Genomic DNA, 56,356 nt, shown 5'->3' with positions numbered 1-56,356 from the left:
ACGCCGAGGTCACAGTTACCGGTGAAGCAGCCTCCGACACCCTTGAGCCAGTCCCAGTAGCGCTCGTACCAGGGATCGTCGAGCCGCATCAGCGCGATTCGCTGGTCGATGAGCTGCTGCTTGTTCTGGGCGTTGGACTCGCGCAGGTCCTTGAGCGGATCGCCGGAGTTGATGGTCAGGACATACACGAGCAGTGAGGCGCCGAGCAGGACGAGCGCCGAGGCGCCGATGCGCCGGAGGATGAACTTGAGCACAGGTTGGCCCTTCGAGGCGGACGCAGCACGGCGTCTGCTGGGGAATGCGATCAGCGTGTCACTATAGGACACCGGATGAAAGTTGCTGCCATCCGCCCTGGTCAGAACGGGAAATAATCCTGACCTGAAGCGAACAGCCCTGCGGGGAAGGGAGCAGAGGCGCCCTTCCCCGCAGGTCTTGCGTCAGGCTCGCGTCAGGAGGCGCGGGCCCACTGCTCGGAGTTCCACACGACGCCGCTCTGGGCGGCGGTGTTGCGGACGTTCTCCAGGCTGGAGCTGCTGGCGATGACGCCCGGGTGGGCGAACAGCGGGATACCGAAGAGCGTGTCCCACAGCTGCTTCTCGATGATCACGGTCTGCTCGGCGTGCACCGTCTCGTCCGTGGTCGAGGCCAGCGTGTCCCACGCCTTGTCGACGGTCTCGTCCGAGTACCCGCCGTAGTTCTGCGGGAAGTCCGTCGCGTAGATGTTCTGGCCCGAGGCGATCTGGCCCGAGCCGGCCCAGGCGAACAGCGCCACCTCGTAGTCACCGTTCGGCAGGTCCTTGTCGAAGAAGTCCGGCGCGGCGGAGTCGACGATGTCGAAGCCGACCTGGTCGCACGAGGACTTGATGGCCTCGACCTCGGCGGCACGACGCGGGTTCGGCGCGGCGTAGCCGATGCGAACCTTCTCGCCCTCCTTGAGGCCCGCGGCAGCGAACTTCTCCTTGGCGGCGTCGAGGTCGACCTCGTCGTACCGGCCGTCGTAGGACTGCGAGACGACGTCCTCGTAGTTGTCCTGGAACGGGAAGACCTCGCGGGCGTTCATGACGACCGCCTCGGGGGCGATCGGCTTGATCAGGTCGTCCACGATCTTCTGGCGCGGCACGCAGAGCGCGAACGCCTCACGGGCCTCCAGCGAGTCGGAGAAGATGCCCGAGTTGAAGTTGAAGTCGAGGTGCTCCCAGGTCAGGTTCTGGTTGGTGTCCACCGTGACGGCGTCACCGAGCTGCTCGAGCTGCGTCACCGTGTCGACCGTGGGGCCGTTCGGCTGGATGACGTCGAGGTCACCGTTGGCGAGCGCCTGGATCTGCGCGTCGGCGGCGACGAAGCGGACCGTCAGCTCCTTGGTGGCAGCGGGCGTGCCCCAGTACTTGTCGTTCGCCTCAAGGGTGATGTACTGACCGGCCTCCCAGCCGTCCGCCTTGAAGTTGTACGGGCCGCTGACCGGGGCGATCGCCGGGTCCGGGACGTCGCCCGGCTGCGACAGCCAGCCCTCGTTCCAGAACTTGGCGGCCTTCTTCAGGACGTCGAGGTCGAGGTCCTGGATGGCGGTGACGAGCTCCTCGGTGGAGACGCCGGCCTGCTCGGCTACCACGTGCGCCGGGAACGGCGAGCCGATCTGGATCTTCCAGTCGGCGTACACGCGCTCGTAGTCGTAGGTGAACGACTTGGCGTCCGGGGAGTCCGCCTTCGGGCCCTCGGGGACGTAGTCACCCAGGCTCAGGCCGGAGACGTGGTTGAACAGCGGGACCTCGGAGGCGTCCTTGGTGACCTTGCCGTCCTCGGTGATCGCCTGAGTGGCCCAGTCGAGCAGGTAGTCGGCGTAGGTGATCGGGGTGCCGTCGGACCAGGCAGCCTCGTCGTTGAGGGTGTACTCGACCTGCAGCGGGTCCTCGGAGAGCGCCTCGTAGGTGCCGTACTCCTCGTCGGTGCAGATGGAGCCGTCGTTGCCGAAGTACCAGAAGCCGCCGAAGAGGCGCTCCGTCACGGCGCTGTTGTACGTGGAGTAGGTCTCCGGGGTGTTCGAGTTGTAGCCGAGGAACTCGTCCTCGACGGACACCTTGATCTCACCGTCAGCGGTGGTGACGTCCCCGAGGTCCGCCTTGCACGGGCCGTCGGCCGAGGCCGAGGTCGCAGTGGCTTCACCTTCGGCCGGGTTGTCGTTCCCCGCCGGGCTGGTGCACGCCGAGAACAGCAGCGCGCCACTGGCGGCCACTGCGACGGCGGCGCTCAGTCGCCTGATCTTCAATGTTCCTCCTCATGGGGATGACGGTCACGAACCACCGCCGTCCGCCTCAGCGCAGGGGGTGAGATGTCCGTCACCGTCAAGGTTTCCGCTCACGCTACTCACGCGATGGGAGGGTTTGCCCTACTTCGCCGTTTGCCGGAACTGATCGTTACCGACCTGATATCGCTCCGTAGCGGCATCGTCGCCGTACATCAAGAACGGAAACAGGGCGGTAACACCTCGGGTGAAATTTCACACCCATCCGTGCGATCGCGCCACCGCGACGAATGCACCCCGGGTCGCGAGCACCTGTTCGGCGGTCAGCGTGGGCACCGCGGCGAGCAGCACCTCGGTCACCTCGACCGCGAGCTCACGCTCGGACGGGCCCTCGCCGTCGGGCCGCGACCCGGCGTCGGGCAGGGGCGGGAGGAAGGTCGGGACTGGCGTGGTGGTCGCGCCCGCGCCGACGGCGGCCGACGCCATCGCCGGGGCCAGGGCGGGCGCCGGCGTCACCAGCGTGACCGTCGAGGCCTTCAGGCCCCGGTCGCCGTCCTCCACCGCGAAGTCCACGACCGCGCCCACCGCGAGGTGGCGCTTGTCGAACTCGAGGTCGTTGACGTGGATGAACACGTCGTCCCCACCGGTGTCCGGGGCAACGAAACCATAGCCGCGAACCTCGTCGAACCTGATGACCTTGCCTTGAACCACGGCACACACTCCACCTCGTGAGAAACCCTGCGTCTTCGAGTCTAGGACGCTTGTCCAACTCCGCCTGGGCAACGTACACGGAGGTTCTCGCTTTCCGTCCAAGGACTCTCCGTCGCGGGTCTGAAGCAGCCACCGTGGTTCCGTGGCGGTGGAATGTTGCGTAGCGTGGCCGGGACCCCCGCACCCGAGGAGAGTCCGCTGAGCACCGAGGTCTGGTACGTGAGCTATGGGTCCAACATGGCCCGGGCCCGGCTCGCCTGCTACCTCGAGGGCGGGTGCCCGCCCGGTGCGCGACGCCGCTACCCCGGGGCGCGCGACCGCACCCTGCCGCGCGAGGACCGGGCGGTCGAGCTGCCCGGACGCGTCTGGTTCGCGGGCGACTCCGCCGTCTGGGGCGGCGGCACGGCGTTCTACGACCACGACGCCGCGGGCCCGACGCCCGCCCGCGCCTACCGGATCACCGCCGCCCAGCTCGCCGACGTCGCGGCCCAGGAGATGCACCGCGTCCCCGTCCTCGACGACCCGCTGGAGGCCACGCTCCGCTCGGGGATCGCGCGGCGCCACACCGCGGGGCCGGGGCGGTACGAGACGCTGATCGCCGTCGGGCGGCTGGACGGCCTGCCGATGCTCACCTTCACCGCGCCGCACGGGCACGCGGGCCGTCTGCACTCGGCGCCGTCCTCCGCGTACCTCGCGACGATCGCCGCGGGCCTGCGCGAGGCGCACGGCTGGTCCGACGCCGAGGTGCGCACCTACCTGGCGTCCGTCGTCCCTCGCGACGGCGCGGGCCGACGGCGTTAGCGTGCGCACATGACGATCCGCGCGCTGGACACCTCCGAGGTGCTCCGGCGCGCGGACGAGATCGCCGGGGTGTTCCAGCGGGCGTTCGGCTACTCCGACGAGCGGCGCGACCACTTCCGGGACACCCGGCTCGCCTACCTGCCGCTGTACGACGGCGCACTGACGCTTGGCGCCTTCGAGGACGAGGCGCTCGTGGGGTTCGTGTACGGGTTCGACTACCAGCCCGGCCACTGGTGGCCGCAGCAGGTGGGGCCGGCGCTGGAACGTGCCGGTCACGGCGAGTGGGCCGAGGACGCGTTCGAGCTGAACGAGCTGGAGATCCTGCCGGAGCACCAGCGGCGGGGCCTGGGGACCGCATTGATGCGGGAGCTGCTCGGCCGGACACCGCACCGCCACACCCTGCTGTCCACCACCGCCGACCCCGCCGACCGGGCCAAGGTGCTCTACCGCCGCCTCGGGTTCGTGGACCTCGTCCCCGGTTTCCGGTACGCCGGCGTCACCGAGCCGGCGAACATCATGGGCCGACGGCGCGCGGGCTGACGCTCAGCGCTGCCACTCGTAGGGCGTCGTGGTGGACACCTTGTGGAAGCCGTAGCGCTCCAGGATCGGACGGGAGTACTCGGTCGAGTCGCTGTGGATCAGGGTCTTGCCCCGCGCGAGGGCCGAGCGCGCGCGGGCCGCAGTCAGCGCCCGGTAGATGCCCTTGCCCCGCCACTCCGGGCGGGTGCTGCCGCCCCAGATCCCGGCGAAGTCGGTACCCGGCACGGGCTCCAGCCGGCCCGCGGTCACGATCTGGCCGTCGGCCTCCGCGACCCACAGCTCCATCTCGGGGTCGATCGCCTGCCGGCGCAGGATCGCGTTCGCCGTCCGGTCCGAGACCGGGCTGCCGAACACCTCGTCCTGCATGGCGCACATGGCGCGCACGTCCGGCTCCTCGCTGACGCGGCGCAGCGTGACGCCGTCGGGCAGCGGGACGTCGACCGCGAGGGCCGCCGCGTCGCCGATCATGATCGACTCGGCCTCCTCGGCGACGAACCCGTGCTTCAGCAGGGCCTCGTGCAGCCCCGGCGCGTGGTCGTGGCCGCGCGTCTTCCACTCGACCTTCGTGATGCCGCCGTCGGCCCGGAAGTGGGCGACAGCCCCCTCGACGAGCTCCTGCACGCGCGCCTCGTCGGCCCCGCCCAGGTCGCGGTAGGTGACGAAGCCGCGCCCGCCCAGGAAGGTCACCAGCCGCAGGGGCCCGAGGACGGTCACGGAGATCGCGCTCGGGGTCTCGGCGTCGGTGCGGAGCTGCTCGTCGTACGCCTGGAGCAGGCGCGAGGTATCGGTCATGGGGTGATGCTCCGTTGCCGGGCCGGAGCCCGGCAACGGAAATATCAGTCCTTGACGACCGCGGCGCCGTCGGCGACGAGCGGCACCCCGTTCTCCGGGGTCGCCGGGGTGTCGTCCGCGTCCGCCTCCGGGGCCGACGCCGAGGTGGAGAGCTCGAACGGTTCTCCGTCGTGCTTCTCGACGCCGGTGTCGACCGTCTCGGCCAGCACCTGGACCGCCAGCTCCCGTTTCAGGACGAGCGGGTCGCTGGAGAGGTCCTTCCAGAGCGCGACGCACAGCACCAGCATCACCACGACGAACGGCAGCGCCGAGACGATGGTGATGTTCTTCAGGCCGTTCAGCGCCGCTGCCGGGTCGTCACCGCCGGCCAGCAGCATCGCGGCGGCCACGGCACCCGTGCTCACGCCCCAGAAGATCACCGACTTCTTGGTGGGGTTCTCGGCGCCGTTCTCCGACAGCCCGCCCATGATGATCGAGGCCGAGTCGGCGCCGGTGACGAAGAAGATCGCCACGAGCACGACGGCGAGGATCATCAGCGCGAGCCCGACCCACTCCGGCACCGGCAGGGCGCCGAGCATCTGGAAGAAGATGAGGTCGAAGTTGATGTCGGCCCCGCCCTGGCCGATCGCGGCGAGCGCCGCGCCGGTGTCCTGCGCCTGCTCGGCACGCTCCTGCAGGCCGATGGCCCCGCCGCCGAAGATCGCGAACCAGACCGTGGACACGATGGACGGCACCAGCAGCACGCCGGTGACGAACTGGCGCACCGTGCGGCCGCGCGAGATGCGGGCGATGAACGGGCCGACGAACGGCGTCCAGGACACCCACCAGGCCCAGTAGAAGATGGTCCAGGAGCCCATCCAGTCCGCGAGCGCCTGGTCGCCGGACGCCGCGGTCCGCGAGGCCATCTCCGGCAGGTCGCCGACGAAGGCGCCGAGGGAGGCGGGCAGCACGTTGAGGATGAACAGCGTGGGTCCGCCGATGAAGACGATGATCGCGAGCAGGAGCGCGAGCCACATGTTGGCATTCGACAGCCACTGGATGCCGCGCTCGATGCCGGAGACGGCCGAGAGGACGAACAGGCAGGTCAGGACGGCGATGATGACCACGAGGGTGGCCGTGCCGACGGACTCCATGACGCCCGAGTGCTGGATGCCGCCGCCGATCTGCAGGGCGCCGAGGCCCAGGGAGCAGGCGGAGCCGAAGAGGGTCGCGAGGATCGCGAGGATGTTGATGACCCGGCCGCCCGCGCCGTTGACGGCCTTGCGGCCGAACAGCGAGGTGAACATCGAGCTGAACAGCTGCGCGCGGCCCAGGCGGTAGGTGCCGTAGGCCATGCCGAGGCCCACGATGGCGTACATCGCCCAGGGGTAGAGGGTCCAGTGGAACAGGGTCTGCCCCATCGCGGTGGACGCGGCGGCGGGGGTGGACCCGTCGACGGTGCCGGGCGGGGGCGCCATGTAGAAGTACAGGGGCTCGCCCACGCCGTAGAACATGAGGCCGATGCCCATGCCGGTCGCGAACATCATCGCGATCCAGGACGGGGTGGAGAACTGGGGCTTCTCGCCGTCCTGCCCCAGGGGGATCTTGCCGAACTTGCCCATCGCCACGACGATCACGAAGACGGTGAAGATGGTGGCCGCGGTGACGAACAGCCAGCCGAAGTTCTTCAGGACTGCGCTCAGCGCGCTGTCGGCCACGGAGCCGAGGCTGTCGGGGCTGGCGAAGCCCCACACGATGAACGCGAGAGCGATCAGGCCGGCGACGCCGAAGACGATCCGGTCGGTCCCGACGCGGTGGTCCTGCGGGCCGCGTGCGGCCCGTTCGACCCGGCGTGCGGCGTGCTGGACACGCCCCAGCAGGGTCTTGGTGGTTTCTGAAGTACTCATCACAACGGCCCTCCTTTCCGCCCGGGTCTGCCGGTGGTCACACGGGAGGGCCAGGACTCCTTTACACATGAAGCGGCATTTACAGAGCGCTTCACGTTAGCATCACACCTGCTTTTCACCCCGGCGAGGGGAGGCGGCGGACGGCGGCACGCCCGGGAGCGCGCCGCCGTCGGTCAGCCCTTGAGGCCGCTGTGCGCGAGCCCCTGGACGAACTGCTTCTGCGCCACGAGGAAGACGGCCAGGACGGGCAGGACGGTGAGCGTCGTCGCTGCTAGCTGGACGTTCCACATGGGCCCGCCGTACGCGTCGACGTACTGCGTCAGCGCCTGCGGGAGCGTGAAGTTCTCCTTGCTGGACAGGTACACGACGGGTTCGAGGTACAGGTTCCAGGACTTGAGGAACGTGAAGATCGCCACGGCGCCGAGGGCTGACCGCGACAGCGGGACCGCGATGCGCCAGAAGACGCCCCAGCGACCGAGGCCGTCGATCCGGCCCGCCTCCTCCAGCTCGGTGGGCAGCCCCAGGAAGAACTGGCGCATGATGAACACGGCCAGGACGGCGGGCGCCCCGAGCACCGGGATCACGACGAGCGGCCAGTGCGTGTTGATGAGCCCGAGGCTGTTGACGATCCGGAACAGCGGGACGATCGTCACCTCCGAGGGCACGAGCAGCCCCACGAGCACCAGGACGAACAGCGCGTTGGCCCCGGGGAAGCGGATCCGCGCGAACGCGTAGCCCGCCATCGCCGCCACGAGCATGGTGCCGACCGTGACCAGCACCGCGATGTAGAGCGAGTTCCAGTACTGCTGCGCGAACGGCTGCAGCGTGAACACCCGCCCGTAGGCTTCCAGCGACGGGTCCTGGGGCCAGATGGTCGGCACCCGGCGCAGGATCTCGCTCATCGGCTTGAGGCTGGAGGTCGCCATCCACCAGGTGGGGAAGACGAACGGCACGCTCAGGACGGCCAGGACCAGCAAGAGCAGCCAGCGGGTCAGGCGCCCGCGGGCCCGGGCGCCCAGACCCCGGCGGCGCGGGGCCGGAGCCTCGGGCCCGGGCGGCCAGGCCCCGGGCGGCAGGTCGGACGTCGTGCCCGGCTTCGTGTCCGACCTCGGGTCGGACCGCACGTCAGACTTCATGGAAGACCCACCTCTTGCGCGACTGCCACTGCAGCAGCGTCAGTACGAGGACGATGAGGAACAGGAGCACCGCCAGGGCGCTGGCGTAGCCGAACTCGTTGAACCGGAACGCCTGCTGGTACAGGTAGTAGACGAGGACCGTCGTCGAGTTCCCGGGGCCGCCGCCGGTCAGCACGTCGATCTGGGCGAACACCTCGAGCGAGCCGACGATCGTGATGATCGAGACCAGCAGGATCGTCGGGCTGATCAGCGGCAGGGTGATCGAGCGGAACCGCCGCCACGCGCCGGCCCCGTCCAGCCGGGCCGCCTCCTGCAGCTCCTCGGGCACGCCCTGCAGCGCGGCGAGGAACAGGATCATGTTCAGCCCGACGTTCTTGAACACCTGGACGATGATCACGGCGACCATGGCCGTGGTGGGATGCCGCAGCCAGTTCGGCCCCTGGACGCCGACCTGCTCCAGGAACCCGTTGATGCCGCCGTCGGCCTGGAGCAGGAAGCTCCAGACGATGGTCCAGGCGACCAGCGAGACGACGACCGGCGAGAAGAAGAAGGTCCGGAACGTGGTGGTCCCGGGCAGCTTCTGGTTGAGCAGGACGGCGAGCAACAGCGCCAGCGCGATGTTCACCACGACGAGCCCGATCGAGAACCACAGGGTCGCGAGCAGCGCGTCCGCCAGCCCGGGGTCGGCCGCCATGCGCTGGTAGTTCTCCGCCCCGACGAACGTGAACGTGTTCGCCAGGACGTTCCACTCGTGCAGGGAGTACCAGACCACCATGCCGAGCGGCAGGACGACGAAGGCGAGGGACCCCAGGACCACCGGGGCGACCATGGTGTACCCGACGAGCCAGTCGCGGCGCACCGCCGCTGACGCCGTTGCCACGATCAGTCCTCCAGCAGCGGCGTGATCGCCGAGCAGGTGTCGGCCAGGACGGCCTCGACGTCGGCGTCCTCGACCCAGAGCGCGTCGAGCTCGGCGCGCACCGTCTCCGACAGCTTGGCGAAGTTCTTGTGCGCCGGCTTGGTCACCGCGTCCTCGACGCCGTCGACGACCACGGCATCGAGCTGGTCGGCGGTGAGCTTCGGGTTGGCGGCGGCCAGGCTGTCCCCGTTGAGCAGGGACTGGCGGGGCGGCGGGAAGTAGGCCGCGAGCTGCTCCGCGTTCTCGGGGTTGGTGAAGTACGCGAGGAAGTCGGCCGCGACGTCCGGGTGCTCGCTCGCGGCGAAGACCCCGACCCCGGCCTGGCCCACGACGTTCTGCTTGCCGGCCGGACCCTCGGGCATGGGCACGATGTCCCAGTGGAACGAGTCGTCGAGCGACGACGCCCGGCTGATCTGGGTGATCGTCATCGCGGCGTCACCGGCGAAGAAGTCGGCGGTGGTGCCCGGCGTCGGCAGGGCGCCGTCGGTGAACACGGCGTCGTGGAACCAGGTCATGGCGTCGACCATCGCCGGCTCCGTGAACGTGCACTGGGTCCCGTCCGCGCTCCACGGGGCCGCCTTCCACCCGGCCCAGACCGTGGCCAGGTTCTCCCACGCCTGGTAGTCGAAGTCCCGCACCACCAGGCCCTGCTTGCCGGAGTCCGCGGCCGTCGCCGCGGCGATGTCCCGGGCGGCGTCGAAGGTCCACCTGCCGTCCGCGACCAGGTCGACCGGGCTGGGCTGGCCCGCCGCCTCGATCTGGTCGGTGTTGACGAACATCGCGAACGGGCTGTTGGAGAACGGGTAGGCGTACAGCCCCTCGCCGTCCTGCCACAGCGACAGGGCGCTGGGCACCAGGTCGTCGTACGCGTAGCCCTCGGTGCCCTCGAGCACCTGGGCCAGGTCAACGAGCGCGCCGCTGGCCACGAACTCCGGGGCGTTGCTCTCGAAGATCCACGCCAGGTCCGGGGCGTTGCCGCCCGCGAGCTGCGTGGTCAGCGCCGTCGTGTAGTCCTCGAACGGGATGGTCTCGAACTTCACGCTCGCGACCAGCTCCGGGTTGTCGGCCACGTAGGCGTCCGCGATGGACTGGAAGAGGTCGAGCTGGGTCTCGTCCGCCGTCCAGACGGTCATCCGCAGGTCGACCGGCTCGGACGGGGTCTCGGGCTCGCCGACGGGCGCGTCGGTCCCGCCCGCGCAGGCGGACAGGGCCAGGGCCGTCCCGAGGACGGCGGCGGTTCCCGCCGTCCTGCGGGTCCGGGGGTGCAGTGCAGACATCAGTTCTCCTTTGAACAGGGGGTGCGGCAGTGGGGATGAACGCCGTCGGCGTCGGTACGGGTGGACGCCGACGGCGTCAGTACGGGTGGGCCTCGGCCGGCCAGCGGAGCTCGACGCCGGAGGCGACGAGCTCGGCCTGGTAGTCGGCGAGCAGGTCCGGCTCGGACTGGACGGAGTGCGGGGTGCGGCCGGTGGCGAGGCAGTGCGCGGCGAGGTGCCCCGCCGCCTCGCCGACGTTCCACTCGACCGGGTGCAGCCGGTAGCACCCGTTCGTGATGTGGGTGGTGCCGATGTTCTTGTTGCCGGCGAGCAGGTTGGTCGTGCGCCGCGGCAGCAGGGCCCCGAGCGGGATCTCGAACGGGGTGGACGGCACGTCGATGTACGTGTCGCCGCCCGTGGAGGGGTGCAGGTCGATCCGGTACATGCCCACACCCACCGAGTCCGCGTACCGGGTGGCGCCCCGGTCGCCGCGCACGGCGTAGGAGACGTCGTTCTCGGTGACCGTCGTGACCGCCTTGATGCGGCGGGACTCGCGGTGGTAGGCCGCCTGGGCCAGGCCGTCCGCGTTGCCCATGACGTCGGGGCGCAGTCGCAGGCCCGGGAACCCCGTGCCGCCGTCGGCCCGCGGCGCCTCGGTCTGCATCCAGTACAGCATCGAGAGGCTGAGCTGCCGGGCGTCGGCGATCCGCGCCTCCTCCTCCGCGCGAGAGACGTCGAGAACGTGGCCCAGGAAGTAGTCGATGCTCGGCCAGTTCACCAGGCACAGGTCGCTCTCGTAGAAACCGGGCTCGTGCAGGTCGCGGGCGGCGATACGGCGGAACAGCCAGAGGTTGCCGTCGCCGGCGTTCTTCGACTGGTCGGCGTCCACGGCGAGCGGGTCGTCGCCGGGGTTGGGGGTGAACGACCGCTTCTCCAGCGCGAGCGTGCGCGGGTTGGGCGCCGTCCATGACAGGAGCTGCTCGCCGCCCCAGGCGGCGGGCGCGTAGGTGCGCCAGAAGTCGTAGCGCTCCGGCTTGTCGATCGTGTGGTCGCCGTCCGTGTGCTCGACGACGAAGCACACGCTCAGGGCCTGGACGTTGTCCGGCTGGGCCTCATCCGGGGCGCTGGGCTCCCCCGTCTCGTGCCGCGACTCGAACCCGGTGACGTACTCCGTGCCCGTGAGCGGCAACAGCTCGCCGGTCTCGGTCGCGTCGATCGTGTACGCCGCGGCGACCGTCACGTCCGCGCCGTCCACGACGGAGCGGAGCGTCACCGAGGTGACCCGGTCGCCGTCGGTGGTGGCCGACGTCGCGCGGACGCGCTCAAGCAGCCGGATGCGACCCGCCGAACGGTAGGGGGCGAGCATCTCCTCCAGCACGCCCACGGCGACCCGCGGCTCGTGGCACAGCTTGGACACCCACCCGGCGCCCGGGTTGAGCTCCGCCCAGTCCTTCGCGCCGTCGGTGAGCGGGTAGCGCCGCCGGTAGACGTCGCGGATGCCGTCGCGCAGCGCGCGGTAGCGGGCCGTCACGCCGAACCGCTCCACCCAGGGGTGCTCGTCCGGCGGCACGCCCTGCGACGTGAGCTGCCCCCCGATCCACGGGTGCTCCTCGGTGAGGACGACGCTCGCGCCCCGGTCGGCGGCGGCCAGCGCGGCGGCGATGCCGCCGAGCCCCGCGCCCACCACGAGCACGTCGGTCTGCAGGTCTTGATGGGTCACGCGTGGTCCGTCCTGTCGTCAGTCTCTGTTCGGGGGCTGGTGCGCGTGCCCGGGGGCGGCGGCGCGACGGTGGCGCCCTCCACGTCCGGGCACACGAGGACCTGGTGCAGCTCGGCGTCCGTCACGGCGGCGGGCCGCCGGCTGTCGCGCTCCCGCCGCGGCTCGTCGTCGGACACGAGGCGCGAGAGGAGGTAGAGCGCGCGGGCGCCCATCTCCTCGCGGGGCACGGAGAAGCCGGACCACTGCCGGCCGCCGCGCCGCGGGTGGTGCGGCTGCCCGAGCAGCAGCACCGAGACGTCGTCGGGCACACGCCGGCCGCGCCGTTCGAGCTCGTCGGCGAGCTCCTCGGGGTGGTTCTCCGGGGCCACGACCACGGCGGTGAAGCGCTGGTCGACGATCTCGGCCGCGGTGGCGGCGACGTCCTCCAGCTCGACGAACCGCGTGGTGAGCCCGTGGGCCTTCATCGCGGTGCGGTAGCCCTCGACGCGGTCGAGCGTGGGCTGGTCGGTGCCGCGCATCCCCACGTAGCCGATGCGCTGGTGGCCGTGGGCGACCAGGCGGTCGATCTGCCGCACGGTCCCGCCCACGTAGTCGGCGCCCACGTACGGCAGCCGGCCGCCGTCGCTGCCGCGCTTGCCGATGAAGACGAAGGGGTAGTTGGTGTCGAGCAGGTGCTGCAGCTCGCCGCGGTGCTCGTGCTGGCCGAGCAGCAGGCAGCCGTCGGCGACGCCGAGCCGCTGCCAGCCGTCCCGGGTGAGCCGGCGGCGGCCGTCCGCCACCGGGGCGCTGGTGAACAGCAGGATGTCGACGCCGAGCCGCTCGGCGGCGTGCTCGATGCCGGTCAGGAAGGGCCCGTAGAAGTCGCGGCTGGCGCGCGGGAACGTGGCCTCGTACGTGAAGACGCCGAGGATCTGGGCGAGCCCGCCCGCGAGGCGCTGCGCGGCCGGGTTGGCCGTGTAGCCCGTGATGCGGATGGCGTCCAGCACGCGCTGGCGCGTCTCCTCGCTGATCCGTACGCCCGCCGGCGTGCTGCCGTTGAGCACGAACGAGACGGTGGCCTGGCTGACGCCCGCCATGGCGGCGACGTCCGTCTGGGTGATGCGACGACGTGGCACGGCTCCTCCTCGAAACGCCCGGTCGGGTCATCGTTGACCCCGGGAGTCTCACGGGCGGCCGAGCGTGCGGTCAATCTGATGATGCGCATTATTAGCAACCGCCCCCGGGGGGCCCGCGCGGCCCGGAAACGCCGCCCGGGCCGCCGTCGCCGCCGGATGTGGCGCATTATCAGCGGCCGTGTCGATGGACTTGATTACCTCCCTTGACCGGCCGTCCGGTGCGCCCGAAGGCTGGCGCGGTCGTGACACACGACGTCATGCCACTGCGACGAAGGAGTACGCATCATGGCTGTTCCCACCGCGCGCCGGGCCCTCGCCGGCGCCACCCTCGCCCTCGTGGTCGCGCTGATACCGGGCATGACCCAGGCGGCGACCGCCGCGCCGCCGGGTCATGGCGCACCCGGGGCGCCCGGGGCCGCGCTGCCGGTCTTCACGTCGACCGGACCGATCGTCGACCCGCTCGACGACACGCTCCCCCACAACCCCAACCAGGAGTTCATCTTCCCGTCGGTGTTCCACGCCGGGGCGCACCTGAGGGACCCGCTGGGCGAGTGGTACGTCTACTACGCGCCGCACGACGACCCGGGCGGCATCAACCTGATGTACGCAGACTCCCTCGACGGGCCGTGGACCCAGTACGAGGGCAGCCCGGTGGTCTCGAACCGGTGGGAGGGCATCTACGACGTGCCGCACGTCTCCTCCCCCGATGCCGTGTGGAACGCCGCCGAGCGCAAGATGTACCTGTACTTCCACGGCGACAACACGGTGACCCGCTACGCGACCTCGACCGACGGCGTCACCTTCGACTACGGCGACGAGGCGGTCACCACCGAGATGGTCGACGCCGCCCAGCCCGGCCGGCACGCCACCGAGACGTCGTACGCGCGGGTCTTCCCCAACCCCGACCGGTCCTCCAGCGACCGCTGGGCGATGCTGTTCATGACCAACTACGACACGAACGTGCGGCACATCAACCTGGCGTACTCGCGGGACGGCAAGGACTGGCGGGTCGAGCCCGAGCCGATCGTGACGCCGGGACCGGCGGAGGGCACGAACGTGTCGGCCGCCGACCTGTGGCGCTGGCAGGGCAAGGACTACATCGTCTACGGCTCCACCGTCGGCACGATCTTCGCGCGCCAGGTGGACCGGACCCTCACCGAGGTGGGCGAGCCCGAGCCGCTGTTCATCCCCCGGCCGGCGCCGCCCGAGGCCGGGCGGGCGTCGTCCCCGCAGATCGTCACCGACCGCGGCACGACGCACCTGATCTACGAGTACGGCGAGCGGTCGCACACGACCATCGGGCACGCGGTGCTCGACCCCGACGGCGTCCGGGACCCGCTCAACACCCGCCCCGAGGACCCGATGTACGCGCAGTGCACCGGCGCGGGCTCCGACGAGCTCGACGGCTCGTCGGTGGACCGCTCGCTCTGGTCGACGGCGGTCCGCGGCGGCCTGGACCGCTCGGTCGTCGCCGACGGCGCGTGGCGCATCCCGACGTACTCCGGCAACTCGACGTCGGCCCCGCTGGTGCTGCAGCCGGTGCCGGGGACGCCCTGGGAGGTGACGACGCAGGTCACGCTCGACCCGCAGGTCAACTTCCAGCAGGCGGGCCTGATCGTGCGGCGCGACGACGCCAACTCGGTGCGGATCGACATCTCGCACGTCGACGCCGGCAAGCGGTTCGACTTCGTCTGGCGCAACAACGGGGTGGACCGGAACAACTCGTGGACGGCGGAGGACTCCGCGCTGGCCCCGCCGGAGACGGGTGACACCGTGTGGCTGCGGATCACGAACCACGGCGAGTGGCTGACCGCGTCGTACAGCGTGGACGGCGCGACGTTCGTCAACCTCGGGCGCGCCACCCCGGCCGGCCAGCTCGCCGCGACCGACGTCGGGCCGTTCGCCTACCGGGGGCCGGCGGCCACGCCCGAGCTCACGGCGGCCTTCGACTGGATCCGGTTCACCCCGGACGAGGAGGAGCTGGCCGGCTGCGCCTGACCGGACTTGCCGTCCTGCATCGACGACTGTCAACATAGACATCAGTCGATATACCGGAGGACGGCGATGACTGCTCTGACCACGTCAGGCGCGCGCGGGCTGGAGTCGCACGCGATGGGCGTGGACGCCGCGACAGCCGTGGCGTCCACGCTCAAGGCCCTGGCCGAGCCGCTGCGGCTGCGCATGCTGTCGGCCGTCGCGACGAGCTCGGACGGCGAGCTCACCGTGGGCGAGCTCGCCACGCTGACCGACGTGTCGCAGCCCACGGTGTCCCACCACCTCAAGGTGCTGCGCGACGTCGGCCTCCTGACGTCGGACCGGCGGGGCACCTCGGTCTGGTACCGCATCGAGCCGGCCTACCGCGGCGCCGTGAACACGCTGCTGGACCGGTTCGCCCCGGCGGCAGTCGACGTGGCGGGCCGGGCGCACCTGACCGCGCTCGAGAACGTCGAGCCGGCCCTCGACCGGCTGGCGGCGTCGCTGGCCGAGCGGTTCCCGGCGACGCCGCGCGGCGAGTGCGTGCGGGTGGTCCGCGAGTCGTACACGGCACTGGTCCGGCGGGGCGGCGAGGCCACCCACCTGGTCACGCTCACCGAACACTTCGCGCGGCAGCGGATCATCGACGCGGAGCGGGCGCACGCGCGGGAGACCGGCGCGGACGGCGCGCGGCGGCCGCCGCAGGTGCTGTTCGTCTGCGTGGCCAACGCCGGGCGGTCCCAGCTCGCCGCCGCCCTGCTGCGCCACTACGCGGGCGACCGGGTGGTGGTCCGCTCCGCCGGCTCGGCCCCCGCGGCCGACGTGCACGCCGGAGTCCGCGGGCTCCTGGCGGAGCTCGGCGACACCACGGCCGCCGACGAGGTGGACGACGTGACCCGCTTCTACCCCAAGCCCCTGACCGACGACGCGGTCCGCGCGGCCGACGTCGTGGTGACCATGGGCTGCGGCGACGTCTGCCCGGTGCTGCCCGGCACCCGGTACGAGGACTGGATGGTGGGCGACCCCGCCCTCGCCTCCCCCGCCGGCGTCGCCGCGATCCGCGACGAGCTCGACGAGCGCGTGCGCGCCCTGCTCGCCGACCTGGCCACCCAGGCCGCCTGACCCACCGCACGAGCCGGAGAGACTCATGAGCAGCACCGAGACCAGCAAGCCGTCCGCCCTGTTCGTCTGCGTGCACAACGCGGGCCGCTCCCAGATGGCCGCGGGGTTCCTGCGCGAGCTGTCGGGGGACGCCGTCGAGGTGCGCTCGGCCGGGTCGATGCCCGCGCAGCTGATCAACCCGACCGCCGTCGAGGCCATGCTGGAGCGGGGCATCGACATCCGCGCCGAGCAGCCCAAGGTGCTGACGGACGAGGCCGTGCGGGCCTCCGACGTCGTCATCACCATGGGCTGCGGGGACGCCTGCCCCTGGTACCCCGGCAAGGACTACCAGGACTGGGAGCTCGACGACCCGGCCGGCCAGGGCATCGAGGCGGTGCGGCCGATCCGCGACGAGATCGAGCGCCGTGTGCGGGGGCTGCTAGGGCAGCTCGGCGTCGATCCCGTCGCGTGACGGCGTAGGTCAGGCCTGGGCGGGCTCGGCCGGGACAGGCTCGGGCCGGGCATGCTCGGCGGGCGCGCCCAGGCCGAGCGTCACCGCCTGCGGGCCCGACGGCGCCGCGCAGCACCCGCCGCCCGAGCCGCCGACCAGCGCGAGAGCCTCCGGGGAGACCACGCCGTCCGCGTCCGCGGCGAACGCCAGGTCCGAGGAGCAGACGCCGGTCTGCGGCAGGTTCAGCTCGACGGCGTCGGCCGCGGCGCGGTCCCCCGCCAGGGCCGCGACCACGGACCGCACCTGCTCGTACCCGGTGGCCAGCAGGAACGTCGGCGCCCGGCCGTAGGACTTCATGCCGACCAGGTAGAACCCGTCGTCGGGGTGGGCCAGCTCCGTCTCGCCGTGCGCGGGCACCGTGCCGCAGGAGTGGAGGTTCGGGTCGATCAGCGGCGCGATCCGCCGCGGCGCCTCGACGACGGGGTCCAGGTCGAGGCGCACCTCGCGCAGCATGCCCAGGTCGGGCCGGAACCCGGTCGCGTTCACGATCGTGTCCACCCGCAGGTCCAGGGCTCCCTCGACGCCGTCCGCGCGCGCCGTCCCGAGCACCCGGACACCCGACGCCGCCGGCTCCAGCCGCTCGATCGCCACCCGGGTGAGGAGCTCGAGGTGGCCGGCCTCGACCGCGTCGCGCAGCCGGGTGCCGAGCAGGCCGCGGGCGGGCAGCTCGTCGTCCGACCCGCCGCCGTACAGGCGGCGTGCCGACCCACCGCGGATGGCCCACACGATGCGGGTGGCAGGCTCGTCCTTCGCCAGCTCGACCAGGCCGAGCAGCGTGTTCGCGGCCGAGTGCCCCATGCCCACGACCAGCGCGGTGCGCCCGGCGAACCGGTCCCGGTCGGCGCCCAGCACGTCGGGCAGGGCTCCGGTCAGGTGGCCGTCCGCCGACTCCTCGCCGATCGCCGGGAGACCCGACAGGCCCAGCGGGTTGGGCGTGCCGTACGTGCCCGAGGCGTCGATCACCGCTCGCGCCCGGACCTCCCGTACCTCCTCGCCCACGGTGTAGCGCACCAGGTACGGCCGGCGCTCGCGACCGAGCGACCGGGACCGGTCGGCCCCGTCCCGGGCCACGTCGGAGACGCGGACGCCGTAGCGGACGCGGTCGCCGAGGGCGCCGGCCAGCGGCGTCAGGTATTTCTCCACCAGGTCACGGCCGGTGGGCAGGGCGTCCGGGTCGGGCTCCGACCAGCCCGCCCCCGTCAGCAGACGGCGGGCGGCGGCGTCGACGTCGTACCGCCACGGGGAGAAGAGGCGCACGTGGCCCCACGAGGCGACGGCGGCGCCGGGGCCGCTGCCGGCCTCCAGCACGAGCGGCTCCAGGCCGCGTTCCAGCAGGTGTGCCGCGGCGGCGAGGCCGACCGGCCCGGCGCCGACAACCACGACGGGCAGGTTCTCGCGGGACGTCTCGGACATGACCCACTCCTTCTCAGATCGAAGTTTCTCGATGGGATGACGTGTGCAACATATCCATAATCTTCGATGCGTGGCAAGATGGGCGCATGGCCACCGCACTCACCCTGACGGACATGTCGCGCACCAGCCCGGACCCGGCGTCGGGCGCATGCTGCGCGCCCCTCGTGCGCGAGGCGGCGGACCCGCAGACCGCCGCCGAGCTGGCGCGGGTGTTCAAGGCCCTGGGCGACCCCACCCGGGTGCGCCTGCTGTCGATCGTCGCGTCGCACGCCGGCGGCGAGGCGTGCGTCTGCGACCTCACCGAGCCGGTCGGGCTGTCGCAGCCCACGGTGAGCCACCACCTCAAGCTGATGGTCGACGCCGGCCTGCTCACCCGCGAGCAGCGCGGCAAGTGGGCCTACTACTCCGTGGTGCCGGGCGCGCTGAACCGGCTCGGCGTGCTGCTCACCGAGGCGACCGGCTGAGCCGGGGCGACGGGCTGGGCGGGCCGGGCGGTCAGACCAGCCCGGCGAGCCCGAGCGCCAGGCCGAGCACCGCGCACACGCCGAGGGTGCGCAGCACCGACCAGCGCACGACGAAGAGCAGCACCGCGGCCAGGACGGCGATGCCGAGCGCGACCGGTTCCAGGCTGGTGAGGTCCGGGACGTCGAGGCTCACCGGTCCGGCGGTCCACGTGGTGGAGTCGGCGAACAAGGTGTGCGTGGTGAAGTACAGCGCGAGGTTGGCGATGACGCCGACCACCGCCGCCGTGATCGCGGTGAGCGCGGCGGACAGGGTGCGGTTGCCGCGCAGCCGCTCGACGTAGGGCGCGCCGAGGAAGATGAACAGGAACGACGGCACGAACGTGACCCAGGTGGTCAGCAGCGCGCCGAGCAGGGCGGCGGCCCAGGGGTCGAGGTCGCCGGGGTTGCGGTAGGCGCCGAGGAACGCGACGAACTGCACGACCATGATCAGCGGCCCCGGCGTGGTCTCGGCCAGCGCCAGACCGCGCGTCATCTCCCCCGGCGTCACCCAGGCGTAGGTCTGCACGGCCTGCTGCGCGACATAAGCCAGCACGGCGTACGCGCCGCCGAACGTGACCAGGGCGCTGCCGGAGAAGAACAGTCCCTGCTGGGTGAACACGCTGTCGGCGCCCGTCAGCAGGGCGACCGCGGCGACCGGGAGCGACCACGCGAGCAGGCCGAGCAGCAGCACGCGCAGGGCCCGGCGGCCCGACGGCCGCTCGGCGTGCAGGGTGTCGTCCGGGATGAGGGGCGCTGGGCCGTCGTCCTGGACCCGGGCCGCCGACGTCGCGATCCAGGACGGGGCGTACCGGTGCACCAGCCAGCCGATGATCCCGGCGCCGAGGACGACCAGCGGGAACGGCACCTCGAACAGCGTCAGCGCCACGAACGCGGCCACCGCGAGGACCACGAGGGCGGGGCTGGTCAGGGCCCGGCGTCCGACCCGGAGCACGGCCTGGACCACGATCGCCAGCACGGCCGGTGCCAGCCCGGCGAACAGCCCGGCCACGACGGTCGTGTCGCCGAACGCGACGTACACCGCGGACAGGACCAGCAGGGCCAGCATGCCGGGCAGCACGAACAGGCCCCCGGCGACCAGGCCGCCGCGCCACCCGTTGAGCAGCCAGCCGGTGTAGACGGCGAGCTGCTGCGCCTCGGGTCCCGGCAGGAGCATGCAGTAGTTCAGGGCGTGCAGGAACCGGCCCTGCCCGATCCACCGCTTCTCGTCCACCAGCGTGCGCTGCATGACGGCGATCTGGCCGGCGGGGCCGCCGAACGTCTGCCAGGAGATCGCGAACCAGGCCCGCACGGCGGTGCGGAACGGGATCAGGTCACGCGGGGTGGCGGCGGGCGGGCCGGCGCCGTCGGGCTCGGTGCTCATGGTTCTCCTGGGTCGAGGGCGCCGGTCAGCCGGCGTCCTCGGCCTTTCTGAGCTCGACGAGGTCGTCGAACGTGCGGACCAGCACGGCGCGTCGCGCCTCCTTGAACGCCGCGGAGGGTTCGAGCCCGTCGATCGCGCCGTCCCAGACCTCCAGGAACGTGCTCTTCCACGTCTCCAGGGTCGCGACCTCCGGGAGCAGGACCCCGACGTAGTCCAGGCGGGCGAGCACGGCGAGAAGCTCAAGATTCGCCGGGACGGCCACGCCCCAGTACTCGTCGGGCTCCATCCGCACCCGGTCGCCGGCCATGGCCTCGGCGACCTCGGTGGCGAGCTGGTCGGTGAGGCGCGACAGGTGGTCGGCGGCCGCGTCGTCGTCGAAGTTGCCCGGGCCCCAGGTACCCATGGATCTCTCTCCCGTTCGTCGTCCCGCGCTTGCCGCGGGCCGAGTGACGGTCGGAGCCTACCGATTCGCCGGGGCTCCGGGTCCCGGCCCACGACCTGCGCCCTGGAGCACCCGCGCTAGATCCTGAACACCCGCTCGGCGGTGCCCGCCAGCACGGCGTCCCGCTCCGCGGGGGCGAGGTCCCTGACCGCGTGCCGGAATGCCTCGACCACGTCGGTGTAGCTGGAGTACATCCGCTCGACCGGCCAGTTCGACCCGAGGAAGACCCGGTCGGCGCCGAACGCCTCGATCGGCGCGAGCACCCACGGCCTGCGCGACGCCGGGGTCCACACCGGGTCGACCATGCCGAGCGAGGAGACCTTGCAGAGGGTGTTCGGCTCCGCCGCGAGCGCCCGCAGCATGGCCGTCCACGCCTCGAACGTGTCGACGCCGCGGTCCGGGGGCATGCCCGCCTGGTCGAGCACGAACACAGTCCCCGGACAGGAGCGCACGAGGTCCAGCGCCGCCGCCGTGCCCGTCAGGCCGACGGTGTGGAAGAACAGGCCGCCCACCCGGCCCAGCTCGGCGTACCCGCGCCGGAAGGCGGGGTCCGCGAACCGCGCGACGGGCCCCATCTCGCGAACGCCCCGGAAGACGCGGTGGGCGGCGTGCCGGGCGAGCTGCTCGACGACGTCGGGGGCGGCGAGGTCGCAGGTCACGACGGCGGCGTCGGGCCAGCCCGTCTCGTCGGACAGCCGCTGGAGCCAGGCGGTCTCCGCGACGGGGTCGGCGGCGGTGGACGCGGCGTTCATGTGCACCACCTTGGTGAGGCCCGCCAGGCGCCCCTCCGCCCGCAGCTCGGGTACCGAGAAGCGGGCCGTGCGGACGGCGACGAGGTCCCCGAAGGGGAAGTCGTCGCCGTCCAGCCACCCGTACCCGAGGTCGCGCTCGCGCCGGTCCCAGAGGTGCACGTGGGTGTCGACGAACATCAGGCGTGCGGCTTGATGTTCAGGTTGACGCCGAGCGCGGCCTCGGTGTCCATGACGGTCCAGGAGCCTCCGGGGTAGTAGGCCTCGACGCGCTTGGCGAAGCCCGCCGTCGCGAGACCGGCCACGACCGCGTCGCGGGCGTCGCCGACGGCGAAGCCGAGGTGGTGGACGCCCTCGCCGTGCTCGGTCAGGAACTCCCGGAATGTCGACGGGTTGGCGTCGGGCTCGTTGAGCTCGATGACGACCTGGCTGCCGGGGACCGTGATCACGGCGAGCCGCAGCCGGTAGTCGGCCGGCTGCCCCCGGTAGGTCTCGTCGTTGTTGGGGCGGCCCATCGTGACGACCTCGGGCCGCTCGATGTCGAACAGGGCGCACCACCGGTCGAGGGACGCCTCGATGTCCTCGACGACGAGCGCAACCTGGATCAGCCCGCCCGCGGGCACCGGGGCGCTCATGCCCACGGCTCGCCCTCGACGACGACGTCCTGGCGCGTGCGTGCCGACTCCTCGATCGCGAGACCGAGGGCGTGGTCCTGGCAGGCGGCGGCGAGCGAGTAGGGGCCTTCCGCCTCGCCGCGCGCCCACGCCCCGACGGCGACCAGGTGGTCGGCGACGGCCAGGTCGTCCTCCGAGAGACGGGTGCCGACCCAGGCGTTGCGCCACACCACCGTGCCGTTGAACGAGGCGTGGACCACCTCGTTGCCCTCCAGGTTCATGTCGACGCCGGTCCGGCGGTACTCGATCCGCGACGTGACGGGGTCGTGGCCGTCCCACGAGGTCACGGTGTCGTCGACCAGCTCGCCGAGGGTGCCGCGCACCACGACGCGGCGGGCCAGCAGCGGGTTCCACCACTGCATGTTCATGAAGTCGTACACGCCCACGCGCCCGTCGCCGAAGTCGAGGGTCGCATAGGTGGAGGTCTGCACCTCGGGCTGCGGGTCGGTGTTCCAGCCGTCGAACCCGAGCGGCAGGGCCATCCGGGTCTCGAAGGAGCGCCCGGACACGACCGCCCGGTCCGTCCCCACCGCGAGGAACGCACGGATCAGGGAGGTCGCGTGGTACAGGTGCGTCGAGGCGACCTCGACCGCCTGCGGCGTACCGATGGCGCCGCCGGCGATCACCGCCAGCCGGGCGGCGTGGCCGGGCATCAGCACGTACTGCTCGGCCACCTGGACGAGGGACTCGTCCTTGATCGTCGTCCACAGGTCGCGCAGGCCGGCCAGGTCGGGGGCGGGCGGGGTCTCGGCCAGCACCCGGACGCCGCGGGCGCTCAGCTCCTTGAGGATGCCGGGCATGGCGGGCCACGAGACGTCGGCGACCACGAACTCCGGCTCATGGGCGAGGAGGTCGTCGATCGTGGTGACGCCGGGCACGCCGTGGCGGGCGGCGATCGCGTCGGCCTTCGCCTGGTCGCGCGCCATGACGGCGACCGCCTCGAGCCGGGTGGGGTCGGCGGCGGCCACGCGCAGGTGGAACTGCGCGCGCCACCCGCTGCCGATGACGGCGAAACGTACGGGGTTGCTCATTCGTGGTGTCCTCTCGGTGAAACGTCTGGTGTGTCGATCGGCCCGGGGCCGGGTCCGGGTCTGGGTCTGGGTCTGGGGTCCCGGGTCAGACCTGGCTCATGCCGCCGTCGACGGTCAGCTCCGTGCCTGCGACGAAGCTCGACTCGTCGCTCGCGAGGAAGCACACGGCGGCCGCGACCTCCTCCGGACGGCCGACCCGGCGCAACGGGATCTGCGCGACGACCGCCGCCTCGACGGCGTACGACCCGCCGGTGAACGCGTCGAAGGCGGCGGTCCGGGTCGGACCCGGGCTCACGGCGTTCGCCCGGATCCCGCGGTGGCCGAGCTCGGCCGTCAGGGTGCGGGCCAGGGACCGCACGGCGGCCTTGCTCGCGTTGTAGACGGCGTGGCCGGGGCCGCCGTTGGTGCCGGCGATCGACGACGTCAGCACGATCGACGCGCCGTCGGCGAGGTGCCCGGCCAGCGCCCGCACCGTGAAGAGCGCGCCCCGGAAGGTCAGCCCCACGACGGCGTCGAACTGCTCCGCCGTCAGCTCGCTCACCGGGGTGGGCTCGACGTCGCGGCCCGCGTTGACGTGCAGCACGTCGACCTTCCGGCCGAGCCGGCCGACGGCGTCCGCCAGCCGCTCCAGGTCGGCGACGCTGGACGCGTCGCCCACGACGCCGACTGCGCGCGGCCCGAGCCGGGCGACCGCCGCGTCGACCGAGGCCGCGGACGGCGACGTCACCACGACTGTCGCACCCTCCGCGACGAAGCGGGTCGCGACGGCCAGGCCGATGCCGGCCGTCCCCGCGGTGACGACGGCGAGCCGTCCTTCGAGCAGCCCCATGGGGCCTCCCTCCGTGTCTGCACGAGCGCGGTGCACTTGAGCCCGGTTCACTTGAGCGCGCCCGCCGCGAGGCCGCGCTCGAAGTACTTCTGGAGCGCGAGGTAGGCGACGAGCATGGGGACGGCGGCGATGACCGCCGCGGCGAGCACCCCGGTCTGGTCGTTCGTGTACTGGCTGACGAAGTACGACGGGAGCAGGGTCAGGACCTGCCGGCCGGGGTCGTTGAGCATGAGCATCGGCAGCAGGTACGCGTTCCACGCGGAGATGAGCGTGAGGACGACGATCGCGGCGGCGATCGGGCGGGTCAGCGGCAGGACGACCTGCCAGAAGACCTGCCAGATGTTGGCGCCGTCGACGCGGGCGGCCTCCATGATCTCGGAGGGGATGCCGTCGTAGAAGTTGCGGGCCAGCAGCACCGTGAACGGGATCTGCAGCGCGGCGACCGGCAGGATCACCGCGACGAGCTGGTTGTACATGTCGAAGGCCGACGCGGTGACGAACAGGGGCGTCAGCAGCACCGCCTCCGGCATGGTCAGCGCCAGGAGCAGGGCCCAGAACCAGACCTCCTTGCCCGCGATGCGCAGCTTGGAGAAGCCGAACGCGGCGAGCATGGTGCAGGCGTAGACGATGAGGATCGCGAAGACCGAGATCAGCACGGAGTTGAGCAGGTAGGTGGGCAGGACGCCCGTCTCCCAGACCTTGACGTAGTTGCCGAGGCCCCGGCCGCCGAGCGACCCCTGGATCATCGCCACCAGCGGCGCCAGGAAGGGCAGCGCCAGCAGGGTCACGACGACCTGGATGACGACCCTCGAGGTGCGCGAACGTGTCACGAGCATGGTCAGGCCCTTCCCTCACGGCGGTTGCGCAGCGACATGAGGACGCCGCAGGCGAGTGCGAGGACCAGGAGGGCGACCGAGATCGCGGCGGCGTAGCCGAACCGCTTCTCCGACAGCATCGTGTGGTAGATGTACGTGCCCAGGAACTCGGTCGCGTAGTTGGGGCCGCCCTTGGTGATGAGGTACGGCCAGTCGAACGTCTTCAGGGCCCCGATGAGGCCGAGGGTCGCCAGCGCGACCGTGGTGCCCCGGCACATCGGCCACACGATCGACCACAGCGTCCGCAGGTTGCCGGCGCCGTCCACCCGGGCCGCCTCGAGCACCTCGGTGTCGATCTGGCTCATGGCGGCGTAGAAGAGGATGAACGTGAGCCCGGTCCACTGCCAGATCGTGGCGAGCATGACCACCGCCATCGCCGTGGTGCCGCCGGCCAGCCAGGTCTGCGCGAGGCCGTCGAGCCCGACGGCCCTCAGCAACGTGTTGAGCTGACCGTCCGCGTCGAAGATCTGGCGGAAGACGGGCGCCATCGTGGCGGGGGCGAGCACGGTCGGCACGAAGATCACGACCTTGTACACGCCGCGCAGGTAGACCTGGGAGTGCATGAGCGCCGCGAACGTGAAGCCGACCGCCGTCTGCACGGTGAACGTGACCAGGTAGAAGACGGCCGTGTGCTCCAGCGCCTTCCAGAAGACGGGGTCGCCGAACATCTCGGAGAAGTTCGCGAGCCCCAGGAACGTGGGCTCCGTGAGGATGAAGCCGTTCCAGTCGAGGGTCGAGACGTAGCCGGTGTAGCCGATCGAGAAGTAGATCAGCCCGACCACCACGACGACCGCGGGCAGGATCCACGGCAGGCCGTTGGCCGTCGGCTTCAGCCCGTGGCGGCGGGGTCGCGCGACGGGCGCGCCCCCGGTGGGTTTCGCGGCGTCAGGCAGCGTTGCGCTGAGGCTCATAACTGTCCTTCGGGTGGGTTGATGGTCGGGCTGCTCGTGCCGGGAGGCTCGTGCCTGGCGGCTCGTACCGGGAGGAAGGGGTGGGCCGTCCGCAAGGGGTCGGCCGGCCCACCCCGGTCGTTCACTCCGCGTCGACGACGCCCTGGAGGGTCTGGAGCGCGTCCGGGATCGACACGTCCCCGCTCGCGACGCCGACCAGCGCGTCGCGGAAGGCCGTGTTGAGCTCGGAGCTGACGGAGGCGAAGCGCGGCTGCGTGGCCGCCGCGGCCTGCTCGCTGTAAGCGGACAGCACGTCCGCCTGCGCGGCCGGGTCCACGAGGTCGATCTGGTCCCAGTCGGGGGTGACGCCCTGCAGGGCGGGGATGTTGTTCAGCGTGTTCGCCACGGACTGCTGGCCGGCCTGCGACGTCGAAAGCCAGGTGACGAACGTGGTGGCCGCCGCCTGGTTGTCCGAGCGGCCGGAGACGGCGAGGCCGTAGTCCGCGTCACCGAACATGTTGCCCACCTGGCCGGTACCGGCGAGGTCGGGGAAGTCCACGGGGACGAGGGTGATCGGCTCCGGGTCCGACACGCCGGCGGCCTCCATGGCCGTGACCATCGAGTCCTTCACCGCGTACTGGGTGTACCAGGAACCCATCATGATCATGGCGTACTTGCCCTGCATGAACTCGTTGTTCGCGTCGGGGTACTGCTGCAGGCCGACGGCGCCGTCCTGCATGATCCCCTCGTCGAACAGCGACTTCCAGGTCTCCATCGCCTGCGTGAACTTCTGGCCGGAGTCGCCCTCGGTGTACGGCGCCTCCCCGAGCGAGGCCTTCTGGTACAGCCCGGGCTCGATGTTCTCGACGATGGCCTCGAAGGTGTCCATGTCGAACGCCCACTGCCCGGCACCCTGGACGAAGCAGCCCTCGCCGGCCGCCTCGAGGGTGTCGCACACCTGCTTCCAGGAGGCGAGGTCGGTCGGGGGTTCGAGGCCGTACTCGTCGAAGATCCCCTGGTTGATCCACAGGTTTCCCGAGTAGACGGCGCCGGCGGACAGCCCGACCAGCTTGTCGTCCACGGTCAGGCCGCTGACGCCGAGCTCGGAGACCTTGGTCGCCCAGTCGGGGCCGAGCGCCTTCTCGACCGCCGGGGTGAGGTCGATCGCCCCCGGCCCGAACGTGTCGACGCCGCCGTTCGCCGAGCCCGGCGCGACGTTGAACACGTCCGGCCCGTCCGACGACGTGATCGCCGGCGACAGCACGGAGTCGTAGCTGTCGATCGGCTTCGAGACGAACTCGACCTCGATGTCGGGGTACTCCTCGTTGAAGGCCGCGATCAGCTTCTCCGCGTTGTTCGCGTCGGGCGTCCAGCCCCACCAGGTGATGCTGCCCTTGGTCGCGTCACCGCTCACGGCTCCGCCCTGGCCGCCCATCGCGCTCGGGGTGCACGCCGCCAGGAGGAGGCTCGCCGTGGCCACCGCCGCGACAGCACCGACACGACGGCCGGACAACGTCTTCTTCGACGTCTGCATCTCTGCATCCTTTCCTCGTCCTCGCGACCGCTGCGGTCTCAGCGAGGCGCGAAAGTTTCTTTAAGACTTTCGCTTGGCGGTACGATAGAGTCCGCGTCACGACGGCGTCAACACCCGTCGTGCACGCTGTTCGACACCGAGGAAGGGCGCGAGATGACAGGGACGGCCACGAGGCCCGAGGCCGGCGCGGGGAAGAGGGAGCGGCGCGGCGGCGTCACGATCGCCGAGGTCGCCCAGGCCGCCGGGGTCTCGGCCCCCACGGTCTCGAAGGTCCTCAACGGCCGCCCGGGAGTCTCCGCGGCCACGCGCCGCCAGGTGGAGGAGGTGCTCGCCGAGCGCGGCTACGAGCAGCGCCGCCCGCACCCGGGCGCCGGGAGCGGTCTCGTCGACTTCGTGATCGAGACCCTCGACACCCAGTGGGCCACGACGCTGCTGCGCGGCGCCCAGACGGAGGCCGCCCGGCTCGGCCTCGACCTGGTGCTCACCACCTCCAGCGGCGACTCGTTCGGCACGGCGGCCTGGGTCGACCACCTCGCCGAGCGCGGCTCGGAGGGCGTCGTCCTGGTGGCGGCGCACGTGCAGGAGTCGGTCGAGTCCGAGCTGTCCCGCTTGCGCGTGCCCGTGGTGCTCGTGGACCCGATAGGCGCCGCTCCCCCGTCGCTCCCGACGGTCGCCGCCACGAACTGGGCCGGCGGGCGCGACGCGACGGAGCACCTCATCGCCCTGGGCCACACCCGGATCGCCGTGATCACCGGCCCGATGGACGAGGAGGCGCACCGCGACCGTCTCGACGGGTACCGCAGCGCGCTGCAGCGGCACGGCCTGCCCGTCGACGAGGCGCTGGTCCGCAACGGCGACTCGCTGGTCGGCGGCGGCCGCGAGCACGGCCGTGAGCTGCTGTCGCTGCCGGACCGCCCGACCGCCGTCGTCTCCGGCTCGGACGAGCAGGCCTACGGTGTCTACCTCGCCGCCGAGGAGCTCGGGCTCTCGGTGCCGGCGGACGTGTCCGTCGTCGGGTTCGACGACGTCGAGCTGTGCCAGTGGGTCACGCCGCACCTGACCACCGTGCGCCAGCCCCTGCTCGAGATGGGCCGCGAGGCGGCGCGCATCGTCATCGAGATGTCCCGCAACGAGCTGCGCCCCGCCCTGCGCACCGAGCTGGCGACGTCGCTCGTCGAGCGTCGCTCGACGGCCGCCCCGCGGCAGTGACGCCACGGCGGTGACGCCGCGCGAACGCCCGCCCACAACACTGAACTCCCGTTAAGGAAACTTTCCATGAACCATCACGTCGCGATCACGGCCGATCCCCGCTACTCCCACCGGCACACCCGGGCCACCGTCACGGTCACCGACGGTGCGGGCCGGCCCCTGGCAGGGCAGGAGGTCCGCATCGAGCAGACGGGGCACGCGTTCCTCTTCGGCAACATCGGCTTCGACTTCGTCGGCCTGGCCAACGACCTCGGCACGACGCCGCCCTCCTCGCCGTTCGGCGGGGCGTCGGTCGAGGCCGCGCGCGCGGTCGCACCGCTCTGGTTCGACCTGTTCAACCAGGTGACGCTGCCGTTCTACTGGCGCGGGTTCGAGCCGGTGCGCGGCGCGCCCGAGACCGAGCGGCTGCGCCGCACCGCGGAGTGGTTCGCCGAGCGCGGCGTGGCCGTCAAGGGCCATCCCCTGCTGTGGCACACGCTGGCGCCCAGCTGGCTCCTCGATCTCTCCGACGACGAGGTCGAGCACGAGATCCGGCTCCGGATCACCCGCGAGGTGTCCACGCTCGGCGACGTCGTGCCCACGTGGGACGCCATCAACGAGGTGGTGATCATGCCGGTGTTCGACCGGGAGGACAACGCGGTCACGCGCCTGGCGCAGCGGCTCGGGCGGGTCGGCATGGTCCGGCTCGCGGTCGACACCGCCCGCGAGGCCGCCCGGGACGCGGACCGGCCGGTCTCGCTCGTGCTCAACGACTTCAATCTCTCGGCCGACTACGAGCGGCTCGTCGAGGAGGTGCTCGCGGCCGGGATCCAGATCGACGCGATCGGGCTGCAGTCGCACATGCACCAGGGCTACCGCGGCGAGGAGTACTTCGCCGACGTGCTCGACCGGTTCAGCCGCTTCGGGCTGCCGCTGCACCTCACCGAGAACACGCTGCTGTCCGGCGACCTCATGCCGGCCGAGATCACCGACCTCAACGACTACGTCGTCGACCGCTGGCCGTCGACTCCCGAGGGCGAGGCCCGGCAGGCCGACGAGATCGTGCGCCACTACAGCCAGCTCGTCGCGCACCCCGCCGTCCAGGCCGTCAACTACTGGGGGCTCACCGACGAGGGCGCCTGGCTGGGCGCGCCGTGCGGGCTCGTCCGCGCCGACCACACGCCCAAGCCCGCGTACGAGGCGTTGAAGGGCCTGATCAAGGGCGCGTGGTGGCTGCCGCCGACGACGGCGCGCACCGACGAGCGCGGCCGGATCGAGGTCGACGCCTTCGCGGGGGACTTCCGGCTCACCGCGGGCGGCAGCGCGGCGGACCTCACGCTGGCCGCCGGCGACCAGGAGCTGTCGATCGCCCTCTGACCAGCGCGCCCGGACTCGCTCCGCCCTTGACACCACATCGGCCGACCACCATTCTACTTTTGCACGTATAGCGGCAGAAGTCGCATGGTCGTCGCTATCAACCGACAAAGTCGTCAATCGGAGCATCCATGCAGATCTCGCTAGATTCGCGTCGTGCGCGCCGCCTCACCACGGCCCTGACGGGCGGTGCGCTCCTCGCGGGCGCACTCGCCGGGGCCCCGGCCGTCGCCGCTCCTTCCACCCTCGCGGCCCCTACGCCGACCACCACGGCAGCCCAGGAGTGTGGAGAGGGCGACGGGCTGCCCGACTCCAAGATCTCCATCCAGCTGTACACCCATGTCGGTGAGCTCGGGTCCGGCACCCCGACCCCGGAGACGATCGACCGCGTGCTCGGCGAGGTGGCGAACGCGGGCTTCACCAACGTCGAGCCGTTCAACCAGCCCTACTCGATGCCGGTCGACGAGTACAAGGCGATCCTCGACAGGTACGGCCTCCAGGTGTCCTCGAGCCACGGCAGCACGGACCGGAACACGTGGCCCGCCACGGTCGACTACGCCGTCGCCCTGGGCCAGGACTACATCGGGACCGGCGGGATGGCCGGCAGCTACGGCACCTACGAGGAAGCGGTCGCGACCGCGGCGTACGTCAACGAGCTCGGCCAGTACGCGCACGAGCACGGCGCGGGCAAGATCGTGCTGCACAACCACCAGAGCGAGTTCACCACGCGCTACCCGGACCCGGAGACGGGTGAGACGGTCAGCGCCTGGCAGGTCATCGAGGAGAACACCGACCCGCGCTACGTCACGTTCGAGCTCGACGTCGGCTGGGCCGCGGACGCCGGCCTCGACGTCCCGGCGTGGATCGAGGAGTACGGGGACCGGATCGAGCTCCTGCACGTCAAGGACGCCGTGAACGTCAACGCGGAGGGCGACATGAGGCAGGTCGCCCTGGGCAGCGGTGACATCGACCTGCCCGCGATCATCGCCGCGTCCGAGCCGTACGTGCAGTACTACACCTACGAGTGGGACAACGCGCCGTCGTTCGAGACCTCCGCGGAGTCCTACCGGTACCTGCGCTGCTACCTGGCCGACGGCGGAGGCGACGTCTGCGAACCCGACGACGGTCCGTCGCTGGCGCTGGGTCGACCGGTCACGACGTCGAGCATCGACGACGCCACGCGCACCGGCGACAAGGCGGTGGACGGCAATGCCGGCACCCGGTGGGGCAGCCAGTGGAGCGAGCCGGAGTGGATCGCGGTGGACCTCGGGGCCGAGTACGACCTCAGTCGCGTCGTGATCGACTGGGAGACGGCGTACGCGTCGGGCTACGAGATCCAGACCTCGCCGGACGGCGAGACCTGGACCACGGTGCACACCGTCACCGACGGTGACGGCTTCTTCGACGAGATCGACCTCTCGGGCACCGCCCGGCACGTGCGCCTCTACGCGACCGAGCGCGCGACGCAGTGGGGCTTCTCCCTCTACGAGCTCGAGGTCTACGGCACGCCGACCGGCGCGGAGCCGACGCCGGAGCCCGTGACCCGCGGCGTCGGATACTGGACGTCGGAGTACCGGCAGGTCAGGAACCCGGACCACACGGCCGACGAGCTGCTCTGCTTCCTGTCGAGCACTCGCGCGCAGAGCGACGTGTTCGACGAGGCCGTGGACCTGGGCACGCTGGACGACGCCGTGCAGGTGCTGTGGGCGCGCCACCACGACGAGCGGGTCGACGCGTTCGACCGGCAGCTGCTGGGTGTGTGGCTCAACGTCGCGGAAGGCTCGGTCGCCCTGTCAGACCGGGTTCGCGGGGGCGGCACGGTCGGCGATCTGCTGGTTGCCGCAGAGACCGCGCGGCTTGACGAGGACTCGACGTGGCGGGAGCTGAGGGGGTACAAGGAGGCGCTGGAGCGGGTGAACGCGGGGCACTGATCGGTTCTCGTCGGGGGTCGGGGCGCGCTCTTCGAGGCGCGGCCCGGCCCCCGGCGGCGCCCCGTGGGACGGGGCTGTCGTGATTTCGCTTGCGGGAGATATGCCCGCAATCGTCCGACCCCGGTGCCTAGACTCGGGCGATGAGTCTTCTTGCCGCAGAGCACGCGCTCCAAGCCGCCCAGCGGGCCGGCGACGTCAACGCGTTGGACGCACTGCTGCATCCTGGTTGTGTCGGCGCCGGCCCGGACGGGTCGGTGTTCTCCAAGGAGGACGACCTGGAGAGCTACCGCTCGGGTTCACTGCAGGTCACCCGCCTGGAGGAGGAATCGCTGGACGTCCAGGAGGACGCCGCGAGCGGGGTGACCAGGCTGGTCGCCGCTGTGGATGCGATCCAGGGCGGCGTCGCCGTTTCCGCGCGGTTGATCTACACGCGACTCTGGGTGCGTTCGGACGAGGGGTGGCGGGTGCTGGCGGCCACGCTTGCGCCGGCTGCGGAGGCTGCCTGACCGGACCCGTTCCACCCAACGGCGCTCGCCCGCATTGGTGCCATCGGGGCAGGCTGGGGTGAGGCGTGGATTCACTGCGTCGCCCCGCGACCACTCGTCGCGCGAAATGCCTTCATGGCAGAAGGCGGTTGAGCACCTGGCGTGCCAACCCTGCAGGCTCCTGGTCCTCGACATACAGGCGCAGGCCGCTCGGCAGGTGCGCCACATGATGCGAGTAGGCCTCGTGCTCAGCGCGGAGGAACCCTGGATCCTTGCTCACCCCGCGTCCGGAATCTGCCCTCGCCCGGGCGAGAGAGGCGTCGAAGTCCGCCGTCAGCACGACGTGGAGAACATCGGTGCCCTCGGGCACCTGGTCAAGGACCTGTTGCACTTCGGTCGGGTTCGAGGTGCCTTCGTCGACCACGATGTCGATGTCAGTCGCCAGCCAGGCGCCGACCAGCTCTGCATGGATCCCATGAGCCCAGTCCCAGTCCGGAAGAGTCGGCAGTGCCATCTCCGCGACGGTGTCGAGGTCGGTGAGCGCCACCGAGAAGCCCTCCAGCCGTAACAGCCGAACCAGTTCGACGGCCAGTGTGCTCTTACCGGACGCGATCGGGCCGCTGATCATGACCAGCCGCGAACGCGCACGGCGCTGGATCTTGTCGATCATGTCCTCACCGTGTTCTCGAGCGGCCGCGCCAACAGCACTACCCGATCGCTCTCGACGTCGAACCCGAGTAGGGGGTGGCGCCCGTCGCCGCCTTCGGAGCTCATCAGCACTGGTTTCGCCACCTGCCGCCCGATCGCGGAGAGGAACTCGCAGAACAGGTCGAGACGGTCCTGGCCCTGGAGCTCCCGCAGGTCGACGTCAAAGTCGATCTCGTCCGCCGAGTGGAAGCGGAAGATTGCCAATGCGTCGGCGGCGAACCAGACCTGCAGGTCTGGGATCGCGTCATCCGACGCACGCGACAGAACGGCTTCCGCCCGGGGCACCGGAACTACCGCTTGCCCGTCGGAATACTGGTGCTTCCAACCGCGCTCGTCGATGAGGTCGAGGACAGCCTGCCAGTCCTCGACCGACGCCCCGGGTACGAGCAAGTCCGGCAACGCACCCACCAGATCGGGGTCGAAGAACTCTTTGACTTCATCCCATAGCAGGTCAGGCACGTGCAGATCTTGCCTCTGCGCCGCGGTTCCTCGCCAGCCAATTCGCGCGATAGAAGCTGGTACTAGCCATCGGTGCGGAACGTCACCGAGTCCCGTAGCCGGACCACCTCTGCGGTGAGGTCAGCCCGAAGCTCATCATGGTCCGTGCCGAGAGCCGTCTCCGGATCACGCCAGCGCTCTGCCGGGTACAGCCAGACCGGCTTGCCGACGAGGTCAGCGGGCTCCCATTCGTAGCGCGGCCAGACGTGAGCGTGAAGGAACGCATCAGTATTACCGAGGATCTCGACGTTGATGCGGTGATACCCACTGTCACGCGCCGAGCACACGTTTTCTACCGCGGTTGCGACCAGATCAACATCGGCGAGGTACCGCACGCGCTCCGGGCGGGGCAGATCGGAGAGTCGATCGATTCCGGGGTACTTGCTGAGCGCCAATGCGTACCCCGGCAAGAACTGAACGTCTCCGATCACCGCGAACGAGGAATCGAGCTCAGCGAGGACCGTAGGGTTCCGCCCGTCGATCGCGGCACGAACCCGATCCGCGCGCCACTCCGTCACGTCGCCTCCATCGCCAGTGGTGCCCCGCTCGTCGCCGATCAGACGTTGAAGCGTGTCATGTGGCCCTGACCTCGTGGTTCGCCGGTTGGCTTGGTGCCTTGGGGGAACTGTGGGGGAATCGGGCCGGTGTGCCGCTGCCGCGAGGGCATTAGCTGGAACTGCGACGGGCTGTCGTGATTCTCGACGAACAGGCCTCACGCCTGCTCCACGCTGAGGCTACCCGTTCGCATCGATCCCCACTCGGCACCTCACTGGCTATCACCGGTTAGTCGTCCGAAGCGACGACCAGGTGCATGGACTCACGCTCGTGGTCAATCACGACGAACTCTTGGAAGTTCGTCGCGCTCACACCGCTGAAGGACAACAGGTCCCGCCTTCTCGGTCGCGGCGGCGGGCCCAGCCAGGGCATCCCACTCTCCCATGATCGCCGCATGGAACTCACAGAGAAGCCGACAGTTAGCACTGAATCACTGACGACCTATAGCCGATATCCGTCGCCCTTAGGCGGGTCGAAAGCACTGCCGGTCCGCATGCGGCTCCGCTCGTCATCGACTGGGAGCTCGTTCAGAAACTCCGCGAGTTCCTTGCGGAATCGGCGGTAGACCGTCAGCACGTCGTCACGCATCTGCTCGTAGGTTTGCAGCGTTATGGGCTCGTCGGTGGGCTCAGTGCGCGGCAGGCCGAAGTGTGCCACCTGCTGACTAGCCAAATCCCACCAGTATCTTAGCCGCACGCCGAGTTCGCCGGGTTCACATTCCCAGGTTGGCAAGATGTCTGCGATCCAGATGTCCTTGTCCTTGTTGCCCCGCTTCTGCAGGAACTCGGCCAGAGAGCGCACGTTAATGAAGAACGACTCGAGGCACGCGTTGTACAGCACACCGTCCAGGTCTGGGTTAGCCAGATGAGGTACGAGGTTTCGCACCGTCCTCGCGGCGTAATCGACTTGACCAAGCTGTCTCTGCTGCACCGTCCACGGTGACCTGCGCTGAGCGTCGCCCATGTCAGATCAGCATCCGCGTTTGTGCCTTGACAGAGAGCTTGCTCGGATCCTGCTGATCCACGTATCGCAGGAACTGGTCAAGACCGTCCATCTGGTCGTTGCCGTAGCTGTCGACGGTCGGCAGGTCGAGCAACCGATCGATGTCGTCGGCGGTGAGTTCGTCGACCACAAGCTCAAACCGCATAAATTGCACTGTGCTGTGAGCCCAACTCACCGTGAAGTCAGCTTCCTGAAGCCACTTGACTTTGAGCACGCGACGAACCGATGCCGAGTTCAGCGCGGCGGGTAAGCGAACTTCGTCAAGCCACTTTGCGTCCTCATAAACCCGCAAGAAGGCTGATACCGTTCCGTAACAGTTGCGCTTGTCGTAGACGAGTTGCTCAACCTCCTTAATCGTCTCCTCGCTCACGTATCGCGTTATGAGGTCGTAAGCCAGGCTCGCAAGCGAAATGTAGTGGATAGCGAGGTTTGGCTCAACCGCGTTGGCGAGCGTATGCGCCTTCTCGTTGCGCAGGAACTGGATAGCCATGTTGAGATACTTGACGCCGTCGAAGAAGTCACTCTCGGCTTCGGTTGCTGGTTGATGTCCGAAGAGCTTCTCGAAATTCGCTGGTCTGACTGCGTCAGTTGCCTTCTCGGAACCGGTGATCTCCCGAAGTTTCTCGCGCACAACTTTGTACGATTCTTCCACCGCGTGGAAGTAGTCCTCAGTGTCAAGATAACGCTTGATGTGGCTGTAGATGTCTTCGTGAATCTCGATCTCGATCTTGTTTTTCGTAACCGTCGCTTCAGTAGTGATGGCGACTGGCGTCGGCGGCGGTGCGGGCGCAGACGCTGTCACACTCGACAGCGCGATCCCGGGGGCGAGAGGAGCTGCCGAAGCCGCTACCGCGGCAATGAGGTCGCTGGCGATCTTGCGCACACGGACAAGCTTCTCGTCGGTGATGTCATCCAGCCAGGATCCCCAGTCGTCGGTAGTTTCCTTCTTGGCTTCGATGTAGTCCGCGAGGGCGTTAAGTGACGTCGCAGCTTCGGCGTTACTTCCGCTCTTCCATAAGGCGCGAAGTCGGTTCGCCTTCGAGTCGCCGAACCCCGGGTACTTCGCATGGTCGTAGATGTCGACATTCAGTTCACCAAAAAAGTTGGCAAAAGTCGCGTTGGTGAAGTCAAGAACGTAACCGCCACTCATATTGAGCACAGCTTCAAGTACGGTCTTTTCGGTTATGGAGAGTGTGCTCATTGGATCGGTTCGGTCTCCTGGCTCAGGCGCACATAGCTCAAAGGAACGAGACGAGAAAGCCTCACTCCGCTCTACTTCGTCCGCACTCGTGGCAGCCGCTGATCGGCTTCGAACAGAAGCGACCGGCCGACAGCACGCGGGCGCGTGGCTTGTCGTACAAGGTATCGACACAGCGTCTCGCCCTTACGCGCTTTTGCGGGTGATCTTGTGCAAGCGGTTCCGCCCTGAGAAATCTGCTCGTCACTCCAGCCTTCTTCAGCGCGTCCCGGACGCGCAGCATGTGACTCCTATTTATTGAGCCTTCTACCCCAGAAGGGCGACTGTGGGCGGTTTGTCCCAATGGTGAGACAGTGGGAGTCAGGTATGACCATCGAGGATGACATCAGGGCTTGGGCGCTGGAACGGCCTGGTTGGCAACAAGACGTGCTGGTCGCACTCGCTCGTGGTGGGACGTTCGAGTCCGAGCAGATTGAGGCGCTAGCGGACCGTCTGCTCTTGCCCGACAGCAAGAACCCGAACGGCGCAGCTACAGACATCGCGCTCGGCGGCACGACGCCGAAGCAGGTCCGGCTCTCCCGCGTGTACAACCTTAAGGGCGTCAACGCGCTCGCCGAGGATCAGGAGCTACCGTTCGCGTCGGACGGCCTGACGATCATCTACGGCAACAACGGCAGCGGGAAGTCTGGCTACGCGCGTCTCGTCAAGGGCATGGTGAGTGCTCGCCACTCATCGACAGTGCTGCCCGATGTCTTCAGGGCGAACGCGCCCGACCCGAGCGCTGAGATCGCCTACCAGGTTGATGACACAGAGGCCTCGGAGAAGTTCCCGGCGGCGAAGCCCATCGAAGATCTGCAGCAGGTGCGCTTCTACGACGAGCACTGCGGAGACGAGTACCTCGCTCATGAGTCCACGATCACCTATCGACCCTCCGCACTGGTCCTGCTCTCGGAACTCATTGCAGTCTGCGGCATGGTCAGGCAGGAACTCCAGGCCCGCCTCACCGACAGCGAGCAGCAGGCGCTGCACCTCCCCATTCCCCCAGAGACCCCCGCGGGCGCGTTCCTTGCCCAGCTCTCCGAGAAGACCACCGACGCGGACATCGAGCAGGCGACGACGCTGCCACCGACTGCCAAGGACGACCTGGGCTCGGTCCTCCAAGAGGTCGCACGGCTCGAAGCCAGCGACGCCGACAAGGAGCGCACCCGACTCCAGGGAGACGCCGCACAGGTCGAGCGGCTCCAGACAAAGTTGACCGCGCTGACGAACGCGGTGAGCAGCGACCGGCTCGACGCAATCCAAAAGCTCCAGAACGACGCCACGGCCAAGCGTGCCGCTGCTGCACTCGCTGCGACGAACACCTTTGAGAAGGAGCCACTCGACGGTGTCGGCTCGCGAACCTGGCGAGCCCTTTGGGAGGCCGCACGCGCCTTCGCGACGACCGAGGTCGACCACGAGCACGCCTTTCCGCAGACAGGCAATGGCGCCCGCTGTGTGCTCTGCCACCAGCCGCTCGATGAGGCCGCGAGGGATAGGTTCGAGCGCTTCAACCAATACATGATCGACACGACGCAGCGCGACGCGGACGCCGCCGAACGGCTCTACACGCAAGCGCTGAACGCTCTCCGCAGCCAGGACTTCGCCACTCAGCAGACGACCACAGCATTGGCCAGAGTCTTGGCACACGAACCGGAACTTGCGCGTACTGTGCAGGCGCGCATGAGCGCCCTCGAAGCTCGTCGCGACGAAGCTGTCGCCTACTTCGAGGGAAGCCGGCCGGACGTCACGGCGCTGGTGACGAGCGACGACGTCGACAAGCTGACCTCGCTCGCTGCCACGCTTGACGACAAGGCGGCGGCTACAGACGTAGCAGGGTTCCGGGTTGCCCTGGCAACGGTGCACAAGCGCCAGGGCGAGCTCAAAGCAAGCGCGGCGCTTTCGGAGTCGGCCGACGCCCTCAAGGCCGAGGTGGCGAGACTCAAGGCACACCGTGCACTCGGTGCCGCCAAGCAACAGACCATCACCACTGGGATCACCAGCACGACTCGTGCCCTGACAGACCAGTACGCCACGGAGCGGATCCTCGACCACTTCACGCGCGAGACGGAAGGCCTAAAACTCCGGCGCGTCACGCTCAAGGGCCGCGGTGGCAGTAAGGGCAAGGTCAGCCAGATTCCCGGACTGGTCGACGTACACAACCGGAACGTCAAGACCCCTGAAGTGCTCAGCGAGGGTGAGCAGACCGTGCTCGGCCTCGCCGGATTCTTCACCGAAGCAGAGTTCGACGAGTCCAAGTCGGCACTCGTACTCGACGACCCGGTTACCTCTCTCGACCACATCCGGCGCGAAAAGGTCGCGAATCGGCTGGTAGAGCTCGCACAGTCGCGCCAGATAATCATCTTCACCCACGATGTCTCGTTCGTAAGCGACTTGCTCAGAGCGGCAAACACGAAGGGCGTTGCGCACGCTGAGCGCTCGATCGAACTGCGCGGGGACAAGACACCAGGCCTCTGCATCGACGAATTTCCTTGGAACGCCAAGGACTTCAAGGGGCGCTTAGCCTGGCTCAGGGACGAACTCACTCTGATCAAGAAGGAGCGGCCCGGCCTGTCGTACTCGGAGTACGAAGCTCGCGCCGCAGACTGGGCAGGATACCTTTCCACCACCTGGGAGAGGGTCGTCACGGTCGACGTCTTGAACCAGGTATTTGATCGTGGAGCCTCTGAATTGCGGCCGAGTATGTTTCGTATTTTTGCAGACATCTCGCCCCACGACAATACCGAATTCCAAGACGGCTACGGCTACACCTCAACATGGGGTCGGCGCCATGATAATGCCGACGTCAAAAACTATGTGGCACCGGAGCCCGACGAACTTGAACGGGAATTCAACCGCATCCGAGACTGGCAAAAGCGCATTAGCGGCTATCGGCAGAAGAAGTGACACGCTTCGCCCGACTGCCCCACCCAAGGCAGTGGCGGCACGCCCCCTAGACCCATTCAAGCGTCTCATCACGTAAGTCCACGTCCCGCACCCGTTGACGTATCCGAATCGGAAGGACCTGTACTGTGAGCGACGTGCAGATCGAGCCGGAGAGCTAGCGCCGTTATAACCGCGCGCTGGACGGCGGCGACGACGTGCTCAGGCCCGACCTGTTCACGGCGACTGCCGGTGCCGAGTACAAGAGTCACCTGTTCATCGAGGTGGACCGGGCAACCGAGAGCCTGCCGACCCTGGTCCGCCGGTGCCGCCTCTACGAGACGTATCGGCGCACCGGCATCGAACAGGAACAGGCGGGTGCGTTCCCGCGCGTCCTGTGGGTGGCGCCCCGACGGCCGGCGTGCCGAAACGCGATCATCGCTCTCAAGACTGTCAGGCTGCCAAACGGGCTAGGCGTCCTCGCAGTCGCACTTCTCGGGTTCGCACCCACGGTGTCTCTACTTGTGCTGTCGCATGTCGGGACTGCTGCATGATTCGGTGACATGCGGGATGCCGTTCCGCCTTGAGCATCCAACTGCATCGCCGGATCGCGCCTGGAGTCCTCTACCAGACTGGCTTGACGTATCCCCGCGGGGGGAAGCGGGCGGAGATTCTGCTTTCGGCCCCGACCTCACGCGCTAGGGCTACGGCAGAGTCCATCGTGGATCCCCACTTCGGGTCACGTAAGCCATCCTCTGTCAGCAACTTGGTCAGGCGAGTCAGCACCTTGCGTACAGCGACGGGAGAGGCCCGCACCCGCCTGACGCACTCATCGAGCCCGTGTTCCGTCGTCGTGACGGCCTCCACGACCTCGACGGCGATGGCCCCGGCGGCCGCCGCCCGGCGTTCTTCATATGCGGCGCGCCGGCATCGCTGCGAGCACCATCTCGCAGGCCTCCCAGTCGCCCTGGCCGGGAGCTGGCTCCCGCACCGAGGACACACGCCAGAGGCTCCCGCCGTCGCCCAGCGACTCCCCGCTCGGTGGGTGTACGAGACCCGTTGTCCCGCAGCCCGACAAAGCCCTTCTCGACGCTCATACGCCCACCCCCAGTTTCGTACGGACGGAACCGCTCACGGCTTGTGCATTAGGTGTGTGGCCTTCATCGTGGCGGTCCGCGGGACCCGCTGCCCTGTTGCCCGCCTGCCCTCGTCACGCGCCGCGTCCGTCGCCAGGCACGCGTGTGTCGCCGTTGCTGTTCGTGGCAGGTGACGCTGCAGCCTGGGACCAGGTGGTGGGGTCCCTGCGCAGGGCTCCTTACGCGGGAGCGGCGCAAATCTCCGGGACATTCAGGGCTGATCCAACGGCGCCAGCTCCGTTGGGGCACGATCGTCACGCCGGTGATCACAGGAGATGACCGCCACGGCTATCACAGGACTTCCTCTCGACCGGAGCAGCCGCCATGTACGGTCGCAGCGTGGAGCAGGGGCACGAGGCGGTTGCCGCCTTTCTCGACCGCGAGACCCGGCAGGTGTGGGCCCGTCATCGGATCACTGGTGAGCCAGTGTTCGTTGCTCCAGGCGCTGCGGCGGAGGTCCGCAAGACGGCTCGTGCTGAGTGGACCTGTCTCGTCCCGGGATGCGAAGAGGTGATTTCGACGCGCGGCGGATCGAAGCGAGACCATTTCTTCCACGTCACGGCCGTCGAGCACTCGGGTGGCCCGGAGGGCACCAACCACCTCGCGTCCAAGGCCATGCTCGCTCAATGGGCGGCTCGGGAGGCGAACGGTGGCGCCGACGTCGTCGAAGAACAGAGCATCAAGAACGTCGAGCTTGAGCTCAACCGCCGTCCCGACGTCCTGGTGACCTGGTCAACGGGTCAACGACTCGCTCTGGAGGTCGAGTACAAACACTTCCCCGCCGAACTCTGGGCTGCAAAGCAGACCGACCTCGACCGCAATGGGGTCACAGTCACGTGGCTTGTGGGCCGCACGCGCGTGCAGCTGGATCCGAAGCTTGCATCCGCGGTCCGGCTGCCGGCACTCGGGCGAACGCTCGCAGCGGCGGATCGGCATGTGCTTGTCATCAACCCAGTCACTCGCCAGATCGGGACGCTAGCCGGTGACTCGCGGTTCACAACGCGGCTACGCAACTGGGACTCCATTGCATGGTTGCGCATCGACGACTTGGATTCCTGTGTCCTGGATCCCGACCAGGGGCTGGTGACACCGACGATGCGGAGAATCGACGCTGCCATAAAGGGGGCCAGTCGCGCTGCCGCAGAAGAAGTAGCCGCCGAACGCGCGATCGAAGAAGCACTGGAAAAAGAAGAACAACGGCAGCACGCCGCTTGGCACGCATCGCAGGCACGCCGCTTGGTTCACCGCGTGTGGGGCAGCTCCCCTCGCCTGCTGAGGGACCCGAGCGATCTGGACTGGGCGATCGAAGCAATCTCAGTCCATTGGCACACCGCGCTCTACCAAGCTCTGATCCATAACAGACTGGGGCGCGACTTCGCCCTCGACGACTGCTGGGCTGTGCTCCGAACCGCATCGATCACCTGGACGCGCGACGACGACTACGCCCTCAAGGCTCTGACGTCATACCTCAGCGCCTTCGTCGATGCGGGCCTCGCTACGCCAGTCGGGCCCGCACGATGGCGCGCCTGCGGCAAGATCAATCGGTGGCAGCAGGTCCCGGGCCGCACGGCTCAAGCCTGACGGCATCGAACGGCCGCGCCTCGCGTACTCGTAGCAACCAGGCGGTCCCCGCTGGACTCGAGACTCTCCAACCCAAAGCGCCGCTTTCCCGTTGTAGAAACTCGATCCTCTTGCCCCGCCGCCACCCACACCGAAGAATCAAACGCGACAGCAGGCCAACCAAAGGGGGAACCGCCGTGAAGGTGACGACGCTCGCGAGCACGTGCGATAAGAACGACTGCCCGACGATCTACGAGACCGACCGAGGCACGATCCTGGTCCAGGGTGAGACGCCGACCGATCACGGTCTGACGATCCCCGCGCACGAAACCCTGGTGGAGATTCCCTTGGACCTGATCCGGAAGGCATTCGGTGACCGGATTGGCGCCTAAGACCCTGGGAGACCTGTTCGACCAGTTTCAGCGCGAAGCCTTCCGGCTGGAGACTCTCGACGACTACAGCCGATCCGGCAATGTCGACGCCTACCACTTGTTCCTCGACGGCCAGGCCAAGCCCGCCGACTACAACCTGGACTGGCTCGACGAGGTGCGCACCCACACCGACGCGGGACGACGCATGTACCGCGTCCATGTGCTTCGCCGGCCCCTGACGCCCTACCTACGCTTCGAACTTGGCTGGGGCTACGCCACCAATGCCACGGCAGGTGAGGAGTTCTTCATCCTCGATGTGACCGGGCAGCCCACACCGCTACCTGACCACGTCGGCGACTTCTGGCTCTTCGACTCGACCACGCCAGCCCGGTTCAACTACAGCGACGGCAAGTTCGCCGGGGCCGATGTGCTGGCGGATGACCACGGCCCGGAGTACGTCGCCTACCGGGAGACGGCCCTGGCGCACGCAGTGCCGTTCGCAGACTGGTGGGCGACGTACGGCGAGTGAATCGTTCTGAGCTGGGCGCAGCGCTGCGGGCCCTACGGCAGGCTTCTGGCACGGAGGCCAAGTTCGTTGCCCGCAGCTCTGTCATATCCGCGAGCAAGCTGAGCAAGATCGAGACGGTCAAGCTCTCCCCCAGTGCTGACGACGTCGACCGAATCCTGAGCTCCATCGGTGTGTCCGACGCGGTCAAGACGGAGTACATGGAGGCCGCTCGTGCGGTGGCCACCGAGGCCACGGCCTGGCGCCTGATCCAACGTGCCGGTCTGCACAAGGCACAGAAGCAGTTGCAGGCCGTCGAGGCCGACATGGATCTCTTGCGGGTATTTCAACCCGCGCTCGTGCCAGGCTTGCTGCAGACGCCGGAGTACATGCGAGCGATCCTGTCTCGGCACGATGACCTCACCGAAGAGACAGTGCGGCGCACCATGAGCGCACGGCTCGAGCGCCAGGAGGTTCTCTACGACGAGGACAAGACGCTGCGCTTCGTCATCACCGAACCGGTCCTGCGGTGGTTGATCGTTCCGACGCCGGTCATGGCCGGACAGCTGGACCGGCTCATCTCCCTGACGCGGCTGCCGAACATCGACCTGCGGGTCGTGCCGCTGGCTGGCGCTCAACGGGACATCCCTAACCATGCCTTCGTGGTCCGCGATGACCGGTCCGTGAGCGTCGAGACCGTTCACGCGAAGGTCGTGGTGACCGACCCCCGAGATGTCGCCCTCTACGTCGCTAAGTTCGACGGGTTCGCCGAGCGCGCTCTGTATGGCGAGGCCTTGAAGCCATTTCTTGAAGGCATACGAGACGACCTTGTGCGACAACGGGAAAGCGGCTAGTGCCGACCCGATAGCGGCCTCAGGATCATTCCCAGAGCAAGAGCACCTGGGGAGGTCCGATAATGAATATGCCACCAGCGGCAACGGCAACGCATCTGATCGCGCTCGACATCGACGGCACGCTGATCGGCCGGGACGACAAGGTGCCGTCTGAGACGGTGCAGGCGTTGGAGCTGGCGCGCGCCAGCGGACATCACGTCGTGCTGGCAACCGGAAGGTCACTTGTCGGGCTGCTGGCTGCCGCTCGGAGATTAGGCCTGACCGAGGGTTGGGCCTCCTGCTCCAACGGAGCCCTGACGGTACGTCTAGACGGAGGGGCATCGTCGGGATACAAGGTGGTGGAGGCCCGCAACTTCAGCGCGGGAGCGGTAGTCCGCCAGGCGACCCGGCTGTCGCCCGGCGTGGACGTCGCAGTTGAGGACGTTGGCTGGGGCTGGCGCGTGAACCACAAGTTCGGGCCCGGGCTGCTCAACGGACCGCAGAAACTGACGCCGCTCGAAGATCTCTTGGCAGGACAGGCTTCGCGGGTCGCACTCCACACTAGCCAGGTCGCCGACCACGCGGATGCGCTACGTCACCTCGGAGTCACCGTGACGCCAGCGGGCCACAACTGGCTCGATGTCACAGCGCCCAGAACAAGCAAAGCCACCGCGCTGGAACAGATCCGCTGCCTGCTCGGGGTTGCCTCCGAGCACACCGTGGCAGTCGGCGACGGCGTGAACGACATCGACATGCTGGGCTGGGCAGCCCGTGGCGTCGCTATGGGACACGCACCTGACACCGTGCGCGAGGCAGCCGACGAGACCACCGGGACCATCGCGGAATACGGCGCAGTCCCGATCCTCCTGTCGCTTGTCCCAGCCCCGGCGCGCCGGCCGGGCTTGTCACCGCTTGGCGCACAACTTGCCGCGGCTGTCCACACTGCCGCAGAACGTGCGCCGGGCCCCCTCGTGGTCCGGGTCTGGCACGGTTCCAATCCCGACCTCGCCGGATGTGAGGTCCACACGCTCCGGGCGGGCCGATGGGTTCGGCAGGCACCGGTCCCCGCTGGCAGAGCCTCCACCATGCGCGACGTCGAGCGCGCCGCTCGCGAAGCCGGCCTCACCTACCCGCGCGGCGATGAGGGACGACGACGTGCCCACTGGCGCACGGCCGCACTCGAGCCTCGGTCGGGACCCGCCGAATTCGAGCTCCCACTGACCTTTGCCTGAACAGTCCTCTCGATCAGAGAAGCCATGCCGCCAGCGTGTTGCACACTGCCAACAGTCCGGGGATGATCGCCATGCACAAAGAAGTCCGTAAGGCAGTCGACGAAGCACGAAGCGCCGGCTTCACCGTGCGTGAGCTGAGCGGCCACACCTGGGGCCACATCGAGTGCTCGTGCGGGGCACACGTGAAGGTGTTCTCCACCGGCCGCAACCCCGAGAACGGCGCGCGGCTGATCCGCAAATTCGTCGAACAGCACAGGAAGCACGTGTGATGACCGAATACGAGTTCTCCCTAGTTCTGGAACGCGATCCCGACGACGCCCAGACCGAAGCCATCGCGGGCAACGTGCCGTCCGTGACGGGCTTGGAGGGCGGCGGACCCGTCCCACTAGCGCACGTGGTCATCGACGCGGCGAACTTCGCGACAGCAGTCACCTCGACCGTGCAGCGGCTCGAAGCTTGCGGCGTTCTCGTCGTGGGACTGCAGACCGACGACCTGATCTCGATCAAGGAGATCGCCACCCGCACAGGACGCAGCCGCGAGTCTGCGCGCCTGCTGGCGACCGGGAAGCGTGGCCCAGGAGGATTCCCCTCCCCCGTCTCCCCTGAACCATGGGGTCTGTACTCCTGGACCGAGGTTGGAGGTTGGTTCTCCGAACACTTCCCGGAGCAGGACTTCGACCTGGACCGGCAGGCCACCGCCGCCGATCACTTCCTGCGTGGAAGGCACATCATCCGCAAGGAGCCGAACGCGGACGCCTGGGCGCAGCTCTTGTCCATCTGAGCAGGACGAAGCCGTGCAAGCACCACCCGACTTCTTGGAGCCGACCATCAACACGATCGCCCCGGATCTGTGGCTGACCCACGACGGCGTCGGCCTCGGCCCGCTCCGCGCCGACCTCGCCGAGACCTACTGGCGCTGGGAAAACTCGCTACCGGTCATGGCCGGCTACGCCCGCCAGACCCCGGAGTCCCTCACCGAACGCACCGCCGGCCTCGAAGCCCAGCTCGAAGGCAGCGCCGACCAGACCCGGTTCACCATCTACCGCCACCACGAGGACACCTGGACGCCCGTCGGGATGACGTCCCTGCTCATCGACGACCGCTACCGCACCGCCGAGTTCTTCATCTACATCGGCGAACCCGACCACCGCGGGCACGGCACCGGCACCACCGCCACCACGATGGCCTTGGATTGGGCCTTCCACGTCACCGCGCTGCGCTGCGTCTATCTTGAGGTCCTGGCGAGCAACACCGCCGCCATCCGCGCCTACGAGAAGGCCGGATTCCGCACCGTCGGCACCCGACGTCGTACCGGCTCCTGGCTCGGCCAGCCCGCCGACGAGGTCATCATGGACGCCATCCCTGAGGAGTACAGCGGACCGCGACTCGTCGAAGCCGCCGTCCTCGGTACCCAGCGACCCCACCCATGACGGGTACTTCTCGGGCCGCTCTGAGCGCTTGAACCGAGAGCCGTGGGACGCCCAACCGACCTAAGTGCCGAGATCGCACCCGACGGAGCCTCGTCGGTCCGCCAGGTGTTCGGAATCGATCAACCGAAACAGTCAACATACAGGGGGAACGCATGACACAGACCGATGCGCAGACCGGCATCGAGGCCGAGCCGTCGGTGAGTCCCGAAGACTTGCGTGAGCGGATGATCGCTGAGCTCGTCGAGTCGGGTGTGCTCTCGGACCCGAGGATCGAGGCGGCGTTCCGTGCAGTACCACGCGAGGTATTCGCACCCGCCGGCACTCCGCCGGAGATGTCGTACGCGACCGACGACGCCCTGCGGACGCGGTTCGCCGACAACGGCAGGGCCTTGTCCTCGCTGTCCGCACCAACGATGCATGCGGGCAACCTGGCCCAGGCCCAGATCGAAGACGGCCAGCGCGTGCTGGAGATCGGGTCCGGCGGCCCGAACGCTGCAATGCTTGCCCACCTCGTCGGACCCACCGGCCAGGTCGTGAGCGTCGACATCGACGAAGGAGTTACTGCTCGCACACGCACCGGGCTCGCACAGCTCGGCCTGACCGACCGTGTCGAGGTCGTCACCGCCGACGCGGCCGAACCGCTCGGCCGTGGTGTGTTCGACCGGATCATGGTCACCGTCTCGCCCTGGTCTCTGCCCGGGACGTGGGTCGAACAGCTCGCACCCGACGGGATTCTGGTCGTCCCCCTCCAGGTCGCCCCGGGGCTCCAGCGCATCATCGGCTTCCGCAAGAAGGACGGGCGGCTCGTCTCGGAGTCGACCGTGCCGGGCGGGTTCGTGCCGCTGCAGGGCGCGGGGCTGTTCAACCCCGCCTCTGCCCAGCTGACGGGCCCGTCCGGCAAGCCGGTCACGTTCAGGTTCCCCGGCAACGAGATCCCCGAGTGGTTTGGGGTGTCGGACGATGTACTGGCGTCCGACCCGGTAGAGGCGTGGTCCGGAGTGATCTACAGGAACCGCACCATCTGGCTCGACGTTCTCACCTACCTCCTGGTGCAGCCGGGTGCGTGCGCGATGGAGGCCGAGGACGCGACCGACCGCGGCTCCGACATGTCGTTCTACCCGGCCCTGGTCGATGGTGCGTCGTTCGCAGCCCTGCATCGCCGTCCAGCCTCGGAGACCTCAGTCGAGGTCGGCGCGATCGGCAAGGGCCCTGACGCAGCCCGCCTCACCAAGCGGCTCGCGGACCTGGTCGCCCGTTTTGGCGCTCATCACCGCGGCACCGAACCGCTGTTCCAGTGGTGGCCTACCGGCACCGAGCCCGACGACGTCCCGCCGTCGGTGACAGTCCTGCCACGCCCGCACGGCACGCTCACCATCAGCTGGGCTGTGGCGGGACGCGGATGATGTGGTCACCTGGTACGTGCGACCGGACACCAAGTCGCGTGGATGGCTCAGTCGCGACCTAGTGCGAAGTCCACGGCCTCAAGCGGCGTGGCCGCGGTCGGCGGGGCGTCGGGCACCGGCTGACCGTCGGCATTCAGGAGCTGCCAGCCACCGATGCTGATGACCGGGACGCCGCGCCGCCGGGCGAGCGCGAGCTCGGACAGCGTGCCCCACGACCCTCCGACGACGATGACCGCGTCGGCCGACCACACCAGGATCGCGTTGCGCGCCTCGCCCATGTTGGTGGCCAGCACGATGTCGAGGTCGGAGTTGGCGTCCTCACGAGTCGCTCCTGGCCGGATGCCGACGACGGTACCGCCGGCAGATCGAGCCCCTGCGGAGACGGCGGCCATGACCCCGATGCCCCCACCGTTGAGAACGACGGCGCCCGCCTGGGCCAGCAGCCGCCCTATCTCGCGCGCGTTCACGGCGTCCCGGTCAGTGCAGTGGCGGGGGCCGCAGACGGCAACCTGGATCGGCACGGAACTACTTTACGAGCGTGGGCACCTCACACAAGACTGCTCGCGAGTGCCAGTCGTCGCGGCCCCCCGGCGACACCAGCGAGGGTGTGCCCGAGTGGAGAAGGACCGGCTCGACGGGTTCGTCCCCTGCGGCGGACGAGAGGTCGATCCTCGTAGCGAGCAGCCAGGCGAGCCAGTCGTCTGAGATGGCCTCGTGGAGGAGACCCAGCATGTTCACGCGGACTCACCCAGGGCGAAGCCTTCGACGCTGTCCCACCAGATGCGTGGGCTGTCACCGAGAATCGCGAGGAGTACTGGCTCGGCCAGAGTGATCTCGCTCGTGTGGGGGTACCAGTCAACCAACGAGTCGGGCAGGAACGAGACATCGATGCCGAGGTCTTCAGCTTGACCTGTCATGACATCGACCATCTCGTCGAACTGGTGGATCTCCACATACGGGTATCCGCCGTCGGGCAGCGCGAAGCAGGCGCTCGCCCATCGGTCGCCAGCCGGCCGGTTCTCGACACGTGCCCCGTACTCCGGGCGTCCGAGCAGATCGACGACACGCTGGACGGCCATCTCTGGATCGATCTCACGAAGCGCGGCGAGCGCACCGACGGCGTACGGCATGGCGCAAAAGGTACCGGTCGCTACGACGACGCTAGTGCGGGCAATCCGCCGGGGATGATCCCGGGGCTTGGCCATCGTCCGTAGCGATGATCTGCGATCGGTGCGCCGCGTCTTCGACGGGTCTTTGGCCGCTGACCCCGTTCTCGTCCAGGGCGTTAAAGACATGGAGGCCGCCAGTCCCAGTTCCGAGCCACACGCCGGTCGTGAGCCACGTCGAGGCACTGCCACACGGCCCGGTGACCGAATGAGTCGTGAACTCGAACGTCGTCGTTCGGACTTCTCGGATCGTCTCGTGTTCGATGGCCTCAAGTGCCGCGTGGGCAGCACGACGCCATCGCAAAGGCCACTCGACCCAACCCCGAGGCGTCTCGGTGAGGTCGATCGTGTTCCACGTGATCGAGCAGTCGTCGAACTTTTCCCAGCACACTTCCAGTTGTCGGCCGCTCGCAAGCCGCAACACCACAGGCAGATCGGCGAACCACTCGTCGAAGTCCAGATTCCACACGACCCAGGTCTCGGCGACCTGATCGCTGACGAGATCGCCGAGCCGCTGAGCCTGGCGCTGAAACTGTTCGTCTGCGGGCAGGAAATTGGGCCGCCAGCCGGAGACGTTGGGGTCAAGCATCATGTGAGCACGCCTGCCGGGTTCGGCTTCGGCCGGGCCGACGCCAGTCGGGAGTCTCCAGCTGCGGGTGCGGAGCGATCGTCTCGATCAGCGTGCGAGATCCGGACACTCGTGTCGCGGTGAGGTAGTGGTCCGTCCATACAAACCTGGATCGGTCCGCTGGCGACCAGTTCGACAGGCTCAGCCCATTCGATCCGGTGGGCGGCGTCGCGCGTCCCGTCACGGCTCCTGCCCTCGCAGCCAAGTCGCGATCTCAGCGACGCCGTCGGCAGTCAGCCCGACAGACGACTCGACCTGGAACAGCAGGGCGGGCCCAGGATACTCCAGCTCGACGAACCAGCGGTCCGTCTCCGTGATGACGTCGTCGACCCACACGAACGGTCGGCCCGCCGCAACCCGGACCAGGGCACGCGTCTTCCACCCCAGACCGTCCGGGTCGCCATCGCCATAGGGCGGCAGGTCCGCGACCGACAGCTCTGGCAGCCCGACCCGCGGCGCGATCACTTCGTTCGCGTCACCCATCCAGGCCGTGGCCCAAACCAGGTCGGCGCCAAGGGCCAGCAGCAGCGGACCGAGGGCCGGATCGATGAAGTCGAGCTCCGGACGCGGCGCGTCGGGGTCCTCAGGCTTACCGTCGCGGGGCTGAGGCAGCATCCCGGGCCCGCCGAACGGCAACAGGGTCCCGTCGACGTCGAGGAACAGCAGCGGGCGGGCAACAGTCACGCCCGCACGATAGCGGCCTGCGCACGCGGTCGGCAGCCGGCGCGCGTCTGCCTTCCAAACCGCCTACACAGTCCTCTCCACCCGTCAGGTGTCCCACCCACTCCCTGTGGGGGAACGACACACCCGGCACAACCTCATACGCGAGCACTCACCTGCGGAAACACCCCGGATCCCGTGGGGGAACCATGGGGGAATGGGCGGCCTCTGGAGGCCATTCCTGTCCACCCCCGGCCCGAGGGCTCAGAAGCGTTACCGCAGGTCAACCGGCATTCGGCCTGGTCAGAGGACCAGGCCGAAACCGGGGTGATGCTCAGACGTTGAACCTGAACTCCACCACGTCGCCGTCCTGCATGACGTAGTCCTTGCCCTCGATGCGGGCCTTGCCCGCCGCCTTCGCCGCGGCCACGGAGCCGGTCTCGACGAGGTCTTCGAAGGAGATGACCTCGGCCTTGATGAAACCGCGTTCGAAGTCGGTGTGGATCACGCCGGCGGCCTGCGGTGCCGTCCAGCCGCGGTGGATGGTCCAGGCACGCGATTCCTTGGGGCCGGCCGTCAGGTAGGTCTGCAGGCCGAGCGTGTCGAAGCCGACGCGGGCGAGCTGGTCCAGGCCGGACTCCTCCTGGCCGGTCTCCGCGAGCATCTCGGCGGCCTCGTCGGGCTCGAGCTCGACGAGTTCGGACTCGAACTTCGCGTCCAGGAAGATGGCCTGCGCCGGCGCGACGACCTTGCGCAGCGCCTCCTGGGAGGCGGTGTCGGCCAGACCGGCGTCGTCCGTGTTGAAGACGTAGATGAACGGCTTGGCCGTCATGAGCTGGAGGCTGGCGATCTCGGCGAGGTCCAGGCCGGCGTCCTTGGCGCCCTGGTACAGCGTCACGCCGCTGTCGAGGATCTCCTGCGCCTTCTTGGCGGCCGCGTACAGGACGGGGTCGCCGCGCTTGATCTTGACCTCCTTCTCCATCCTCGGCAGCGCCTTCTCGAGGGTCTGGAGGTCGGCCAGGATGAGCTCGGTGGAGATCGTCTCGATGTCGCCGGGGGCGTCGAGCGAGCCGTCGACCCGGACCACGTCGGGGTCGTCGAAGGCACGCGTGACCTGGCAGATCGCGTCCGCCTCGCGGATGTTCGCCAGGAACTTGTTGCCCAGGCCCTCGCCCTCGGAGGCGCCCTTGACGATGCCCGCGATGTCGACGAACGACACCGTGGCCGGCAGGATCCGCTGGCTCTCGAAGATCTCGGCCAGCTTGTTCAGCCGCTCGTCGGGCAGCGAGACCACGCCGACGTTGGGCTCGATCGTGGCGAACGGGTAGTTCGCCGCGAGCACCTGGTTGCGGGTCAGAGCGTTGAAGAGGGTGGACTTGCCGACGTTGGGCAGGCCGACGATGCCGATAGTGAGAGCCACGTCGCGCAAGTTTACGTGGACGGAGCGGCGCCCGCGTCGATCAGGTCCAGGTCCCGGGTCGCGAACCGGTGATGCTCCCACTCCTCGGAGAGGACCACCCCCACGCACTGGGCCGCGACGAACGCCTCGGACTGGTCCATCCAAGGGGGCGGATCCGCCGGGCTGCCCGCCTGCTCCGGCGAGACGGCGGCCAGATACTCCCGTACCTCGCGCAGCCGGCCCCGGCGCACCTCCAGCACCTCTTCGTACGACGGCGCCGCGGCCAGGTCGATCCCGATGCTCGGCGCTCCCGCGGCGAACCCGGAGTGCGGCACGCCAGCCGGCCAGAACACGTCGTCCCGGCGCCCCTGCGCGCCCCAGCGCAGCCAGCCGTCGGTGCAGAACACCAGGTGACGCAGGGTCTGGGCGAAAGACCACTCATCGTCGACCGAGACGTCCACCGTGCCCGGGGGCATCGACGCGACGCGCTCGACCGTGGCCTCCCACATGCGCTCGTAGGCGTCCAGAGCCGTTCGGAGGCCCGCGATCGTGCGGTCCTGGAGCAGAGCGCGCTCCGGGTACCGCTTGTTCAGCTCCGCCTCGATCAGGGGCTGCACCTCGACGCCGTTGATGCGCAGGTCGTAGACGTAGCCGTCGATGTCGGCACCGGCCAGCTCGACGCCACGCATCCGCACGCCGTTCAGGGCGACCTCGCGGAACGAGGCGCCGCTCATGTCGGCGTCGCGCACGACGGCCCCGCGGAGGTCGGCGCCCTCGATGCCGTCGACGCGTCCTGTGATCTGGTTCATGCGGGCGACGCTACGCCGAGCCTCTGACATCCGGCCCGCGCGCCCCGGACCTCAGGCCCAGGCCGCACGGGCCGCGCGGGAGATCACGGGAACGACTGCACCTGCTGCAGCAGCTCCGGCAGCCGCCGGTCGTACACGCGGGCGCCGAACCGCACCGCCAGCACCAGGACGAGCACGCCGTACACGACGCCGACCACCAGGGTCGCGACGCCCCACAGCACCCCGCCCAGCACCAGGGCCGCGATCCCCACGGCGAACACCGGGACCGACAGCCCCAGCGTGATCACGAAACCGATGCCCTGCGACACCATGGTGGCCACGGCGGCACCCTGCGGGGACTTCAGCGGGCTCTCCCCCGGCTTGGCCACCGGGTAGACGAGCCGCGCGGAGACCGCGCACGCCACGGCCGTGCTGACCAGCAGGGAGCCGAGGGCCAGCCCCAGCAGCGGCAGCGTGAGGTGCCACGCGTCGGCGACCCAGACCGACGCGATCACCGTGGCCGCGCTGACCAGGGGACCCACCGTGAGCATCGGGATGGCCCGGCCCCACCGGTCCGCCCGGCCGTCGACGCCGGAGGCGACGTGCAGCGCGAACGCCGTGTTGTCGTAGGCGATGTCGTTGGAGATGCTGAAGCCGAGGATCCAGGCCACGAACGGCCCCGTCGCGAGCAGCAGGAAGTAGTTGCCCGTGCTCTGGCCGGAGAAGTACATGATCACGGGCAGCAGCGGGACGATCGCCAGGGACCCCGAGTAGCGCGGGTCGCGCAACCAGTAGGTGGCGGTCCGCGCCGCCACGGCCCAGGTGGGCGAGAACGGGACCCGGCCGAACGCGCCGAGGCCCTTCGCCCGGCCACCGCCGCCGTCCCCGACGGGCGGGCGCTCCAGCGCGCGACCCAGCGCGCGGTCCCAGACCAGCCAGCCCAGCGCGATGGTGCCGAGCGCGACGGCGAGCCGCCCCGCCAGGCCGGCCCAGTCGCCGTCGTGCACGCTGCCCGCGAGCGCCCAGGCGGCGCCGAACGGCGTCCACCCCACGAAGCCGGCCGCCTGCTCGAAGACGGGCAGGAGCTGCATGCCCGTGCTGCCCTCGGGGTCGGCCTCCATGGAGACCTCGACGCCGTTCGCGAGCCAGCCAATCAGCGGGCCGACCGACACCACCAGCACGAGGGCCACGAGGGTGACGACCTCGCGGTAGCGCCGGGACTCGAGCACGGGCGCGAGCAGCGTGGTGATGGCGCGGGAGCCGATGACGCAGGTCGCGACGCCGAGCGTCCCGCCGGCGAGCGCCACGAGCAGCGTGCCCGGCTCCAGCACCCAGGCGAACGAGGTGCCGAGGACGACCAGGACGGTGGCGATGCCGGGCACGGAGACCAGTCCGGCGACGGCCAGCCCGGCCACGAGGGTGCGCCGGGGGATCGCGAAGGTGGCGAACCGGTGCGGGTCCAGCGTGGCGTCGACGCCGAACGCGAAGATCGGGATGATCCACCAGCCCAGGACGGTCAGGGCCCCGCCGAGCGTGATGGCCAGCCCGGCCCAGGCCGGGTCCTGCAGCACGCCGAGGCCGACGACGGCGACGACGACCAGGCCGACGATGCTGAGGGCGTACAGCGAGGCGACGACCAGGCCGATCGTCTGCCACACGCTCTTGCGGAACGTGTTGCCCATCAGCGTCAGCTTGAGGGTCAGGAACCGCGCAACCATGAGAGCCCCTCCGAGTGCTGGCGACCGCCGACGAGGTCGACGAACCGGTCCTCCAGGCTCTGCTCCCCGCGCACCTCGTCGACGGTGCCCGCGGCGAGGACCTGCCCCGCGGCCATGACCGCGACGTGGTCGCACATGCGCTGCACCAGGTCCATCACGTGGCTGGAGACGATCACGGTGCCGCCGGCCGACACGTAGTCCTTGAGGATGTCGCGGATGTTGGCCGCGCTCACCGGGTCCACCGCCTCGAACGGCTCGTCCAGGACGAGGGTGCGCGGGGCGTGGATCATGGCGCTGCCCAGCGCGATCTTCTTGGTCATGCCCGCGGAGTAGTCGACGACGAAGGTGTCGGCGTCCGCGCCGAGGTCGAACGCCTGGAGCAGGTCGTTCGTGCGCTCGACGACGGTGGCCTTGTCCATGCCGCGCAGCATCCCGGCGTAGGTGAGGAGCTGGCGGCCGGTCAGGCGGTCGAAGAGGCGGACGCCGTCGGGCAGGACGCCGAGGGTGGCCTTGGCCTCGTCGGGGCGGGCCCAGAGGTCCACGCCCTGCACCCAGGCCGTGCCGAAGTCCGGACGGAGCAGGCCGGTGGCCATCGAGAGCATGGTGGTCTTGCCCGCACCGTTGGGCCCGACCAGGCCGTAGAACGAACCACGGGGTACGTCCAGGCTGACGCCGGAGACGGCGATCTTCTGCCCGAACCGCTTCCAGAGGCCGCGGACGCTGAGCGCTGCCGACGGGTCGTACGGGGGCGGCTCCGGGGCGGCCTGGGGGTCGGCGCTGCCCGGCGGGCCGGGGTCGACTGGGGTCGTCATGGCAACCAACCTAGCCGGGACCTCCGACGCACCGGATCCGACGCGAGGATGAGTGGGGTGATAGACCGTCCGTCTCCGGTCGGACAACGTCACCTGCGGGGATACGGGACCGATGTCCGGCGCATACCGGACGATCGGGGCGGCTCGGGGTGTCGGCGTACGGGACTGTCGGTGGCTCGTGGCAGCCTGTCGCCCATGGACATCGCCGCAACGATTCTGCTGGCCCTCGGCGCCCTCGTCGTCGGTGCGCTGCTGGGATGGCTCGGGCACGCGCAGCGCAGCACCTCGGCCGTGCGCGAGTCGGACCTGGAGGCCGTGCGTCTGCGCGCCCAGGTCGAGTCGGCCGAACGCCAGGTGGAGGCCGCGCGGGACCGAGCGGACGAGCAGATCGCGGACGCCCGGGAGCGTGCCGCCGAGCAGATCGCGGCCGCCCGCACCGAGCAGGAGCACGCGCGGCGGCAGTTCCAGGCGCTCGCCGGCGACGCGCTGGACGCCAACAGCAAGCGGTTCCTGGAGCTGGCGGAGGAGCGGCTCAAGCGGTCGGCGTCGGCCGGGGAGCAGGCCCTCGCCCAGCGCGAGCAGGCCGTGAAGTCGCTGGTGGACCCGCTGACCAAGGCTGTCGAGCTGGTGCGCAGCGAGGTGCTCCAGGCGGAGAAGGCTCGCATCGAGGGTCAGGGCGCCCTGGTCGAGCAGATGCGCAACGTCGCCGAGGTCTCGGCCGACCTGCGCAACGGCACGGCGGACCTGGTCACGGCGCTGCGCTCGTCGCAGACCCGCGGGGCGTGGGGCGAGCTGCAGCTCCGCAAGGTCGTGGAGTCCGCGGGCATGATCAACCGCGTCGACTTCACCGAGCAGGCGCAGGTCACCACGGAGGACGGCGTCCTCCGCCCGGACATGGTCATCAACCTCGCCGGGGGCAAGCGCGTCGTCGTCGACTCCAAGGTCGCGTTCCTGGGCTTCCTGGAGGCCCAGCAGTCCGACGACGCCGCGTACCGCGAGCAGCGCCTCGACGCGCACGTTCGGCACATGCGCAAGCACGTGGACGACCTGGCCGGCAAGAAGTACTGGAACCAGTTCGAGCCGGCGCCCGAGTTCGTCGTGATGTTCGTGCCCGCCGAGGCGTTCCTGTCGGCGTCCCTGGAGCGCGCCCCCGAGCTGCTGGAGTACGCGGCGCAGAAGAACGTCATCATCGCCACGCCCACCACGATGCTCGCGCTGCTGCGCACCGTCGCGTACGCCTGGCGGCAGGAGGCCCTCGCGGAGAACGCGCAGCGGGTGCTCACCGTCGGCAAGGAGCTCTACGCGCGCCTGGTCACGATGACCGGCCACGTCACCCGGACCGGCCGCGCGCTGGAGTCGGCGACCAAGAGCTACAACCAGATGATCGGCTCGCTGGAGCGCAACGTGCTCACGTCGGCCCGCCGGATGGTCGAGCTCGACGTGGTCGACGAGAAGGACGGCATCGAGGAGATCCGGGGCATCGAGGAGGTGCCGCGGCCGATCACCAAGCCCGAGCTGCTGGCCGCCGAGGAGGGCGGCGTCGTCGCGATCGACCGGGCGCTGGACCAGGAGGCCGACGGGATCCTGGTGCAGGCGCTGGAGGTCACCGAGCTCGCGGTGACCGACAAGCGCGCGCTGGAGGCGGTCGAGGACGCGGCAGCCAAGAAGAACGCGCACAAGGACAGCGCGGCGGGCTGACCGACCGACCTCGGGGTGGGGGGGGGGCCAGCTCGGTGTTGGCGGGAAAGCCGACAGCAGACAGCCCACCCGACCTACGCTGTCTTCTTCCTCCCCCCTTTTGCGGCGACAGGTGCTCCCCCCTCGCCGCTCATACT

Annotated in this window: 55 protein-coding genes (1 of these 55 only partly in view); 22 read left to right on the top strand and 33 right to left on the bottom strand. The window is 69.4% G+C overall.

Features of this window, described 5'->3' with window-relative positions; genetic code table 11:
* The 3 genes from ACFV9Q_RS05965 to ACFV9Q_RS05955 form a co-directional block, all read right to left on the bottom strand.
* A protein-coding gene (locus ACFV9Q_RS05965; RefSeq protein ID WP_377233607.1) for an ABC transporter permease crosses the window boundary here: on the bottom strand, positions 1-254 show its 5' end (the start). 1,267 nt of this gene lie to the left of the window's left edge; the window shows 254 of its 1,521 coding nt (coding positions 1-254); its start codon is at positions 252-254; the stop codon falls past the left edge of the window.
* Positions 255-448: 194 nt separating this feature from the next.
* Positions 449-2,263 (bottom strand): ABC transporter substrate-binding protein, encoded by a 1,815-nt coding sequence (locus ACFV9Q_RS05960; RefSeq protein ID WP_377233606.1) that lies wholly within the window; start codon positions 2,261-2,263, stop codon positions 449-451.
* A gap of 231 nt (positions 2,264-2,494) precedes the next feature.
* Complete coding sequence (locus ACFV9Q_RS05955; RefSeq protein ID WP_377231678.1) at positions 2,495-2,950, bottom strand: cold-shock protein; 456 nt, start codon at positions 2,948-2,950, stop codon at positions 2,495-2,497.
* Positions 2,951-3,115: 165 nt separating this feature from the next.
* Here ACFV9Q_RS05955 and ACFV9Q_RS05950 point away from each other — a divergent pair, with 165 nt between their 5' ends.
* Entirely contained in the window at positions 3,116-3,751 is a 636-nt protein-coding gene (locus tag ACFV9Q_RS05950) for a histone deacetylase (protein ID WP_377233605.1), read from the top strand.
* 9 nt (positions 3,752-3,760) lie between these two features.
* Positions 3,761-4,291, top strand: a complete 531-nt coding sequence (locus ACFV9Q_RS05945; protein ID WP_377233604.1) for a GNAT family N-acetyltransferase — start codon at positions 3,761-3,763, stop codon at positions 4,289-4,291.
* Between the two features lie 3 nt (positions 4,292-4,294).
* Here the strand turns inward: ACFV9Q_RS05945 and ACFV9Q_RS05940 are convergent, their stop codons facing one another.
* The 7 genes from ACFV9Q_RS05940 to ACFV9Q_RS05910 form a co-directional block, all read right to left on the bottom strand.
* Positions 4,295-5,083 carry a GNAT family N-acetyltransferase gene (locus ACFV9Q_RS05940; RefSeq protein WP_377233603.1) on the bottom strand — a complete coding sequence of 263 codons (789 nt, stop codon included), beginning with the start codon at positions 5,081-5,083 and terminating at the stop codon, positions 4,295-4,297.
* A 44-nt stretch (positions 5,084-5,127) separates the two neighbouring features.
* Positions 5,128-6,969, bottom strand: coding sequence for a BCCT family transporter (locus tag ACFV9Q_RS05935; RefSeq protein WP_377233602.1), 1,842 nt, complete (start codon positions 6,967-6,969; stop codon positions 5,128-5,130).
* 173 nt (positions 6,970-7,142) lie between these two features.
* Positions 7,143-8,105, bottom strand: a complete 963-nt coding sequence (locus ACFV9Q_RS05930) for a carbohydrate ABC transporter permease (RefSeq protein WP_377233601.1) — start codon at positions 8,103-8,105, stop codon at positions 7,143-7,145.
* Positions 8,095-8,985, bottom strand: a complete 891-nt coding sequence (locus tag ACFV9Q_RS05925; RefSeq protein ID WP_377233600.1) for a carbohydrate ABC transporter permease — start codon at positions 8,983-8,985, stop codon at positions 8,095-8,097. The genes ACFV9Q_RS05930 and ACFV9Q_RS05925 overlap by 11 nt, the downstream gene beginning before the upstream one ends.
* A gap of 2 nt (positions 8,986-8,987) precedes the next feature.
* Entirely contained in the window at positions 8,988-10,301 is a 1,314-nt protein-coding gene (locus tag ACFV9Q_RS05920) for an ABC transporter substrate-binding protein (protein WP_377233599.1), read from the bottom strand.
* Positions 10,302-10,377: 76 nt separating this feature from the next.
* A complete protein-coding gene (locus ACFV9Q_RS05915) occupies positions 10,378-12,000 on the bottom strand; it encodes an FAD-dependent oxidoreductase (protein WP_377233598.1) in 1,623 nt (540 codons plus the stop codon).
* Entirely contained in the window at positions 11,997-13,115 is a 1,119-nt protein-coding gene (locus tag ACFV9Q_RS05910) for a LacI family DNA-binding transcriptional regulator (protein WP_377233597.1), read from the bottom strand. Before ACFV9Q_RS05910 ends, ACFV9Q_RS05915 begins: the two co-directional genes overlap by 4 nt.
* Positions 13,116-13,400: 285 nt before the next feature.
* On the opposite strand from ACFV9Q_RS05910, the gene ACFV9Q_RS05905 reads away from it, so the two are divergent.
* The 3 genes from ACFV9Q_RS05905 (at position 13,401) to ACFV9Q_RS05895 (ending at position 16,662) form a co-directional block, all read left to right on the top strand.
* Positions 13,401-15,113 carry a DUF1349 domain-containing protein gene (locus ACFV9Q_RS05905; RefSeq protein ID WP_377233596.1) on the top strand — a complete coding sequence of 571 codons (1,713 nt, stop codon included), beginning with the start codon at positions 13,401-13,403 and terminating at the stop codon, positions 15,111-15,113.
* 66 nt (positions 15,114-15,179) lie between these two features.
* Positions 15,180-16,211, top strand: coding sequence for a metalloregulator ArsR/SmtB family transcription factor (locus ACFV9Q_RS05900; RefSeq protein WP_377233595.1), 1,032 nt, complete (start codon positions 15,180-15,182; stop codon positions 16,209-16,211).
* 25 nt (positions 16,212-16,236) lie between these two features.
* Positions 16,237-16,662, top strand: coding sequence for an arsenate reductase ArsC (locus ACFV9Q_RS05895; RefSeq protein ID WP_377233594.1), 426 nt, complete (start codon positions 16,237-16,239; stop codon positions 16,660-16,662).
* Between the two features lie 9 nt (positions 16,663-16,671).
* Here the strand turns inward: ACFV9Q_RS05895 and ACFV9Q_RS05890 are convergent, their stop codons facing one another.
* Positions 16,672-18,114: an NAD(P)-binding protein gene (locus ACFV9Q_RS05890; RefSeq protein ID WP_377233593.1), complete on the bottom strand. Its 1,443-nt coding sequence runs from the start codon at positions 18,112-18,114 to the stop codon at positions 16,672-16,674.
* 86 nt (positions 18,115-18,200) lie between these two features.
* Between ACFV9Q_RS05890 and ACFV9Q_RS05885 the strand changes: the two genes are divergently transcribed.
* The gene (locus ACFV9Q_RS05885; RefSeq protein WP_377233592.1) at positions 18,201-18,578 is read left to right on the top strand and encodes an ArsR/SmtB family transcription factor; all 378 of its coding nucleotides are present in this window, start codon (positions 18,201-18,203) and stop codon (positions 18,576-18,578) included.
* A gap of 31 nt (positions 18,579-18,609) precedes the next feature.
* Here ACFV9Q_RS05885 and chrA read toward each other — a convergent pair whose 3' ends face one another.
* The 9 genes from chrA to ACFV9Q_RS05840 all read right to left on the bottom strand — a co-directional run bounded on the left by chrA (position 18,610) and on the right by ACFV9Q_RS05840 (position 27,022).
* Positions 18,610-19,998, bottom strand: a complete 1,389-nt coding sequence (gene chrA / locus ACFV9Q_RS05880) for a chromate efflux transporter (RefSeq protein WP_377233591.1) — start codon at positions 19,996-19,998, stop codon at positions 18,610-18,612.
* A gap of 25 nt (positions 19,999-20,023) precedes the next feature.
* Positions 20,024-20,401, bottom strand: a complete 378-nt coding sequence (locus ACFV9Q_RS05875) for a DUF4259 domain-containing protein (RefSeq protein ID WP_377233590.1) — start codon at positions 20,399-20,401, stop codon at positions 20,024-20,026.
* A 116-nt stretch (positions 20,402-20,517) separates the two neighbouring features.
* Positions 20,518-21,369 carry an amidohydrolase family protein gene (locus ACFV9Q_RS05870; protein ID WP_377233589.1) on the bottom strand — a complete coding sequence of 284 codons (852 nt, stop codon included), beginning with the start codon at positions 21,367-21,369 and terminating at the stop codon, positions 20,518-20,520.
* Positions 21,369-21,824 (bottom strand): VOC family protein, encoded by a 456-nt coding sequence (locus ACFV9Q_RS05865; RefSeq protein WP_377233588.1) that lies wholly within the window; start codon positions 21,822-21,824, stop codon positions 21,369-21,371. The genes ACFV9Q_RS05870 and ACFV9Q_RS05865 overlap by 1 nt, the downstream gene beginning before the upstream one ends.
* A complete protein-coding gene (locus ACFV9Q_RS05860; protein WP_377233587.1) occupies positions 21,821-22,894 on the bottom strand; it encodes a Gfo/Idh/MocA family protein in 1,074 nt (357 codons plus the stop codon). The genes ACFV9Q_RS05865 and ACFV9Q_RS05860 overlap by 4 nt, the downstream gene beginning before the upstream one ends.
* 85 nt (positions 22,895-22,979) lie before the next feature.
* Positions 22,980-23,723, bottom strand: coding sequence for an SDR family oxidoreductase (locus ACFV9Q_RS05855; protein WP_377233586.1), 744 nt, complete (start codon positions 23,721-23,723; stop codon positions 22,980-22,982).
* 47 nt (positions 23,724-23,770) lie between these two features.
* Entirely contained in the window at positions 23,771-24,559 is a 789-nt protein-coding gene (locus ACFV9Q_RS05850) for a carbohydrate ABC transporter permease (RefSeq protein ID WP_377233585.1), read from the bottom strand.
* 2 nt (positions 24,560-24,561) lie between these two features.
* On the bottom strand, positions 24,562-25,509 hold the full coding sequence (locus ACFV9Q_RS05845; RefSeq protein WP_377233584.1) for a carbohydrate ABC transporter permease: 948 nt from the start codon (positions 25,507-25,509) through the stop codon (positions 24,562-24,564).
* Positions 25,510-25,630: 121 nt separating this feature from the next.
* Positions 25,631-27,022: an ABC transporter substrate-binding protein gene (locus ACFV9Q_RS05840; RefSeq protein ID WP_377233583.1), complete on the bottom strand. Its 1,392-nt coding sequence runs from the start codon at positions 27,020-27,022 to the stop codon at positions 25,631-25,633.
* A 153-nt stretch (positions 27,023-27,175) separates the two neighbouring features.
* Here ACFV9Q_RS05840 and ACFV9Q_RS05835 point away from each other — a divergent pair, with 153 nt between their 5' ends.
* From ACFV9Q_RS05835 to ACFV9Q_RS05820, 4 genes are all read left to right on the top strand, one after another.
* Positions 27,176-28,231, top strand: coding sequence for a LacI family DNA-binding transcriptional regulator (locus tag ACFV9Q_RS05835; protein WP_377233582.1), 1,056 nt, complete (start codon positions 27,176-27,178; stop codon positions 28,229-28,231).
* Between the two features lie 66 nt (positions 28,232-28,297).
* A complete protein-coding gene (locus ACFV9Q_RS05830; RefSeq protein WP_377233581.1) occupies positions 28,298-29,587 on the top strand; it encodes an endo-1,4-beta-xylanase in 1,290 nt (429 codons plus the stop codon).
* 128 nt (positions 29,588-29,715) lie between these two features.
* The gene (locus tag ACFV9Q_RS05825; protein ID WP_377233580.1) at positions 29,716-31,515 is read left to right on the top strand and encodes a discoidin domain-containing protein; all 1,800 of its coding nucleotides are present in this window, start codon (positions 29,716-29,718) and stop codon (positions 31,513-31,515) included.
* Between the two features lie 140 nt (positions 31,516-31,655).
* Entirely contained in the window at positions 31,656-32,021 is a 366-nt protein-coding gene (locus ACFV9Q_RS05820; RefSeq protein WP_377233579.1) for a nuclear transport factor 2 family protein, read from the top strand.
* Positions 32,022-32,133: 112 nt separating this feature from the next.
* Here the strand turns inward: ACFV9Q_RS05820 and ACFV9Q_RS05815 are convergent, their stop codons facing one another.
* From ACFV9Q_RS05815 to ACFV9Q_RS05795, 5 genes are all read right to left on the bottom strand, one after another.
* The gene (locus tag ACFV9Q_RS05815; RefSeq protein WP_377233578.1) at positions 32,134-32,670 is read right to left on the bottom strand and encodes an AAA family ATPase; all 537 of its coding nucleotides are present in this window, start codon (positions 32,668-32,670) and stop codon (positions 32,134-32,136) included.
* The gene (locus tag ACFV9Q_RS05810) at positions 32,667-33,167 is read right to left on the bottom strand and encodes a hypothetical protein (RefSeq protein WP_377233577.1); all 501 of its coding nucleotides are present in this window, start codon (positions 33,165-33,167) and stop codon (positions 32,667-32,669) included. Before ACFV9Q_RS05810 ends, ACFV9Q_RS05815 begins: the two co-directional genes overlap by 4 nt.
* 62 nt (positions 33,168-33,229) lie before the next feature.
* A complete protein-coding gene (locus ACFV9Q_RS05805; RefSeq protein WP_377233576.1) occupies positions 33,230-33,724 on the bottom strand; it encodes an HIT family protein in 495 nt (164 codons plus the stop codon).
* A 478-nt stretch (positions 33,725-34,202) separates the two neighbouring features.
* Entirely contained in the window at positions 34,203-34,724 is a 522-nt protein-coding gene (locus ACFV9Q_RS05800) for a hypothetical protein (protein WP_377233575.1), read from the bottom strand.
* 1 nt (position 34,725) lies between these two features.
* Positions 34,726-35,964, bottom strand: a complete 1,239-nt coding sequence (locus tag ACFV9Q_RS05795; protein ID WP_377233574.1) for a TIGR02391 family protein — start codon at positions 35,962-35,964, stop codon at positions 34,726-34,728.
* Between the two features lie 363 nt (positions 35,965-36,327).
* On the opposite strand from ACFV9Q_RS05795, the gene ACFV9Q_RS05790 reads away from it, so the two are divergent.
* The 11 genes from ACFV9Q_RS05790 to fxlM all read left to right on the top strand — a co-directional run bounded on the left by ACFV9Q_RS05790 (position 36,328) and on the right by fxlM (position 47,350).
* A complete protein-coding gene (locus ACFV9Q_RS05790; protein ID WP_377233573.1) occupies positions 36,328-38,904 on the top strand; it encodes an AAA family ATPase in 2,577 nt (858 codons plus the stop codon).
* 194 nt (positions 38,905-39,098) lie between these two features.
* The gene (locus tag ACFV9Q_RS05785; protein ID WP_377233572.1) at positions 39,099-39,434 is read left to right on the top strand and encodes a replication-relaxation family protein; all 336 of its coding nucleotides are present in this window, start codon (positions 39,099-39,101) and stop codon (positions 39,432-39,434) included.
* Between the two features lie 921 nt (positions 39,435-40,355).
* Positions 40,356-41,597, top strand: coding sequence for a competence protein CoiA family protein (locus ACFV9Q_RS05780; RefSeq protein WP_377233571.1), 1,242 nt, complete (start codon positions 40,356-40,358; stop codon positions 41,595-41,597).
* A gap of 176 nt (positions 41,598-41,773) precedes the next feature.
* Positions 41,774-41,968 (top strand): hypothetical protein, encoded by a 195-nt coding sequence (locus tag ACFV9Q_RS05775; RefSeq protein ID WP_377233570.1) that lies wholly within the window; start codon positions 41,774-41,776, stop codon positions 41,966-41,968.
* Complete coding sequence (locus tag ACFV9Q_RS05770; protein WP_377233569.1) at positions 41,949-42,476, top strand: DUF6879 family protein; 528 nt, start codon at positions 41,949-41,951, stop codon at positions 42,474-42,476. The genes ACFV9Q_RS05775 and ACFV9Q_RS05770 overlap by 20 nt, the downstream gene beginning before the upstream one ends.
* Positions 42,473-43,306, top strand: coding sequence for a helix-turn-helix domain-containing protein (locus ACFV9Q_RS05765; RefSeq protein WP_377233568.1), 834 nt, complete (start codon positions 42,473-42,475; stop codon positions 43,304-43,306). The genes ACFV9Q_RS05770 and ACFV9Q_RS05765 overlap by 4 nt, the downstream gene beginning before the upstream one ends.
* 68 nt (positions 43,307-43,374) lie before the next feature.
* Complete coding sequence (locus ACFV9Q_RS05760) at positions 43,375-44,517, top strand: HAD family hydrolase (protein ID WP_377233567.1); 1,143 nt, start codon at positions 43,375-43,377, stop codon at positions 44,515-44,517.
* 62 nt (positions 44,518-44,579) lie between these two features.
* Complete coding sequence (locus ACFV9Q_RS05755; protein ID WP_377233566.1) at positions 44,580-44,786, top strand: hypothetical protein; 207 nt, start codon at positions 44,580-44,582, stop codon at positions 44,784-44,786.
* Positions 44,786-45,298 carry a hypothetical protein gene (locus ACFV9Q_RS05750; RefSeq protein WP_377233565.1) on the top strand — a complete coding sequence of 171 codons (513 nt, stop codon included), beginning with the start codon at positions 44,786-44,788 and terminating at the stop codon, positions 45,296-45,298. The genes ACFV9Q_RS05755 and ACFV9Q_RS05750 overlap by 1 nt, the downstream gene beginning before the upstream one ends.
* 13 nt (positions 45,299-45,311) lie before the next feature.
* A complete protein-coding gene (locus tag ACFV9Q_RS05745) occupies positions 45,312-45,947 on the top strand; it encodes a GNAT family N-acetyltransferase (protein WP_377233564.1) in 636 nt (211 codons plus the stop codon).
* 152 nt (positions 45,948-46,099) lie between these two features.
* On the top strand, positions 46,100-47,350 hold the full coding sequence (gene fxlM, locus ACFV9Q_RS05740) for a methyltransferase, FxLD system (RefSeq protein WP_377233563.1): 1,251 nt from the start codon (positions 46,100-46,102) through the stop codon (positions 47,348-47,350).
* Positions 47,351-47,397: 47 nt separating this feature from the next.
* Here fxlM and ACFV9Q_RS05735 read toward each other — a convergent pair whose 3' ends face one another.
* The 8 genes from ACFV9Q_RS05735 to ACFV9Q_RS05700 form a co-directional block, all read right to left on the bottom strand.
* Complete coding sequence (locus ACFV9Q_RS05735; RefSeq protein WP_377233562.1) at positions 47,398-47,871, bottom strand: TIGR00725 family protein; 474 nt, start codon at positions 47,869-47,871, stop codon at positions 47,398-47,400.
* A 213-nt stretch (positions 47,872-48,084) separates the two neighbouring features.
* Positions 48,085-48,480, bottom strand: coding sequence for a hypothetical protein (locus tag ACFV9Q_RS05730; RefSeq protein WP_377233561.1), 396 nt, complete (start codon positions 48,478-48,480; stop codon positions 48,085-48,087).
* A gap of 31 nt (positions 48,481-48,511) precedes the next feature.
* Positions 48,512-49,108 (bottom strand): hypothetical protein, encoded by a 597-nt coding sequence (locus ACFV9Q_RS05725; protein ID WP_377233560.1) that lies wholly within the window; start codon positions 49,106-49,108, stop codon positions 48,512-48,514.
* 216 nt (positions 49,109-49,324) lie between these two features.
* A complete protein-coding gene (locus ACFV9Q_RS05720) occupies positions 49,325-49,828 on the bottom strand; it encodes an HAD domain-containing protein (RefSeq protein WP_377233559.1) in 504 nt (167 codons plus the stop codon).
* A gap of 310 nt (positions 49,829-50,138) precedes the next feature.
* A complete protein-coding gene (ychF, locus tag ACFV9Q_RS05715) occupies positions 50,139-51,224 on the bottom strand; it encodes a redox-regulated ATPase YchF (protein ID WP_377233558.1) in 1,086 nt (361 codons plus the stop codon).
* Between the two features lie 11 nt (positions 51,225-51,235).
* On the bottom strand, positions 51,236-52,012 hold the full coding sequence (locus ACFV9Q_RS05710; protein ID WP_377233557.1) for a DinB family protein: 777 nt from the start codon (positions 52,010-52,012) through the stop codon (positions 51,236-51,238).
* Between the two features lie 83 nt (positions 52,013-52,095).
* Entirely contained in the window at positions 52,096-53,709 is a 1,614-nt protein-coding gene (locus ACFV9Q_RS05705) for a hypothetical protein (RefSeq protein ID WP_377233556.1), read from the bottom strand.
* Positions 53,691-54,521, bottom strand: coding sequence for an ABC transporter ATP-binding protein (locus ACFV9Q_RS05700; protein ID WP_377228052.1), 831 nt, complete (start codon positions 54,519-54,521; stop codon positions 53,691-53,693). The genes ACFV9Q_RS05705 and ACFV9Q_RS05700 overlap by 19 nt, the downstream gene beginning before the upstream one ends.
* Positions 54,522-54,716: 195 nt before the next feature.
* Between ACFV9Q_RS05700 and rmuC the strand changes: the two genes are divergently transcribed.
* Complete coding sequence (gene rmuC / locus ACFV9Q_RS05695) at positions 54,717-56,219, top strand: DNA recombination protein RmuC (protein WP_377233555.1); 1,503 nt, start codon at positions 54,717-54,719, stop codon at positions 56,217-56,219.
* The last annotated feature ends 137 nt before the right edge of the window (positions 56,220-56,356 follow it).

The sequence above is a fragment of the Promicromonospora sp. NPDC059942 genome, assembly GCF_042731755.1.
GTDB lineage: Bacteria > Actinomycetota > Actinomycetes > Actinomycetales > Cellulomonadaceae > Promicromonospora.
Note: the sequence above shows the minus strand (reverse complement) of the source record. Positions and strands in the feature narration are given on the sequence as shown.

Coding starts and splice junctions, on each gene's coding strand:
- ACFV9Q_RS05870 (WP_377233589.1), bottom strand. CDS start 21,369: ATGTTCGTCGACACCCACGTGCACCTCTGGGACCGGCGCGAGCGCGAC.
- ACFV9Q_RS05860 (WP_377233587.1), bottom strand. CDS start 22,894: ATGAGCAACCCCGTACGTTTCGCCGTCATCGGCAGCGGGTGGCGCGCG.
- ACFV9Q_RS05850 (WP_377233585.1), bottom strand. CDS start 24,559: ATGCTCGTGACACGTTCGCGCACCTCGAGGGTCGTCATCCAGGTCGTC.
- ACFV9Q_RS05825 (WP_377233580.1), top strand. CDS start 29,716: ATGCAGATCTCGCTAGATTCGCGTCGTGCGCGCCGCCTCACCACGGCC.
- ACFV9Q_RS05865 (WP_377233588.1), bottom strand. CDS start 21,824: ATGAGCGCCCCGGTGCCCGCGGGCGGGCTGATCCAGGTTGCGCTCGTC.
- ACFV9Q_RS05900 (WP_377233595.1), top strand. CDS start 15,180: ATGACTGCTCTGACCACGTCAGGCGCGCGCGGGCTGGAGTCGCACGCG.
- ACFV9Q_RS05755 (WP_377233566.1), top strand. CDS start 44,580: ATGATCGCCATGCACAAAGAAGTCCGTAAGGCAGTCGACGAAGCACGA.
- ACFV9Q_RS05800 (WP_377233575.1), bottom strand. CDS start 34,724: ATGGGCGACGCTCAGCGCAGGTCACCGTGGACGGTGCAGCAGAGACAG.
- ACFV9Q_RS05855 (WP_377233586.1), bottom strand. CDS start 23,723: ATGGGGCTGCTCGAAGGACGGCTCGCCGTCGTCACCGCGGGGACGGCC.
- ACFV9Q_RS05730 (WP_377233561.1), bottom strand. CDS start 48,480: ATGCCGTACGCCGTCGGTGCGCTCGCCGCGCTTCGTGAGATCGATCCA.
- ACFV9Q_RS05760 (WP_377233567.1), top strand. CDS start 43,375: ATGCCACCAGCGGCAACGGCAACGCATCTGATCGCGCTCGACATCGAC.
- ACFV9Q_RS05890 (WP_377233593.1), bottom strand. CDS start 18,114: ATGTCCGAGACGTCCCGCGAGAACCTGCCCGTCGTGGTTGTCGGCGCC.
- ACFV9Q_RS05935 (WP_377233602.1), bottom strand. CDS start 6,969: ATGAGTACTTCAGAAACCACCAAGACCCTGCTGGGGCGTGTCCAGCAC.
- ACFV9Q_RS05790 (WP_377233573.1), top strand. CDS start 36,328: ATGACCATCGAGGATGACATCAGGGCTTGGGCGCTGGAACGGCCTGGT.
- ACFV9Q_RS05930 (WP_377233601.1), bottom strand. CDS start 8,105: ATGAAGTCTGACGTGCGGTCCGACCCGAGGTCGGACACGAAGCCGGGC.
- ACFV9Q_RS05725 (WP_377233560.1), bottom strand. CDS start 49,108: ATGATGCTTGACCCCAACGTCTCCGGCTGGCGGCCCAATTTCCTGCCC.
- ACFV9Q_RS05750 (WP_377233565.1), top strand. CDS start 44,786: ATGACCGAATACGAGTTCTCCCTAGTTCTGGAACGCGATCCCGACGAC.
- chrA (WP_377233591.1), bottom strand. CDS start 19,998: ATGAGCACCGAGCCCGACGGCGCCGGCCCGCCCGCCGCCACCCCGCGT.
- ACFV9Q_RS05815 (WP_377233578.1), bottom strand. CDS start 32,670: ATGATCGACAAGATCCAGCGCCGTGCGCGTTCGCGGCTGGTCATGATC.
- ACFV9Q_RS05820 (WP_377233579.1), top strand. CDS start 31,656: ATGAGTCTTCTTGCCGCAGAGCACGCGCTCCAAGCCGCCCAGCGGGCC.
- rmuC (WP_377233555.1), top strand. CDS start 54,717: ATGGACATCGCCGCAACGATTCTGCTGGCCCTCGGCGCCCTCGTCGTC.
- ACFV9Q_RS05795 (WP_377233574.1), bottom strand. CDS start 35,964: ATGAGCACACTCTCCATAACCGAAAAGACCGTACTTGAAGCTGTGCTC.
- ACFV9Q_RS05875 (WP_377233590.1), bottom strand. CDS start 20,401: ATGGGTACCTGGGGCCCGGGCAACTTCGACGACGACGCGGCCGCCGAC.
- ACFV9Q_RS05945 (WP_377233604.1), top strand. CDS start 3,761: ATGACGATCCGCGCGCTGGACACCTCCGAGGTGCTCCGGCGCGCGGAC.
- fxlM (WP_377233563.1), top strand. CDS start 46,100: ATGACACAGACCGATGCGCAGACCGGCATCGAGGCCGAGCCGTCGGTG.
- ACFV9Q_RS05905 (WP_377233596.1), top strand. CDS start 13,401: ATGGCTGTTCCCACCGCGCGCCGGGCCCTCGCCGGCGCCACCCTCGCC.
- ACFV9Q_RS05845 (WP_377233584.1), bottom strand. CDS start 25,509: ATGAGCCTCAGCGCAACGCTGCCTGACGCCGCGAAACCCACCGGGGGC.
- ACFV9Q_RS05840 (WP_377233583.1), bottom strand. CDS start 27,022: ATGCAGACGTCGAAGAAGACGTTGTCCGGCCGTCGTGTCGGTGCTGTC.
- ACFV9Q_RS05940 (WP_377233603.1), bottom strand. CDS start 5,083: ATGACCGATACCTCGCGCCTGCTCCAGGCGTACGACGAGCAGCTCCGC.
- ACFV9Q_RS05895 (WP_377233594.1), top strand. CDS start 16,237: ATGAGCAGCACCGAGACCAGCAAGCCGTCCGCCCTGTTCGTCTGCGTG.
- ACFV9Q_RS05920 (WP_377233599.1), bottom strand. CDS start 10,301: ATGTCTGCACTGCACCCCCGGACCCGCAGGACGGCGGGAACCGCCGCC.
- ACFV9Q_RS05835 (WP_377233582.1), top strand. CDS start 27,176: ATGACAGGGACGGCCACGAGGCCCGAGGCCGGCGCGGGGAAGAGGGAG.
- ACFV9Q_RS05885 (WP_377233592.1), top strand. CDS start 18,201: ATGGCCACCGCACTCACCCTGACGGACATGTCGCGCACCAGCCCGGAC.
- ACFV9Q_RS05705 (WP_377233556.1), bottom strand. CDS start 53,709: ATGGTTGCGCGGTTCCTGACCCTCAAGCTGACGCTGATGGGCAACACG.
- ACFV9Q_RS05710 (WP_377233557.1), bottom strand. CDS start 52,012: ATGAACCAGATCACAGGACGCGTCGACGGCATCGAGGGCGCCGACCTC.
- ACFV9Q_RS05700 (WP_377228052.1), bottom strand. CDS start 54,521: ATGACGACCCCAGTCGACCCCGGCCCGCCGGGCAGCGCCGACCCCCAG.
- ACFV9Q_RS05830 (WP_377233581.1), top strand. CDS start 28,298: ATGAACCATCACGTCGCGATCACGGCCGATCCCCGCTACTCCCACCGG.